Raw genomic sequence first — 57,671 nt, 5'->3', positions numbered from 1 at the left:
ACTCCGCAGTCGCCATCGACATAGAATGCCCTGACATCCTCCGGCCCTACTGTTTGTTGTTCGACGCTTCCCTTGCCCACAACCATAATATAGGGAACGCCACCCAGTGGGAAGAAACATTGACTCACCTTCAAGTGCTTTTCCATAACGGAAAATTCGCGGCCCTTGTCATGATATCGGTTGAACATAATCTGCGGCTCTGACCCCGAAGTAAAAGGCAATAGCCACGACTCAACCGCGCCGCTAGCCAAATTTGCAGCCACATTATCCGGGCGCCGGACCAGCATGCCATAAGGCGCAAATGAGGCCTCGTCAGCGATTTCGCAACGAAGTTGTACGGTAGTTGCAATGGATGTATTCATTATATTTTTTTCACTCATTAAATAGCACAATTGAAATAGCGATCGAAAAGTTCATTGCTGCTGCGGCTGCATGGCCAATTATGAGACGGAGAACTGTGACGGCAGCCACAGGGCAATCTGCGGCAACACCAAAAGCATGCCGAGCAAAGCCAACAGCACCAAGCAGAAAGGCAAAGCGCCGATAATCACATCAATGAACTTGCCTTCAGCACGGATACTCTGGACCACGAACAGATTGATGCCGAATGGAGGAGTCAATTGACCCATTTCACACAGCAGGATTAGCATGACACCGAACCAGATTGGATCAAATCCCATTGCCACGACAATCGGCACAGTCAGGGGTGCAGTCATCACCATCATCGCCAGCGTATCCATAAAGCATCCCAGAAGAATATAAAATGCGATCAACGCCAGCATCGTGCCCATGGGGGACAGTTGCAGCCCAACCACAAAATCGACCAGTTCAGTGGTCAGGCCGATAGAAGAAAGCACGAAGTTGAGAAAGAACGCCGATAGTGTGATCAGAATGATCATACCGGTTGTGCGCATGGTGGACTCAAAGGCATGTCGCAGTGTGGCCAGGCTTAGCGACCGCTTTGACCAGGCCAGTCCAAGCGCTGCGATCACACCCAGTGCAGCCGATTCGCTGGCGGTGGCAACACCACTATAGATAACACCAATTACCAACGCAAAGATGACCAGTGGGGGCAACAAATGAGGTAAGCTTTCTATCCGCTCTTGCCATGTCACCTGGACACGCTTGCCTGCTACACTCGGACGCACGATACTGATGCCGATAATCAGCAATACGAACATAGTGGTCAGAATTAGTGCCGGTACGGTTGCTGCCAGATAAAGCTTGGGAACGGAAACGTTGGCGATCAGAGCAAACACAATCATATTAATCGAGGGTGGAATCAAAATCCCCAAGGTCCCTCCTGCCGCAATTGATCCCAAAAACAGGGGCGCGTTGTACCCTGCTTTGCGTTGTTCCGGTAGAGCCAGGGTCGAGATTGTTGCCGCAGTTGCCACACTGGACCCGCTGGTGGCAGAAAAAAGCGCTGACGCGCCGATGTTGGCATTCATCAGCCCACCGGGGAGCCAGGAAACCCATTTTGACACTGCGCCGTACATCCGACCAGCAATGCCAGAACACACGAGCAGTTCGCCCATGAGGACGTAAAGCGGGATAGCGACCAGCAGGAATTCAGCACTGGAGCCCCAAGCCAATTCACCGATGGCATTGCTCAGAGGCAATGGTGAAAATAACTCTGAGAGCGCCAAACCCAATACCCCCACTGTAGCGGCGGCAGTCACACTCATTGCGAGCAGGCCCAATAATAGAAGAACGGTAAAAGACAGCATGACTTATTTCTCCGCGGCGGCCAAAGCCTGGTTGGTTGGACTCAGGTCCTTTTCAAGGACCAGCTCTTCATTGATTTCTTCTTCTACCGAGTTGATGCCGATCAATGCACTAACCTCGCGGGGCCTCTGCTTGATAATCAGATAAATGGCGCAGGCTATCAAAACCACGATAGTGACCAGGAAGAACACGTACCCAGCGAACCACAGCGATTGAGGAATCCACTGCGGCACCTGCAGCGGCGTATTCGATACTGCATTGAAGGAAATCGAATCGGCCAAAACCTGCCACGCGTGATAAGTCAATACTGCGACAAACACACCCATGCATACCAATGCAAACAGGTCCAGTCCGATGCGGGCCCGACGCGATAAATGGGTATAAATAACGTCCACCCGAATGTGGGAGCGACGCAGCAGCGTAATCGGAAATGCCCACGCACTGACTATTGCCAGTACGTATCCGGCAATTTCATCCGATCCGCCTATCGACCAGCCTATCCACTTTCTCATGACCAGATCGATCACAATTAGCATCGAGGAAACTAACAGGCAGGCTCCTCCTATCCATGCACCGGCACCGGCGACTTTGTCCAGCATGCGCTTGGGCGCTAACGTTTGCAGTTCCATATTCAAGACCTTTTATGTTGTTATGCTCGCTCAACGTATCGTGATTCCGGCTGCCTTTCCCGCCGTTTCATTCCATTGTTGTACGCATTCCTTGCCACAACGCTTACCCCACGCCTGCGCCACTTTTTGAGCAACTTCACGCAAACTCTCCTGGTCCTGTACGGTCGGGGCAGCCGCTATCATATGGGCTTTCTCGTGAATCTGGCATTGGCCTTGCCCGGTATTGCAAGCAAGGGCAAAGTCGTTCTCGCGCTTGGTCTCCGCCCAGAATCGATCCTCTAGTACCTGTGCTTGTTCCTGTAATAACTTCTGTACCGCAGGATCGAGTTTTTGCCAACGCTTCAAACCTATTCCATAGAATCCGACAGACCAGTCTATTGGCAGGTTATAGAGGTTATTAGCCACCTCAAACCATTTTGCTGCGTTACCTGAACCAATCCCGGTTACAGCGCAATCGATAACGCCCGTCTGCAGAGCGGTAACGACTTCCGCAAACGGTAGAGTGACAGGATTGGCGCCCAACGCGGTCACATAATCAGCCATATTCCTGCCACGTGTACGTACCTTCTTGCCTTTGAGATCGCTCAGCTGCTTCACGGGTTCACGACAGAAAAATACCTGTGCCGTGTATGACGCCGTCGCAAGCAATTTGATCCCATGTCGTTCCCGCATCCGCTTGTCCAGTACGGGCCGATAAGCCTGGGCGATCTTATGTGCACTGTCGATGTCCGGTGCCATACCGGGCAAATCCACACCTTCGAACAACGCATCATCACTACTAACGTAAGCGAACACGCCCATGCCGATATCGATCGCGCCTACCCGCATCAGTCGTACGACTTCGGGTCCCTTAAGCCCGCTTTCAGCCAAACCACTCAGATCCGCCGTGATCTGGCCACCGGATGCTTGCGGTAGTGTCTCCTCCCAGAACGGCTTCTCGGTTGATCCGAACGTGTAGTTGTGGCTGCCGCCGCCGACTACTTTAAAATGGGTTTTGGGCAAGTCCTGGGCGGCTGCAGACATGCATGCCGAAGCCATGACAAGTGTGAATATTATTTTTCTCATAAGTTTCTATCCTCTGAAAAATGCAAAAAATGAACTCTCAATCGGCAACTGCAAAGATATTGTTTTCGATAGCGGCACGTGATCCGACAATATCGGGAAATTTCTCTCCCGCACGCAATCTTGCCAACGTTTGTTTCTCTTGTTCCTGAAATGCGATAGCCTGTTGCGCTGCCGAACATATCTGGTCACGTGGCAATACCAACACACCGTTTTCATCTGCCAATATGGCATCTCCCGGATGAACCGGCACGCCACCGCAACTGACTGAACCGCAAAACTCCCCGTCTTGAGCAAGCAGGCGCGTTGTAACGATGGAGGGCCCTCGCGACCATACAGGTACGCCATGTTCTCGCAGTTCCCCCAAGTCAGTAACGCATCCATCGACGATTAATGCTGCGACGCCCGCCTGACTCGCGGCATAGGCCATGGCACCACCAAATGCAGCGGTTACTATTTCACCGCAACGGTCGATGATCAACACGTCGCCTGGACGTGCGCAACCCATGGCGTGATGCAGAATCCCGCCATCCGTTCCTGGCATCCTGACTGTCACGGCTGTGCCGACGATCCGCCGGTCCGGCACATGGGCTCGAATACCAGAATCCATGAATCCGACGGTACGAAAATGTCCGACCGTGGCCGGTTCGGCGCGCTTCAGTAGTGCCAGGTCGTGCGCGGAAATAGGTAGTGGCATTGGATGAATCAGGTACATGCTAATCGTGATAATATAAGTAAATAAAAAATTCGGAGCGTCATAGAAAACGCCATCAAGTTACGAGCAGAATATCACGCAGTCTTGCGCTCACAATAATCAAAAATCCCCCTTACTTGAGAGATATTTCTTATCATGAGGATTACCCTAAGTCAGATGGAAGCCTTTTACTGGGCTGCTCATTTGGGCAGTATTCATGCAGCCGCGCGACATTTGCATTTGTCGCAACCGGCCATATCCGCTCGCATAAAGGAGTTGGAGGACACACTCGATTCCAAGCTATTTGAGCGGACTCGTCAGCGAGTCACACTGACCGAGATCGGCACAGCGGCTTTGCGCCATGCTGATCAGGCACTCAATAGCAGCCGCCAGCTTGAACATTTCCGCAAGGACCGAAGCCCTTCCGGAAAACTGCGTCTTGGAGCAGATGAATGCTCAGCAACTGTGGGCCTTACCGCTGTGATCGCAAAGATCAAGGAACACTTCCCCTCGCTTGACCTGGAAATCACTGTCGATGTGGGATCTGTCCTGAACCAAAAGCTCAATGCGAAGGAGCTGGACATAGCGATCCTGACCAACCCTTCCACCGGCTCGGAAGCCACAGATAGCTTTATTGGATGGATGCCCTTTGCCTGGGTTGCGTCCTCGTCGGCTCCTATCCTGCCTGTGCCATTTAAGCCAAATGATGCCCATGGCTTGAGTATTGCCACACATTCGGCGCCATCTACGCTCTATGCCGTTGTAGATGGATGGCTGCATTCAGGTGGAGTGAAGGCAAAATCACTCAATACGAGTAATTCATTAGCGTTGATTGCCAGATTGGTTGCGGCTGGCCATGCAATAGCCATATTGCCCTTGCCGCTATTGCAAGAGATGCTGGCCTCCGGCTCGGTGCGCACCTTGCCTTGTTCACCTCCCATCGAACCAGCAGGGTTCTATATCTCATACATGACAGCAACGCATAATCCTGGCATCGATGCGATTGTAGAACTCACCAAAGATACCTTGCTTCAATTAAAATTTCTCACGGTCGATCACCCGGCTGAACAGCAGTCAGACTTCAATCATGTTGATTAAAGCAAGCTGGAATCACTAACAACCAGAATGGCAACGGTAAAACGTTACTTATGATCATTACTTTTATTCCGATAACTTTTTACGATAGAAGTGAATCCCGTTGTGATGCCTGCGTGGCTTACTCGGACTAATAAGGGCAATATTGAATCTGCTGCACATGACGCTCTTTGGTCTGAGTGGGTGCAGCTCCACCTGCAGTTGCATTGGTTCTTTTTACATTTCGGCAAGGCGAAGGTCTTTGTATCCGAGGTGATACGCAGACCTGCCGAACTGCTAAAACCAGGTATACCGAATGTGCTCGAAATACCTGTACTTCGCTCCTTTTATACGTTTGTATGTCAAGAAAATTGGATGCCTCCATCGATCATGACCGACTGCCCGGTCATATAGTCTGAATCATTTGAGGCAAGATAGGAGACAAATTGTGCAACGTCTTTCGGAACTGAAACACGTCCCAGATGAATGAGATCGGAATATTTACGTATTGCCTGTCCTTTATTCAATCCTTCATTTTCTGCAAGTTTCTCGTCAATGAGGTCCCACATCGCGGTGCCCACGATACCAGGGCAATAAGCATTTACGGTAATGCCATATTTCGCCCACTCCATGGCGGCTCCCTGTGTAAGGCCACGAACACCCCATTTAGAGGCTGAGTAAGACGAAAGAAGCGCAAAAGGTCGATAGGCGACAATCGATGCAGCACCAATGATTTTTCCTCCGTTCCCCTGCGATATCATCTGCTTTGCAGCCAACTGGTAGGAAAGAAAAACACCTCGTAGATTGACCGCCATCATATGATCCCAATCTTCCGTTGAAATTTCCAGCAAGGGTTTCACTTGCGCTATGCCAGCATTGGCAACCATGACGTCGAGGCTGCCTAGCGTTTTGACGCTGTCATCAATCACTCGCTGAACGTCATTTTCAAAGGAAACATCACCGGTAACCACGACACTGTTGCGTCCAATTTTTTTTATTTCACTTCTGACGGTTTCCAATTCGTGACGATTTGCCTCTATATCGTTTACAGCTACGTTGAGCCCGTCTTCTGCGAGACGTAAGGCGATGGCGCGCCCTATTCCATTTGCAGCACCGGTAACAATGGCGTTTCGTACACTTTCTTTATTCGGCATGAATTGCTCCAATTTAGTTGGTTAAGTATGGCGGTCCATGCGAAAAAGCGATCTTATTTGCTAACCTATGGCACCCGCCTCCAACCCATAGAGCCTCTTCGCATATTTGCAGCGTAGCCCAAACCAGATGGCAGCAGGTATTACCATACTACTACACGCGCAACGGTAACCTACCTTATACGTATGCCGAGATATCGACAGATAGGATAACGGGGAGATCAAACGCAACGTGGTTGCACCGAGTGCAACCAGCAGAACATAACAAGCTCATGTAAGCAGTATGTTATTTGTGATCAAAAGGTCAAGTGATCATTAATCGAATGCAACCGCTCCGCGCGTATTGACGAATACGGAATAAATAGAATGGCTGCTCGCCATGAACAGTCGATTATTTTGCTCACCACCAAAACACAGATTTGCGCAACGCTCTGGCAAATGTATGTGTCCTATGGCCTGCCCTTGCGGGTTGAAAATCATCACGCCGTCCAACTTTGCAGAATCTGCGCCAGGGGCTCCGTTGCTGCCCCATCCGGCCCAGATATTGCCATCCTGATCACATTTAATTCCATCAAGCGCACCGGCGCCATCTACTTCAAGGAATTTGGTCTTTTCACTTAACTCGTTATCGGGCCCGACCGTATATACCCATAAAATTCGGCTTGGCTTGGCGCGACCTTCTACAACGTACAGTTTTTTCTCATCCGGAGAAAAACACAGACCATTCGGACCGGCCAGATCATTAATAACTCTATGCACTTTACGGGTTTGCGCATCAATACGATATACCGCGTCCGGCAATTCCTGTTTCGAAATCCGACCCTCGTAATCGTTTCCCAGCTGGAACGGCGGATCTGTGAACCAGACTGAACCGTCTGTTTTACATATGATGTCGTTGGGCGAATTGTATGGCTTTCCCTCAAAACTATCGGTTAGCGTAATGATATTTCCACTATATTCGGTACGGCTGATGCGTCGCGTTACGGCACCTTCACAAGTGAGTAGCCGCCCTTGCCGATCGCGTGTATTACCGTTGGGAAAATTTGCTGGCTTGCGAAAAACAGAAGCCTTACCGGTTGACTCGTCCCAGCGGATAATTTGATTATTGGCTATATCGCTAACGAGCAAATAGTTGCCGTCACCAATCCAAACCGGTCCTTCCAGCCAGCGAAAGCCGGTGGCCAGACGTTCAATACTCGAATTGAATATGCGGTATTTTGTAAAGGATGGATCAAGTATCTCCACCCCAGGATCAGGATACCGTAGCGATTGAGACCATTGTGCACCAGCCTGGCCTGACCCCAAAACGGCTGACATGGCCAGGCCTCCCTTGATAAAAGCTCGTCGAGCTAAACGATTGCCGCCTTGCGCTGCTGTATCCATTTGCATCTCCTTTTTTATATCGTAATAATTCTTTCTCTATAACGTGCCATTATGTATACCGATCAGCCTGATCTCCATATTTATACTGGCACAGTAATCCTGTCGCCCGAATGGGTCGACAACCACTTTGGCCGTGGCGCGGCGGCCAGCAGACGGCGCGTGTAGTCATGACTGGGCGCGGTAAACACGGTAGCAGTATCGTTCAACTCCACCACCTTGCCCTGCTCCATGACCATGATTCTGTCCGCAAGCGTTCGCACCACAGATAAGTCGTGTGTAATAAAAACATAGGATAAACCAAGTCGATTACGCAGATCGGCAAGCAGCTCAATCACCTGTGCCTGAATGGATACGTCCAGCGCAGACACGGCTTCATCGCAAACCACCAGCTCCGGTTCGCTCGCCAGCGCACGGGCAATCGCAATGCGTTGGCGTTGCCCTCCTGAAAACTGGTGCGGATAACGATCAGCATGCTCTGGCCTTAAGCCGACAAGTTCCAGCAACTCAATGGTTCTGTCGCGCCATCGCGCCTTGGGCAGAACATCGCCATGAATAGCCCAGGATTCCGACACGATTTGTCTGACACTCATACGGGGGTTCATCGATCCAAAGGGGTCCTGAAACACCATCTGCACTTTACGCCGGAACGAGAGCAGCTCACGCTCGTTCATCTCGAAGATATTCTGGTCACGGTAGTAGGCCGCGCCTGAACTCGCGTCGAACAAACGCAGCAGCATGCGCGCCACGCTTGATTTTCCGGAACCCGATTCGCCCACAATGCCTAATGTTTCACCTTTGCGCACGGTAAAACTGACATCGTCAACGGCTCGCAGCAGGCGCTTGCTTTTGAAAGGGCCAGAAGATACAGGATAATCCTTGATCAGATGCTCCACGCGTAACAGAATATCTTCCCCGATCACCGCCGCGCGCTGGTTGGAGGATTCGACCACGTCCCCGTGAGGTAATGCGGCAATCAGACCACGGGTATAGGGGTGCTGTGGCTGCGTAAAGACATCCTGCGCCACACCGGACTCTACAATTTTTCCTGCCTTCATCACAATGACACGGTCCGCCATCGAAGAGGCCACCTCCAGATCGTGCGTGATCATAATCAATGCCATGCCATGTTCGCGCTGAAGATCGCGAAGCAAATCCAGGATCTGCGCCTGGACGCTCAGGTCCAGAGCGGTTGTGGGCTCATCAGCAATGATGATATCGGGCTTCAAGGCAATCGCCATTGCAATCATCACACGCTGGCGCTGTCCACCTGAAAACTGGTGCGGATAGAAGTCGATGCGAAGCTCCGGTTCGCGTATGCCAACCCGGCGCAGCAGGTCTATCACTTGTTCCCGTGCCGCGCTACCGCGTGCCACCGCGTGACTCTCGAACACCTCGGCTATCTGCCGGCCCACTGTATATACGGGGTTCAGATAGGCAAGCGGATCCTGGAAAATCATGGCAATCTTGCAGCCGTTGATGCTCCGGCGCGCTTCGGTGCTCAGCCCTCGCAAATCCTTACCTTCGAAACGAATGGCTCCACGAACGATATCGCCGGGTGGACAGTCAACCAGGTCCATGACCGCACTGGTACTGACGCTTTTGCCGGAACCGCTCTCCCCCAGGATAACCAGCGTCTCGCCACGGCATACATGAAACGATACATTATCTACCGCTCGCACTGGTTCATTATCAGACAGAAAGTCCACCGTCAGATCGGCAACCTCCAAAATGGCCTGTCTATTGGTCATGGCATTCATTGTCGTGCTCTCTTTAATTTCTGCAAGCGCCAGCGCTGCTGAGGGTCCGCGACGGTACGCGCCCAACTAGACAAAACATTAAGTGACAATGTTGCCAGCATGATGGCCAGCCCAGGCCAGAAGGCAATCCACCACGCACTGCTCAGATAGCCACGGCCATTGGCCACCATGGCGCCCCAGGTAAAGTCGGGCGGCTGTATGCCCAGTCCGAGAAAACTAAGCGCCGATTCAGCCAGAATGACGGTGGCGAAATCGATCGCTGAAATGGTGATGAGCGTGGGCACCACAAGCGGTGCAATATGGCGCAGTACAATGCGTATGGATCCGGCCCCCATGGACCTGGCCGCGCTCACAAACATGCGTTCTCGCACCTCAAGCACTTCGGCCCGTGCAGTACGCAGATAAACAGGCATACGGGTGATGGCCAGCACGATAATCAGATTGGTAACACTAGGTCCCAGCGTGTACAGAACAATCAAGGCCAGAAGCAGCGAAGGGAAACTCATGATGATGTCTGCCATCCGCAGGATAACGTGGCTGTACCAGCGTTCGGAATAGCCGGCGATCAGTCCGAGCAAACCGCCAATCGTCAATGACAGCGCAACTGCTGCGGCGGCGATGCCCAGCGTATTACTGGCTCCGACCAGCAAGCGTGCAAGAATCGGTCGCCCGAGCGTATCCGCACCCAGGACAAAAAGCCAGCCGTGCGCTGCGCTGAACGGAGCCAAATTGCGATAACGCAGGCCAAGCCTGGTCGCTGCGTCACCCAACAGCCACGGTGCCAGCAGTGCCGCCAGCACAAGTATTGCCAGCAACAGGGCTGCGGCCAGGGCCAGCTTGTCCCGCAGCAGATAGCGCAGCAACAGACTCGAATACTGGGGGGAAGATGGGGTCGATAGCGTACTTGAAGTGGTTTGCATGATTAGTACCGGACTCGTGGATCGAGTACCGCATATAGCAAATCGATCACAATATTCAAAATGAAAATAGCGATAGCCGTGACCAGAATGGTCGATTGCACGACTGCAAAATCACGCTGGATGATCGAATCGATCATAAGCTTGCCTATGCCCGGCCAGCCAAACACTGATTCGACGATCACTGCGCCGTTGATCAGGCCCGTAGCCAGATCGCCGGCAACCGTGATGACAGGAAGCAAGCAATTGCGCAAGGCATGGCCAAACACAATGGATTGCCTGCTTAGTCCCTTGGCGCGAGCAGTCTTGATATACGGCGAGGCCAGCGACGACAGCATCGCGCCGCGCACCACTTGGACCAGCAGGCCGAACGGGCGCAGCATCAGCACAAAGACAGGCATAATCCAGTACTGCCAACCGCCGGTGCCCGACGTAGGCAGTATATCCAGCCCCACGGCAAATACGAGGATGGCGACAATCGCCACCCAAAAATCGGGGGCACTGGCACCCGCCAGCGATACGAGGCTGGCCAGTCGGTCAAATATACCGCGGGGTTTAGCAGCGGCGACCGATCCGATAATGATCGCCAGCGTTGTCGAAAGCAGTATGGCCACCGCGGCAAGCTTAAGCGTTTGCGGAAAGGCCTCAAGCGCCACGCCCATGGCTGATCGGTGTTGTCGCATGGACTCCCCGAAATCCAACCTCAGCAGGTCGGTCAGAAAATGCCAGAATTGAATATACGTGGGCTGATCCAGGCCATTCAAATGAGCGAATGCCGCACGTGCCTCTGGCGTGGAGTCCAGCGGAAGATATAGTGCGGAAGGGTCGCCGGTAAGACGTGTCAGGAAAAAAACCAGCGTCAATAGACCCAAAATGGAAATGACACTGTAGGACGCGCGCCGTCCAAGATAACTAAACATATTCGGATCCTTCAATTGCCTTGTATGCAGGAACTGCGCGGCTGCCCATGACAAGCGACACCCGCACAGAAGGAAACACTATTTCTTGAAACGAATATTGGCCAGAGGAATTTCGCTGTTGGTGCTAATGTCCGGCTTCCATTCAAGCCGCTTGCCCACACGCGTATAGCCTATCATGTGGTACATGGGTATGTCGGTCACATACTCCTTGCGAGCTTTGTCAAAAATCTTCTGAAAGCCCTGCTCTCGATCAGCGCCAGTGGCTGCCATGGCGGCATCAATTTCCTTGTCCATCTCAGGGCTGTTCATTACTGAATACTGGCCAGTGGAGCGATAGAAAATAGGGATGGTGAATGCGGCATCGCCTTTATTATTGTCATGCATGGACTGCAGCAAGGTAGGCCCGCGATCCTCAGGATAAGGCTTTTGCAGATAGCGCAACCAGTCGGCGACATCGAGCATGACAAGCTTGACGTTCAGGCCTGCTTGCTGCCACATCGTCATCATGGCTTCCATGGCTTCCCCGCCGTTGGGATAGATCCCATTTCGGCCGATAAGCCTGATTTCGGTATCAACCTTCACTCCATCGGCCTTGGCCGAAGCAATCAACGACTGTGCCTGCTTCAGATCATAGGGCCAGGACTTAAGATTTTTATCATAGCCTATGATGCCCTGCACCACCATTTGGGATGCACGTTGCGCGTCTTCGCCAAAAAGCTGGCTGAGCCCTTCCCAATCGATAGCCAGATTCAATGCCTTGCGAATGCGGACATCATCGAGCGGAGGCTGCTGCGCATCAATGCGAATTGCCGAGGTTTCGGAGTTCAAATAAGCGAAGTCCGTCTGCGGATTGGTTGCATCCTGGATGGCAATGGCAGGCGTGAGATCTGCCTCGCCCGTCTCTACCATGGCGGCGCGGATAGACGATTCCTGGCGCCATATATAAGTGGCCTTGGATACAGCCGGTTTGCTGCCCCAATAGCCGCTAAAAGGCTCGAGCACAACATTCTGCTGCGTAAAGCTTGCAAGCTTGAACGGGCCCGTGCCAACCGGATCATTCACCGCTTTGTCCGCCGGCGTGTTGGGAGAGACAATCATCACCACGCTCAGTAGCGTGGGCAGAATGGGCTGAGGTCGATCCGATTTAATTTCTACTATGTAGTTGTCAACCGGCGTGACAGTGAGTTTGGCATTGCCAAACTTGGCCATGTTGTTGCAGGTAAGCTTTCCCCCTGTCATGCGGTCAATCGAAAAAGCAACCGCTTTTGCGTTCAAATCAGCGCCGTCGTGAAACTTGACACCCTCACGCAGGGTAAGCCGCCACGTAGTCGGGTTCAGTTGTTCCCATTTTGTGGCAAGCTTGGGCTCAGGCTGGCCTGTTACAGTATTGATAACAGTGAGCGATTCGGTCACATTCTGGCTCAACACCTGTCCAACAGTCGTGATGATGGTGCCGCAAGACTCCAGATTTCCTGGCTGCTCGGGCAGCACAATGCGTATATCATGGTTGGCATCTTGAGCGCCTGCCGTGGATGCCGCCATGGCCAGGAAAGCGGCAGCCACCAGTGATGCAATGTTGGTTTGTCTCATATAAATCCTCCTTGGATGTACTTGTATTGGCGCGACCCTGCCCGTTACCGGCCAGAAACTGGCGCTATCTATGAACCTGTTGTGCACCCTTTTTCTTCACCGGCAACACGGGTCTATGGCAAGTGGCAGCCTCGAAAGTGTTGCAACCAAATCGCATCTGCCTTGAGCCTTGATGTTCCCTGCCCCAGATCCAGTCTCGTATTTGTGCAAACAAAACGAAAGAGTGGCTCCAGAGCACCGGTTATTGCTGCTTTTTTTTTACAGTGCGGCGCTTAAGAATAGGGTGATTGACAGACTTCCTTTAATTTAATATTGATAATATGACTATATGAGCAATCATATTATGACTTCAAGGAAAATGTCAATCATCCCTGACGTTAACTTCACGTTCGGTCATGGGTACTTGATGACACAATCTGTGTGGTTTCGTGAATTATCCTGCTGCGGGTGAGCGCGCGATAGCGCTGTATTCCAATCATCAGATGCGTGCGCATCGCATCGCGGGCGCGTTCAGGATCGCGCGCAAAGATCGCATCGGCAATGGCAGTATGCTCGGCAAGAATGGTGATGTCGCGGTTGGGCAGTAGATCCATACCCCCCATCACGGAGCGGAACTTGACGCGGGGAATCATGCGCCGGCCAATATGCTCAAGGAAAACCTTGAATCGCGCATTATTCGTAGCGGTGGCGATGGCCATATGAAAACAAAAATCGGCGTCGTCTGTTGGTTTGCCTTCATTGGCCAATTGGACAAATCGGTCCAGTTGAGCCAGTATTTCCGCCTCCTGGGCGGGAGAACTGCGCGTGGCGGCAAGACCGGCGGCTTCCACCTCAATACCGATCCGCAATTCCAGTTCCTCGATAATATCTGATATTTTGTCTGTGGCATGCGTAAACAACATCAGCAGCTCAGGCGGCTCGAGCGTGTCAAGCACAAACACCCCTGCCCCTTGGCGAGATTCGATCAAGCCATCACCCCGAAGGGCTGCAATAGCCTCCCGAATGACGGTGCGACTAAAACCGAATGTTTGCACCAGGACAGGCTCGGTTGGCAGTTTATCGCCTGGTGCGTATTGACCACTCTCTATACGAGCACGCAACTGATCTGCTACCTTAGCCGACAGTGCCCTTTTCCGTTGGACGAGCTTAATCGGTGCTGCCATGACGTTCTCCTGAAGCGATAAGTTATATTTATAAGTCATCGTATCACTTTAGGGTAATTAAGTAATCAATTTAGATTATTCAGCCGAAGGGGACACATAAGAAGGCAGCCTGGCCGCTCCTTGCTCTTGCAACTAAAACGCTCTACTGGCTGTTTATCCGTGCTAGTAGGTTGGCAGTGTTGCCTGTATTCAAGGATGAGCATCGCAGGCAAGCAAGTCAAATCATGTCCCAAGCCTTGACTTAGCTCACAGCGGTTTCCTCTTGATTAAATTAAATTGCCGTATATGATATTCCGATACTTTCTAACGGGATATGGTCAAAATATAATAACAGTGGCTATCATTACGCGATTAACATAACTTCATAATAATATGGATCAAGTCTTTCAATCGCTGTCCGCATGGCAGGTCATCCTATGGGGGCTGCTGTTTTTTTGCGGTATTTATCTGCTTTTCGGTAGCATCACATGGACCTTGACCCGGCATCTGTTGCCAGCGCTGGGCATTGGACGCATTCTGGACCCGCGACCGGTCACTACCGCCCAATTGCGTCATGAGTTTACCTGGTCTGGGCTCTCCATCCTCATTTTCGGCATTGGCATGATTTTCCCTTGGGGGTTGCTGCAACTAGGGTGGGCCTCTTTGGACCCGAACCCTTCCGGATGGCAGATTGTCCTTGAAATTCTCGTGCTTGCCATCTGGAACGATGTCCATTTCTGGCTCAACCACAGGCTGCTGCACACGCGCTGGCTTCGTCGGTTTCATTTGCCGCACCATCGCTCGGTGGTTACAACGCCGTTTGCCACGTACAGTTTCCATCCCATTGAAGCCCTGATGCTGGGCAATGTGATTCTGCTGCCCATGCTTTTACATGACTTCAGTTTCTGGGCGCTGTTTTCGGTACCACTGTTCAGCCTGTTCTTCAATTGTGTTGGCCATGCCAATTATGACTTTTGCCCAGGCGTGTCCTATGCACACTGGTTTGCTGCGAGCCGCCGCCATCATCTGCATCACGCCTGCTATAACGGCAATTACGGTTTTCAGTTCACGTTCATGGATCGCCTGTTCGGCACACGTCTTAAAGCAGATGCCGCAAGGCTTGTCATTGGTCGACTGGCCAAACGCAAGCTGCCAGACTCGATGGATGCAGGCACCACATGACGCTGCAGCGCAATCAATCAGGCCCAAAAAACCGGCCAACCAGACAACGGCAATCCGGCCTTCCTCAGTTGAAATATGCCAGAGATTGGCAAAGCCTGCTGTATATGTTGGCCTTGCCGACGCTTGTAATTTGGCAATGGATCTACGGCGTCTCTGCTGTGCTATATCCGATCCTGCTGTTTCTGACGCTGGGCATTGGTGTTATCCATCACAACCATACTCATCTGCGCATGTGGCACAGCAAGCGAGCCAACCGTTGTACTGATTTGCTTATTACGCTGTTGCAAGGACATCCCAGTTGCGTCTTTTTCCCAACGCATGTGGCCAATCATCATCGGCATAAGCATAGTGAACAGGATATTGCGCGCACCTATCGGTTTGCCGCAGGCGACACCAATACTCTGCCCGGCTATGTGCTGCATCCATTTCAGGCAATCGGCGTGTTGTATCCGGCCATTTTTCATTGGCTTGGCAGATTGCGTCGGCATAAACCGGGCGTCTGGCGCTATTGCTTGTGCCAGTACGCATTATGGATGCTGCTTTGGGCAATGCTGTTGGCGATCAACCCGGGAAAAACCATTCTGCTTGTGATCATCCCGCAGTTGCATGGGCTTCACTGGTTACTGGCCACCAATTATTTGCAGCACGCCCATGCCGATGGCTCTGCGCAAGGTCGCAAAGCGCAGTCGTCACTTGCCTATGCCCGTAATTTCGAAGGATGGGTCAACCCCCTTTTATTTAATATCGGTCTGCACACCGCGCACCACGAACACTCGCGCGCCCACTGGTCGCTGCTGACCCACTTGCATAAGAACCAGTATCGCAGCCAGATTCATCCTGCATTGCTCGAGGGTGGGCTAATACGCTATATGATGCGCACCTTTGTTAAGGGCACCGTCAGCCCGCGCTTTCGCAGTCAATCGCTAATGCATACCCATACTGACCCGTTGCCCCCGTCCACTTCCTGATGGCCTGATTATGCCTATCCAATTTGACCAAGTATTTTTACAGCAAGCCAGTTATTTTCTACCCGGAGACCCGGTAGAGAACGAGCGCATGGACGAGTACATCGCGCCGCTTAACCGTATCTCTGGCCGGATCAAGCAGCGCATTCTTGCAGAAAACGGCATCAAGCGGCGTTATTACGCCATCGATTCTGACGGCAATACAACGCACACCAATGCCATGCTTGCCTCTGCGGCGGTAACCGATTGCCTGCAGCGAGGGCAATTGACACTGTCAGATATTTCGCTGCTTGCCAGTGGTTCTTCTGGCGGCGACACGCTCATGCCGGCTTTTGCCAACATGATCCAGGGCCAGTTGTCTGCCCCGCCCATGGAAACGGTATCGATCCACGGCATCTGTGCAGCCGGGGTGGCGGCCATTCAGGCGGTCGCCCAGGGTATACAGGCCGGCGCCCACACGCACGGTATCGCCGTGGCAAGCGAAATGCCGTCGCGTCTGTTTAAGCGCTCCCGGTTCGCCTCTCGTGGCTATGATGCCGATTTTGACGCGCATTTCCTGCGCTGGATGTTATCCGATGGCGCTGGCGCAGTCCTGTTGTCGGGCATCGAGCAAGCGGGTCAATCGATACTACCGGGCCTACGCATCAGGCTCAAATGGATTCACCAGCGCTCTTTCTCTGGCGACTATCCTGTCTGCATGCAATTGGGCCTATCTGCCGATCGCCAGCGTGGCCATCTTGACTATCCGTCCTGGGCCGATGCCGAAGCCGATGGCGCCCTCGCCTTGCGCCAGGACATCAGGCTGTTGCCGCACCTGTTCGATATCGGCATTCACGAATACGTCAAGCTGGTACGGGACAAGTGGGTCGACCCCGCCCGCATCCGCCACTTTTTGTGCCACTACTCCTCTGAAAAATTCATTCCCGTGGTCCAAGACCTGCTGGATCAGGCCGGTCTGTCGATCCCCCGAGAACACTGGTTCAGTAACCTGGCCTGGCGCGGCAATACCGGCGCGGCTTCAATACTGATCATGCTGGCTGAATTTCTGCAAACCAAAACGCTGGCTGCTGGTGATCAGATCCTGTGCTATGTCCCCGAATCCGGCCGGTTCACGACTGCGTACATGCTGTTCGAAGTAGAGACAGCAAACGATTCACCAAGACAGGAAACGCAGTTGCGCTCTCATCCAGCCAATGCGGATGTGTCTGATGGGCCAGCTGTAGCCCCCCTGCCCGGCGTGACTGCCCAGACCCGCTCGCGGGAGCTTGCCGACACGCTGGACGCCGAAGCGATCAGACCGCCTCACGACCCGGTTCAAGCGCCTCAAGGCCTGGCCCCATTGCTGACGGAATTGGCCACCATTTGGCACGATTACCGCTCCCGGGTTTGGCGCACGCCCCTTGTCAGCGCATTGCGGGAACGTCACTTTGACACGCAGGACTATATCAACTGGACAGCCCACTGGATTCCGCAAGTGCGCGAAGGCACCAAATGGATGCGTAAGGCAACCAGTTCGCTCTCGGGCCAGTACGCGCCACTGGCAGACCTGATCAACCTGCACGCGGGTGAAGAACAAAATGATTTTCAGATTCTTTTCGAAGATTACCGCAAGGCGGGCGGACCGGTAGCGGATATTGAAGCATTACGCCGCAACCCCGGTGGCGAAGCGCTGAATGCCTATTTACATGGCCTGGCCGATACAGCAAACCCCATCGGGCTGCTGGGCGCCATCTACATTATCGAAGGAACGGGACAGCGAATTGTCCCTGCCCTGCTGCCATTGCTCAGGGCAAGCCTGCCGCTGCCGGCCGACGCTTTCCGATTTCTGGAATATCATGGCCATAATGACCAGCATCATCTGCAACGCTGGCTGGTTGCCGTTTCACTTGCGCTCGATTGCGACAATCGTGGTCGTGCCGAGCGCCAGATCGTGGATACTGCCCGACGCACCGCAGCACTTTATCTCATGCAATTTCATCACGCAAAAGAGTACGAATCGTGATCAGTGACCAACCTGAATTTCTCAAAAAAGAACATAACCCTGAGGATCCAAGCCCATGGCTGGCATCCTACCTTGATCAAAGCACCCCGCTTCCCGATGAGGTCAAGCAGGCCTGGCTGGAAGATTCCAGCTCAAGTTCGCGCCAATATCTGCTGCCTTTTTTGCGGCCGCTGGCTCGCTTGTGCATTATCCTGATCCAGGTAGTCAAGACGTTTCTGCCAAGGCGCTGGGCCCAGTCTGCCCCGTTGCACCGCATCCTGGTGTGGGGGCTCAAGCGCTTTGTATCACCGCAAGCCAATTGGCTTATCTTGCGGCATTTTCATCTTGGATCCCAGATCCTGGCTTTCATTGCGGCCAATTCACCGGCCCCTGTTTCGACAAGCCCATTGGCACCGGACACCATAGATGACCTGAGAGATCACGTATTCGTCAAGCATGATATTAATCTCTACAACTTCGTCATTCGTTTGAACCAGGCCTTGCTTGATGCGGGTCTGCGCCTGGGCCCGGTGCAAGATCCTGATTTTTCAATGCTACACGAACCGACTGTCCGCCTGCAGGACATGCCCAGGACACGCAGCAATGTACTGGATCTGCAAAGCGCCATTGAACTGTTTACGCCGCTGTATCAATTGCTGCTGACCGATAATGATTTCTGGCGAGCTGCCAACTCGTTACAACTTGATGAGACTATCGGGATTTACGCGGCCCAGATCCTGCAGGCGCCGGAGCACCTGATGCTGGTGAACAACCATCACCCACTGGTGCCCTTGTCCACCTTGCGTGCCGGACATCGGCTGGTATTGCACGGCCTGTCATCTGAAATGCTGCATTGCCTTTTGCTTCAGAAGAAACAGGAATACAAAGCAAAAAAAGCGACTGCGCCCGTAGGTGAACCAACCGGACAATAACCCAGGGATTTGTCCATACCCACTTTTTGCGATCCGCATATTATTGCCGGATCCGTTTATGAGCTGTCCATATGCTGATTGCCCTTGTTATTTTCGTCTTTACCATGATTCTGGTTATCTGGCAGCCGCGCGGTTTGGGCGTGGGCTGGAGCGCGATGCTGGGCGCAGCGCTGGCATTGATGACCGGCACCATACATTTTTCAGATATTCCGGTGGTGTGGGCGATTATCTGGAACGCAACCGCCACATTCATTGCAATTATCATTATCAGCCTGTTGCTGGATGAAGCGGGCTTTTTCGAATGGGCTGCGTTGCACGTGGCGCGTTGGGGAAAGGAACGGGGACGGGTACTTTTCTGTCTCGTGATACTGCTTGGCGCTGCGGTATCTGCCTTGTTTGCCAACGATGGTGCAGCATTGATCCTCACGCCAATTGTGATGGCCATGCTTACGGCATTGGGCTTTGGCCCGGCTGCGACACTTGCATTTGTGATGGCAGCCGGATTCATTGCAGATACCGCAAGCTTGCCGCTGATCGTTTCGAATCTGGTCAATATTGTATCGGCGGATTTTTTCGATATCAGCTTTGCCCGGTATGCACAAGTCATGGTTCCGGTAAACCTTGTATCGGTTGTCGCCACCCTCCTGGTGCTGGCCAGCTACTTTCGTGCCGATATTCCACTCGCCTATAACGAAGCGGCCCTGAAGACGCCGGCTTCGGCGATTGTCGATAGGCGAACATTTTTTACGGGCTGGCTGGTATTAATCATGCTGCTCCTGGTTTTTTTTCTGCTGGAAGACAGCGGCATTCCTGTCAGTGTCATTGCCTCGGCCGGCGCGCTCATCCTGTGGATTGTTGCAGGCCAGGGCCACGTCATCCGTACCCGCAAAGTGCTGCGTGAAGCGCCGTGGTCCATTGTCTTTTTCTCCCTGGGCATGTATCTGGTTGTCTATGGACTGCGCAACGCAGGACTGACAGGGTATATCACGCAGATTCTCGACCTGCTGGCCAACCACGGCATCTGGGCCGCAACGATGGGAACCGGCGTGCTCACTGCCCTGCTTTCCTCTGTCATGAATAATCTGCCCACCGTGCTGATCGGCGCCCTGTCAATTGAAAGCAGTCAGGCCACCGGCCTGGTCCGTGAGGCGATGATTTATGCCAATGTCATCGGTAGCGACCTGGGTCCGAAAATTACACCGGTAGGCAGCCTGGCAACGCTACTCTGGCTGCACGTGCTTGCGCGAAAAGGGGTCAGAATTACCTGGGGCTATTATTTCCGTGTTGGTATTGTTCTGACATTGCCGGTATTGCTGGTCACCCTTGCTGCGCTGGTATTACGGTTGCAATTGGGCTAATGCTGGCAGCGCCTTTACTTTTTACCTATTTCATTTGGCATTGCCAATCGCTTGCAGCAGCTCGGCCATCGCACCCTGATCATGATGGACGAAATCGGTGGTTTGCGCCGGTGTCAGCGATAATATCTCGCCGTCGACGTTGCGCAGGAACGCCTGATAGTCGGGCTTGCTATTGATTGTGAGAAGCGCCTTGTTCAGTCGTTCCACGACAGCTTCGGGCGTGCCTTGTGGCGCGGCAAGACTGTACCAGGTTGCCACTTGTGCATCAGGTACACCCGCCTCCTGCATGGTCTGTACATCCGGCAGCAAGGGTGAACGCTTGTCTGCACCGTACGCCAGCGCTTTCAAGCGCCCATCCTTCACATACTGGAGCGACGCCGACAGATTCAAAAACGCCAGTTGCACCTGACCTCCCATCAGATCGGTCAGCGCCGGCGCTGCCCCGCTATAAGGTACATGAACCAGTTCGACGCCGGTTTTGCGCATGAACTGTTCGCCGCTCAAATGCGTCGCACCACCCGCACCGGCTGAACCAAAATTCAATTGCCCGGGATGGGCTCGCGCATATGCGATCAGTTCTTTGACGTTATCCACTTTCAACGCAGGATTGACAACCAGCATGTTCGATTGCCGCGTCACAATCCCAATAAAACTAAAATCGGCAATACCATCATAGGCTACCTTCTGCAGCAATGGTGTTACGACATGCCCTGCAGAAGTGCCCATGAGCAAGGTGTAGCCATCCGGCTTCGCTTTGGACACATAGGCCGTGCCTACGGCCGCTGCAGCCCCCGGCTTGTTTTCGACAATCACCGGCTGGCCCAGCTCAGTGCGCAGTTCCGAGGCAAGTTTGCGGGCAAGAACATCGGCCGGTCCGCCTGCCGCATAAGGATTAATCAGAACTACCGGCTTTTGCGGATAGGTTTGTGCATGAACAAGGGATACGCCCATAATGGCGATAAGCAGGATGCCGCACAGCATCCGTGGTAGCTGGATCATTTTTATGTCTCCTTTTGTTGAATGAGAATAATCCAAATGGTCTTAAAATGCAATAGTATGGGTTTATGACCTTTTAATCCTACTTGTTTTAAGCCTCCCTTGGATTCGCAATCAATCCAAATGAAGTTCAATTTAAAAATAAGCGTTGGCTGCCTTCTGCAGGTTGGTCTGCGATCAAAGCAACACCCCTACCCCATATCCGTACGGTACGCTATAATTTTCATTCTGATATCGAGCAGATCATGAAGCCTATTACACTAAAAACCGTCGCAGAGCAGGCCAAGGTTTCCATTGCCACGGTTTCAAAAGTGGTCAATGGCATAAATAAAGGCATTTCTGCAGAAACGGTTGAGCGCGTGCAGCGCATCATCCAGCAATTGAACTACCGGCCGAACCGCACGGGTCGTCAGTTGCGCACGCAGCGCAATTATATTGTCGGCATGGCGATCGTCGACGATTCGCCCACCTTTCTCACTGACCCCTATACCACGCATCTGGTTGCCGGCCTGTCAAACTTTCTTGGTAGCCATAACTATGGTCTGTTGCTGCACGGAATTGCGCCGGCGAACTTCGAACAATCATTCCTGTTGAAGGAATCGGTGGTCGATGCCATCTGCCTGATGCTATCGGGGCCTATTGCACGACGTCGGCGTTATCTTGATCAGGTACTTGCCAGCGGACATCCCGTCGTGGTGTTTCAGGAAAAACCCGTAAAATCGCTCGCAGACTGCTGTTTTATCAATCAGGACGATCAGGGCGGCGCAGAAACACTGGCAATGAAAATCGCATTGCACAACCCAAAGCGGGTTTTCATACTGACGCCCCAATTGCAATGGCACGCAATCGAAGCGCGGGTAAAAGGACTATGCAAGGTACTGGATAAACACAAATGCAATTACCAGATTATTTCAAGTGACGAGAATCAGCATCAGTCTATCCAGCAGGCGCTGGATGCTGCCATGGCGGCGCACGGCGTGCCCGATGTTGTAATTGGCACCAATGACCGGCTCGCCTATGTTGCCTATCGACATCTGACCGACAATGGACATCGGGTACCTGACGATATCGGCATTACCGGCTTCAATGCATTTGACACCAATGCTGCTCTGCAACCAGTACTGGAATCGGTACATTCGCCGGCCTATGCATTAGGCCAGACGGGCGGCCAAGCCCTGCTGTCCAGGCTGGAAAATGGACATTTTGAATTCAATACATTGGTTCTGCCCGTAATGCCGGCGGCCGGTACGACATTGCGCTGAAGACGGCATACCGACCAAGTCTATCCTGCTTGCACACTAAGCCTCTAACCTCGCGGAATTTGCTCTGGCTTTTCCCGGACGCAGGCTGAGCCAAGCCGACCCGCATGCCAGTTGGCATTTAATTCGTAGCGTTTACGGCCGGAACATCCGCATCCATCTGACTGGACCATAAGCCGACAGGAAAACGCCACACTGTTGCCTGCCGACACTTTGCTCATCATGCCCTGGTTATGATTAAGCCCGGCACATTACAGTACGCCGTATTTCTGATAGACGTCCTGCAATAGCAGGCCCTTGGCCAATTCCTGGCGCGTGTGGTTTTCACTTTCCACTTTTTCCAGTGACTGTTCAATCACCTGCGCCGCTACTTCAATCGGAATCACAATGACCCCATCGGCATCGCCAAACACCAGATCATTGGGGCGGACCGTCACTCCCGCACATTGAATCGGCAAATCGTAATTCATCATCTTGCCCCTTCCCTGCGAATCCAGCGGCCCGATTCCGCCATGAAATACCGGAAAATTCAACTTGCGAATATATCGAATATCTCTGACCAGACCATCGGTAACGCAGCCGACCGCGCCGCGGTATTGAGATGCTGTACTAAGCAGTTCTCCCCAGGGCGCAATACGGGTTGTGGGGCCATCGCAACCCAGTACGACCACATCGTCAGGTTTCAGATCATCAATGAGGGCTATTTCATGTTCGTAAGGATTCTCGCCTGGTGCAACAGAAAAGGTGTTCATGAAATAGCCTGTCCGCGCACGGCCAAACATTGTGTGCTCTTCGGACAGTGGACGCACAAACGGCAGCATTGCCTGGTTCCGGTAACCCATACTATCGAGTACATCCGATAGCACAGCGGTATACAGCCTGCCCTTCAGATTCTCGAAATCAAACTGCTGCTCTATCATTATTGGCCTCGTGTTGTTGACGCGCGCAACCAGTTCGAAGGCGCGCTGGCAACACCAATCCACGTTCATGAGAACGCATGAGTCCGATGCCACATTAATCGCGCAACTGGTAACAGTGCAATTATTAGAAAATTAGTAAAAATAACAGATGAAAATATCGGATGAAAGCAATGGCAATAATTAGAAAATCAATGAATAATCGTTGAATATGATTAAACGTTTAACCATATTAATGTGATTTATCGACATTCGTCAATATAGGGACTTTCCCGAGGGATGATGCAGCGGAATGTTGTGAACTGTACTGGCGCTTGAACGAAGGTTTTCAGGCGCCTTGATGCCGCCAAAACAGCAGTTGGAATCGCCAAATAACTATTTGGACAGCGCCCACAAATAAAGCGATGCGGTGCTGCCGTAGGGTGAATAACGCCGCCGGTAACGTTCGAAGCGATCGCGCGGCAACGCCTTGTGATTGTACAGACGCATTATGCCTCGCTGAATGGCCAGGTCGCCCCAGCTCAACACATCTGGGCGACCAAGCGAAAATATCATCAGCATTTCAGCGGTCCAGATACCAATGCCCTTCAAATCTGTCAGGGTCTGAATCACCTGCGCATCATCCATTGCCGCCATCGCAGACAAATCCAGCTTTCCCGATTGGACCGCCTCGGCCACACCAAGCATATATTGCACCTTTCTCATGCTCGTGCCGCAACGCTGCAGGTTCTCTGGTCCGGCTGCCAGCAACGCCTGGGCGCTCATGTGCCCGCCACATACCTGCAGAATTCTTGCGTTGACGGTGCGCGCCGCAGCAGTTGAAATCTGCTGGTCGATAATACATTGAATCAATGCAGCAAACAGATCGGGGATCGTATTGCGTTCGATCAATCCGATACGTTCAATGGCCTGCGCCAGGCGCTTGTCACGCTTGCTCAGCCATTCAATTTCGGTGTTTCCGTATTGGAATATCGGCATGGTGTGCTCCGGTTAGCCTCGCTCAATTGTAATGGCCTGTCGACACCATATCAATCGACAACCCGATAGGGTGCGAGTATGCCAGCTATCCGGGCGAGAGTACATTTTTCTGTATGATCAATTCACTTGCGCTCATCAAGTCTGCCACCAGGGCAGCACGGGCCGGCTCAGGCTGCTTCATTTTTATTCCTTCCACCATATTTTTATGATGAATATGCGCCTGCCGGTTAGTCAATCTTTCAGAATTGACCGCCAGATCGTAGTTGAGAACCGGGCCGATCTGCAACCAGAGCACTTCAATCATGTCGAACAAAATAGGCATTCCGGCGGCGCCGTATACGCAAAAATGCAAGTTCTTATTCAGTCTGACCGCTGCCTTTCCATTTGGCTCTCCGGATTTTCTTGCTACCTCGAACTGCATTTGAATGTCCTGTATTCTGTTCAGTTGCTTCTGGCTGCGGTTGACGGCCGCGCGTGCCGTTGCCAGCCCCTCCAGTTCTATACGGATGGTTCGTAACTCTAGAAATCGACTGACCGTCATCAGAGGGACTCGGATTGCCCGATTGGGGAGAATCTCAAGCGCCCTCTCTGCGACCAGCCTGCCTACGGCTTCTCGCACCGGCATGGCACTCGTTCCAAGCGTATCCGCCAGGCCACGTAAACTGAACATATCCCCCGGGGAAAGCTGTCCTGAAATCAGCAGCGAACTGAGCTCCGTGTGCACCCGATCCGAGAGCTTGCTGCGGTCCACTTTTTTCAATTTATTGCTCATTTCCATCATCGAAATAGTTCCCTCGCAAATGTTGACAGTATCGCAAATCTCATGCTAACGTCCGTTCATAGTGTGATCACAGATCATACAATAGCCTGATAATAATGGGCAAATCAAAGAAAAAACAACATTCATTCAATTTGAAGTTGGATCTTACCGGAGACATAAGATGCAAACCAAATCTGTACTACTGGCAACATTGCTGGCATTTACATTAGCCCCTCTGAGCGCGGTGACGCACGCTCAGACGACAAAAAAACACAAGATTTATCTGAGCATGAGTTTCATCGGGAACGACTGGCAGGCTGAAGCGGCCAATATGGTCAAAGCCATGGCCAAAACGCCTGAACTGGCCGATAAGGTAGACCTTCAGGTCCAGGTGTCCGGGGAAAATGCGCAAAAGCAGATTCAACAAATCAACGCCATGGTTCAGGCCGGCGCCGAAGCTATCGTGGTATTTCCGATCTCTCCCACCGCGCTGAACCGTGTGATCAAGAATGCGTGTAATAAAGGGGTAAAAGTCTTTGCCTACGACGGTGAGGTCACTGAGCCGTGCGCGCATAATGTGGCCATCGACCAGCACGAGGCCGGACGAGTGACCGCAGAATGGCTGGCAAAGAAAATGAACTACAAAGGCAACGTCGTTATGCTCACGGGTGTGCCCGGCACATCGGTGGACAAATACCGAACCGAAGCGGCCAAGGAAGTTTTTGCCAAACATCCTGAAATGAAAATTGTGGCAGAGACGCCCGGCATGTGGAACCAGGCCGTTGCCCGAACCGAGTTATCAAAAATTGTCGCCGTCAGAAACTGGGACCAGATAGATGGGCTGTGGCTTCAGGTGGGCTGCTACACGGCTAACTCCATGCAGCTGGAAGCAGGCAAAGACGCCAAGGATCTGCTGCCATGCGCAGGCGAAGGCTCCAACGGCGGTCGTGTGCAGATGCTCCCCGCAGACACACAACTGGATGGCGCTACTGGAAGCTATCGTCCTCTTGGTGCTCCCAGAATTTCCTACGCCTCTCCACCCTATTCAGGCGCATTGGCCCTGAAGCTGGCAGTCCAGGCGATAGAGGGTAAGACGTTTCCACAAAAAATCACACTGCCCCTGCCGCAAGTGACCAACGAAACAATCAAACTGTGTAAAGACGGAACCTGGAAAGATCTGAAAGATGGCTGCAACGTTTTTTCTCCTAAACTAGTGAGCAAACCAGGTTGGTTCGCCTCGATCTATTCTGAGCAAACAGAAGGACTGGGTATTAACGCAGCACTCAAATCAGAGCCAGACGCACAATAAATCAATGCATGTATGAGGTGCATGCTACGCGTGCGCCTCCTTCGCACACATATTGGAATTGCTCACTATGAATGAGTCCGCCATTGCCTTACGTCTGTCGGATGTCTCAAAGAACTACGGGCCCATAAAAGCGCTGAGTGAGGTGTCTCTTGCTGTCAAGCGCGGCCGTGTCCACGCGCTGTTGGGAGAAAATGGCGCGGGCAAGTCTACCACCGTCAAACTGCTGTCTGGATTGATTACACCTACAAAGGGTACGATCGAAATCTTTGATCAATCGACGCGGCTTGCCTCTCCACGCATCGCGCAGGCTGTCGGGATACAGACCGCATTTCAGGAAATGACGCTATTGCCCGATCTGTCCGTCTTCGATAATATGATGCTGCCCTACTCGGCAACCAATCGGACCGGTATGCTCAGGCGCGGCGCATTGCGCCAGCAATTGGAACAACATTTTGACGAGCTGGGTTTTCCTATCTCCCTGGACCTGCCCGTCAACCGCTTCAATCTTGCCCTGCAACAGAAACTGGAAATTGCCCGCGCGTTGTTTCGCCAGCCACAGATCCTGCTGCTGGATGAGCCCACATCCACCCTGACGGCTTCAGACGTCAACTGGCTGGGCGACATTATCGGCAAACTCAAGGCCAGGGGCGTGACGATCATATTCATTTCTCATCGCATGAAAGAGGTACGCGAGTTCTGCGATGATCTGTCAATTCTGCGTAATGGTCATCATGTTGCTACACGCCCGGCAGATGCCTTTTCGGACATCGAAGTGGTCGAGTCCATCGTTGGCCGTTCGATCTCTCAGGTGTATCCGAAGAAACGGTTGCCGCCAATAACCGAATCTGTACTGACACTGAAAAATGTCCATACATCAAGATTGAACGATATCAATATTGATTTGAAAAAAGGCGAAATTCTTGGTATTGCTGCATTGCAGGGCATGGGGCAGCTTGACCTTTTCCAAATATGTTTTGGCGTTGAACAGCCTGAGTCCGGGACATTGCTGCTCGATGGCCAGCCGCTAACATTACTGTCGCCGGTGGATGCCATCAGACCGAATGTCGGCATCGGCTTTGTGCCGGAAGACAGAAAAACAGAGGGGCTGCTTTTGAATCAAAGTGGCCTGAAGAATACGTCCCTGCCGGTACTCTCCCGCTTCAGCGTCTACGGCGCCCTCAACGAAAAAAATGAAGCGAAATCGGCAGCTAAGGTATTTACGAGGATCGAGCTTGATCGTCGGGCACTCTGGATGGATGCCGCCTCTTTCTCGGGTGGGAACCAGCAAAAAATTGTCATTGCAAAATGGCTACTGGCGCGCAGCCGCATACTCCTGCTGTTTGATCCCACTCGTGGCATCGATGTCGGCACCAAACATGAACTGTACGAATTGATCGCCGACTTCGCAGCAATGGGCGGCTCTGTCCTTTTTTATTCTACGGAGATCCCGGAAGTGGTCAATCTGAGTCACCGGGTCCATGTCATGTACAAAGGCGAAATCAGGGAAACGCTAGCGGGCAACGACATTGGCGAGACCCGCGTCATGGATATTGCCATGGGGAACTTGCGGCAGACCGGAGCACATTGAAAATGAATCAGCAATACACCTTGTTGCATAAGTATGGCAATCTGATCACGGCCTTTGTGGTGCTGCTGATATTGGTCGCCATCATCATCGCCACCAGTGCCGGTTTCAGTTATTTTGATGTTTCATTGCTTGCCAGTGGCGGTACGACGCTTGCATTGGCTGCCCTTGGCGGCACGTTGGTGATACTAAGTGGCGGCTTTGATCTTTCCGTTGGCGCTATTATTTCACTTGTGAATGTCGTTCTGGCCGCCGGCTATATTGATGACAGCACTCCGGCAGCTTTTGCCGCTTCCTTTGCACTGGCCTTACTGGTCGGCGCAGCCTGCGGATTTGTCAACGGCGCGCTGGTTGCCTATGCGCGGATTCAGCCAATTGTCGTCACGCTGTCGACCATGTTCATCATTCAGGGAATCACGTTACTGATCATGAACTCACCTGGTGGAACAGTTCCCACTTCGCTTGGCACCTATCTGATGGGCGACGTGTTGCCCGAGTTGTTCCCAGCCTCGCTGTTTCTCATTGTTCTTTCCCTCCTTGTCTGGGCATGGATAAAAAAAACGCCATTTGGCCTGCACCTGTATGCCGTCGGGGGCAATCCCGATGCGGCACAAGCCGTTGGGGTTCCACTGGCGCGCAGCTACTTACTGACGTACACCCTGGCTGGCGCATTTTACGGTCTGGCAGGTTTTTTTCTCAGCGCTCAGACCGGATCCGGCGATCCGCTGGTCGGCAATTCGCTGCTGCTTTCCGTGTTTGCCGCAATTGTTATTGGCGGCACCCGTCTGGGAGGTGGCAAAGGCGGACCGGTTGGATCGGTTCTTGGCGCGTTTGTGCTCATGCTGATTGTCAATATTTTGCTGCTGTTTAATATCTCTGCTTACTATTCAACCATCGCCCAGGGGGGCGTGCTGATCGTCGCTGTCATGATAGGTGGTCTGGGAAAAGACTCTGAACTCAGAAAATTCCTCCGACTGCTCGGACATCGGTGGCGGGCAATGCGTCAGGGGCGGCTTGCATCGCAGCTTGGTCCGCAGCCCAAATATATTGATGTGAGTGGCAATAGCCCAGACTCGCAGGACAGTCGCATCAGCTTTTTCAAAAAGCACCGCAAGGACTTGCGTATTTCATTGCCCGCGCTCGCCGGGCTGGCGATCCTGCTCGTCGCCACCCAGGTTTTGCTGGGGCGTAATGTATACGAATGGTCGTACTGGAACTCGATGCTGGTCTTGTCAACCTTCCTGATCATCCTGGCATTGGGTCAGGGCGTGGTGGTGTTCACTGGGGGACTTGATCTGTCCATTCCCTGGACCATCGCACTGTCAGGCATCCTGTTTACCGGGCTAACGCAGGGATCCAATGAAGCGTTGCTTTATGCACTACCGGTGATTCTGCTGATTGGCGTACTGATAGGGCTGAGCAACGGTGTGATGGTCGCTGTTCTCGGTATTTCACCGATCGTTGCCACACTGGCGAGCAACGGCATTCTTCAAGGCATTGCCCTGCTCTACTCAGGCGGTACACCCAGCGCATTCCCGTCGCCGTCGATCAGCTGGCTCATGACTTCGCGCATTGCCGGTATCACACCTGTGATTGTGCTACTGCTTATATTTGTGATCTGCTCAGTCTTCCTGTTAAATAAAACGCGCTTCGGTCGTCACGTGTACGCGACCGGCAGTAATTTGAATACAGCCTATCTATCCGGCGTGCCCACGCGCCGCGTGCTTATTCTGGTTTATATCTTGTCGTCGGTGTGTGCCGCTGTTACCGGCATCCTGCTGACTGGTTTTTCCGGGCAGGCCAGCTTGGGAATGGGTGACGATTATCTGCTTCCCTCTATTGCAGTCATCGTGGTCGGCGGCGGCTTGATTACAGGCGGCCGGGGACACTATCTGGGCATTTTGGCCGGCGTACTGCTCCTGACGACCCTGCAAATTCTGCTGGCGGGTAGTGGCCTTCCCTATGCTGTGCGCCCTATCCTATTTGGCATCGTCTTATTGGGCGCTGTCGCAATGCTACGTGAACGTGCGAGATAGCTCATAGCTTGATGCCAAACCTTCCTGATCAACAACGGGAAATCGATAGAAGAACATATTTATCCAAGGAGAGTGGTATGAAAATCGAAGTGCTGGTAGATGTCAAGACGACACTGGGCGAAGGTCCGCTGTGGGACGTTCAGGAACAACGCCTGTACTGGATCGACAGTGCAGACGGCCGGGTCTTTCGTGCAACAGCTCAGGGAGATGAAGTTCGTGCCTGGCAGGTGCCGCAAAAAATAGGATCAATGGCACTGCGCAAAAACGGCGGGGCCATTGTCTCGCTGGCGCGAGGGATTCATACACTGGATTTTGAGACCGGTGAGGTTCAATTGATTATGGATCCCGAGCCGGAACTGACCAATAACCGCCTGAATGATGGCAAGGTCGACGCACAGGGCCGGTTTCTTTTCGGTAGTATGGACACATTGGAGGAAGGCCCCAATGGCGCGCTGTATCGGCTTGATCCGGATATGACCGTGCACAAACTGGAAGACAATATCATTGTGTCCAATGGCCCATGCTGGAGTCCTGACGGCAATACTTTCTATTTCTCGGATACCTGGTGTGGCGACATTTGGGCATATGATTATGACCAGCGCACTGGCGACATATCCAATAAGCGGGTATTCACAACCCTGCAGGGAGAACATTTCAAGTCATCCGACGGGTCGACAGTCGATGACGAAGGCTGCTTGTGGAATGCCCAGGTCTACGAAGGAAATCTGGTGCGCTATCGCCCCGACGGCACCATTGATCGGACCATTCCCATGCCGGTTAAAAATGTGACAAGCGTCATGTTTGGCGGGCCCGACCTGGATATTTTATATGTGACCTGTATGTCCAGACCACCACTTGCCCGCTTCCCGACAGACAGCGTACTGGGCGGAAGTGTATTCGCCATTACCGGCTTGGGAATACGCGGTTTGCCTGAACATCGATTTGCGGGATAAGAACGCAGTGCCTGCTTATCACGTAACGCGTATGCGCTAAGCTGGCCTGTATGAGCCCGCAGCATAGCAGGCAGGCCAAGCCAGGGGTATCGGCGTTCTGCGCAATACTGGCTTGTCCCGCCGCTACACTTTGTTCAAATCACGCCATATGCTTTAATTATTTCGCAGCGCTTTTCAGCAGCGGTTCACTGACCCCGTCAACACCGACCAGCGACAACACGGTGATAAAGCTGATTTGTGAACCCTTCCAGGCATCGGTCGGATCAAACCATTCTTTCAGTGAGTGAGAGCCTCCGGATTTTCCACCGCTGCCCAGAATGACTGCAGGAATATTCAGACTCATTGGCACGTTTGCATCTGTGCTGCCTGCTCTGGTTTGTCCCTTGCCGCCAGCCAGCGCGATCGACTCCAGCGATGCAGTGACAATTACGCTGTCTGGCGGTGTCGTCCCTGCAGGACGATCACCAATCAATTTTGCATCGAATGTGATTTTAGCGTCGGACTTCCAGCGCTCATTCTCCTGTTTTACGCCCTTTTCGATCGCTGCCATGATGTTCTTTTCAGCTTCAAGAAGCGATGGAGTCTCATTCGAACGAATGTCAACCGCCATTTTTGCATCACCGGCAATGGTATTGACTGATGTTCCGCCGCCCACGGTGCCTACCGTGAAAGTCGTCTTGGGATCAGTGGGTACCTGGACATCGCCAATATGCGCAATGGCGCGCCCCATGGCGTGGATGGCGCTGGGTACTTTGCCAAAGGCACCAAAGCTGTGTCCGCCAGGCCCTTTGAATGACACTTCATAACGATGACTGCCGGTGCCCTGAGTTAGCACTTTATCGCCCTCGCCGGGTTCGAGCCCCACCATGCCATCAATATTCTTATGTTCCTTAAATAGCGCCTTCATGCCGCGCAGGTTACCCAGTCCCTCTTCACCCACGTTAGCCACGAACATAATATCGCCTACGGTCGCCACTTTGTGTTCATTCAGCGCCTTGATCCACGAGATGAGGACTGCCAGACCACGCGTATCATCGCCGATACCCGGTGCCAGCAATCTGCCCTTCTCCTCTTTGACTTTGACGTCGGTGCCTTCAGGAAAGACGGTGTCAAGATGCGCAGACACAAGCAATGTCGGCCCCTTGCCGCTACCCTTGCGAATGCCAACTACATTGCCTGCTGAATCGAGGGCCGCGTCTGTCAGCCCAACCGCTTTGAAGCGCTTCAATACATATTCCGCACGCGTCTTTTCCTTGAAAGGCGGCGCCTCAACTTCGGTAATGCTGCGAAGGTCTTCAATAGTCCGGTCATGATCTTTTTCCAGTGCAGTCATGAGCACTTTAACTTGCTTGGACTCGTTAAGCAAAGCTAACGTGGCTTTGACATCCTGTGGCTGGGCCACGGCTGCGCTCATTGCAAGCGCAGCGCTAACGCCGATACACAGCCGGCTGATGCGGAATAATTTCATTTGTGATAACACGATTTGTCTCCTCCAAAAATTGCACTCTATTCCCGCATCAAGACGATGTCAAGCGCAATAGCACATCAGCCCCAGGCGCCAGGGATTTTGCGCAGATGGTCGGCAGACAGGTCCTGCACACGAGTAACACCAAGAAGTCCCAGATCTCGTGTTATTTCGCTTGTTATTAACTGAATGGCTCTGTCGGTGCCATTTTGACCACCCACTGCTGTGGCGTACGCAAAAGGACGACCAACAAAAACACAGCGCGCGCCCAACGCCAGCGCTTTAAGGACATCTGTGCCACGACGCACCCCGCTGTCGAGCATGACAGGAATAGATCCGGCGATATCGGCAATTTCTGGCAATACACGCAATGGGGAAATACTGCCATCGAGCTGGCGACCGCCGTGATTGGAAACGATAATGCCGTCAACCCCGATCTCAATCGCTGTGGCGGCATCCAGTTTGCTCAGAATGCCCTTGATAACCAGCGTTCCTTTCCATTGTTTCCTGATCGTACGCAGATGATCCCAACTGATATGCCCGCGATCCGAATAATCACGCAATACATTTTTCGACAGTATGGGTGCGCCTCTGGTTGCATAATTATTTTCAAAATGAGGCATACCGTGCTTTACGCAGGTTCTCAAAAACGTGTTGCAGACCCAGCGTGGATGCGTCAGGCCGTCCAGCAACAGGCGCAAAGACGGCCGCAGCGGCGTAGAGAACCCCGCTCGGATATTGTTCTCCCGGTTTGCCGCAACCGGCGTATCGACAGTAATGACAAGTGTGGAGAACCCAGCCTTTGCGACACGATCGACAAGCTTGGCAATCTCCTGCCCATCCCCTGGCAGATAGGCCTGGAACCAGGTCTGTGGCGCGATGGATGCCACTTCTTCCAGACGAATCAGGGATGACCCGCTCATGATCATCGGAATACCGGCAAGCCTGGTGGCCTGGGCAAGCACCAGGTCGCCCCGATACGAAGACAATGCACTGAGCCCCATAGGCGCGATGCCCAGCGGCGATCGGTATTGCTGCCCGAACAGCGAGACGGTGGTGTCGATTGCCGATACATCCACCAGAGACCTGGGAATGAACGCATATTCCTGAAAGGCCCGACGATTGTCCTCAACGGACGCGTTGGTCTCGACGCCGCCCCGTATATATTCAAAAATGGGTCTGGGCAAGTGCCGTTGCGCCATCGCTTCAAAGTCATCCAGACAAAGTGCCCGATCTGTTCGTGCCATTACTGCCCTCGCTGATTATTGGGTTTTCTCGGACCAGGGGCTCGCCTGCCACAAAGCCTTGAAGTCTGTTTCGGCCTGATCAAGTTCATCGTGGTAGGTTTTGTTATCCATATAGCGTAGCGGGACAAACATGGTTTTCGCTTTCGCAATGAACTCCGGATCGGCTGATGCCTTCTGTACTGCTACCCTGAGTTTTGTCGCTATATCTTCCGGCAAACCCTTGGGCGCAGCAATACCTCTTAAAGAAGCCATGATGACATCATACCCTTGCTCTTTGAAGGTCGGAACGTCAGGCGCAAGCGCACTGCGCTGTTGACTCATCGAGCCCAGCAAACGAATATCCGTGCCGCCCTTTTGATAGGCCAGTACTTCGCCCACGTTCATGGCAGCCAGCATGATCTGCCCGCTCTGTATTGCATTACGCACTTCGCCGGCACCCTTGAAAGGCACGTGATTCAAGGTTGTGCCGGTCAGTTTTTCGAATTTCATCATGGCCAGATGGTCGTCCGAACCTACGCCGGTGGTGCCTACCGTGACCTTGCCGGGATTTTCCTTAGCATATTTTTCAAGATCCTTGAGCGTTTTGATATCGCCTTTACCGCTGACGGCAAAGCCGTCCGGATCATCGATCAGGTTGCCGATCAGGTCGAAATCGCGCCAATGATAATTGGCTTTACGTTCAATCGGGATAGTCAGCATGTTTGGGGTGTTTACAAAACCAATGGTGTAGCCATCTGGTTTGGCACGCTTGATCTCCGAAAAGCCGATGGCGCCACCCGCACCGGGGCGATTGAGCACCACAATGTTGGCGCCTTCGCCCAGATATTTCTGTATATAGGGTGCGATGGCCCGTGCCACCAGATCAGTGCCGCCACCCGGTGCATACGAAACCACCATGCTGATGGCATGTTCGGGGTACTGGGCATGAGCCTGGGCAGCACCAAAGATCAGCGCTGTCGCGGCAAGGACGCGTGTGAGTGTATATTTCATGTGTTGTCTCCGTTATTAGAATGCGAAAGCTTCAGCTAGCGGCCCACCGAAGTGTTAGCCTGGTGGGCACTCCGTAAGTGATATAGCTAGGATGTGACGATGTGCGGAGGTGTTTTTCCGTCTACCATCAGCAATAGTTGCCCTGCGGCCATGCGAGCGACGTTGTGTCTGCCCTCATGGGATACGCCTGCGGTGTGAAACGTAGCCACCACACGAGGATGGCCCAGTAATGGATTGTTCGCTTCCGGCGGCTCCTGACGCCAGACATCCAGACCGGCGCCACCCAGGTGTCCACTGTGCAAAAAGGCATGCAGGTCTTCTTCGTTATGAATGCCGCCACGTGCGGTTGAAATAAAAATAGCCCCCCGCTTCATCGCACCAAACGCCTTAGCGTTGAACATATCACGTGTGTCATTATTCAGAGGGCAATGCAGCGACACAATATCAGACTGCGCCAGCAGCGCTTCAAAGGACACAGGCTGGGCCTGCCGCAAGCCAATTTCCTGGTGCGTCAGATGCGGATCGTACGCCAGTACATTCATGCCCAAACCGGTTGCCATCTGTGCAAAGCGACTGCCTATGTGACCAATGCCAACCAGACCCAGCGTTTTACCTGCGACCTCATGTCCCATCAATGCTTCGCGGCTGCTTGCCTGTTGCGCAACCAAGCTGCGGTCAGACTCCACGATCCGACGCGACACGGCCAGCAACAGGCCTAGCGCCATTTCCGCTACCGAGTTGGCGTTTCCCCCAGCCTGATTGACCACGGTAATATTGCGCAAGTTGCATGCTGCAACATCAATCGTGTCATAACCTGCACCAGACGAAGAAACGCCCTTGAGCCTGGGACAGTGCGCCAGTAATGCTTCTGTGACGAACAGCCCGGCTGGCAGTTCATCCTTGGCCGCCGAGACATGATAATAATGGGCGTGTTTTAGGGTTTCGTACCATTCCTGTTCAGGGGCATTCACATCTATAATTCGCAGTTCAACCTTGTCATTGCCGGTAAGCAACTGGTCAAAAACCGGATCTATCCACAAATTGGTACGTACTACACAAACTTTTTCGCTCATGATATTCCCTGCTCAGCCGGCGTCTTTCGATACGAAACCGAGCCTTGCCAGCTCGACGTCAATCCAGTCGATATCCAGGCGATCATTGTCAATATCACGAATGATATCGGCCTCCAGCGCGTTCTTGTCACTCGCCCATTTAAGAATGTCTTCAGCCTCTGCATAAGGCACGCATAGCAGCCCGTCTGCATCGCCCACAATAAGATCACCCGGCTCAATGACCATGCCGTCAAGGCTGATGGCCGTATTGATCTGACCCGGGCCATTTTTATAGGGGCCGCGATGTGTCACACCCGCGGCGTATACGGGAAAGGCGCCCTGACTGATGGTATCCAGGTCCCGAATGGCGCCATTGATAACGATGCCGGCGATGCCCTTGCGGCTTGCGGTGCGAACCATCAGCTCGCCGATAATTGCATTTGTAAGGTCACCACCGGCATCCACAACGATCACATCGCCTGGCGCAGCCATGGCAATGGCCTTGTGCACGAACAGGTTGTCACCCGGCCGCGATTTCACGGTAAAGGCTGGGCCGGCCAGCACGCCGCCCGCATGCATTGGCCGCAGCGAAGGGCCACCGGCCGTCAGGCGCTGCATCACGTCACTGATATTGGCCACCGGAATGGCGGCAAAGGATTTGACCAGCGCTGCGCTGACCGCGCGGGTCCGCTGACATATTTTGATTTCTACCATGATTTGTCTCCTGAAATAAGTTGAGACGATTTTATGGCGTAGAATCCAAAACAATACCAAATATTTTTGCTTTTTCAATTCAAAAATATTACGAATTTTATTTCCCTAATTCGCAGAAGCTGGATACGCCATGGACACGAACTATCTGGAAACCTTTGTCAAAACCCTGGATTGCGGCTCGATATCAGACGCGGCGCGCTATCTGGGGATCACCCCTGGCGCGGTGTCGGCGCGCATCCGAGCGCTTGAAGAGGAGCTCGGCCAGCCTTTGATCAGGCGTTCCGGGCATACCGTGCGGCCCACCGAACATGGTCTGCTGATCTGTGACAAGGCGCGGCAAATGATACAGGACTCCCGCGATATGACGGCGATGGTCAAAAGCGGCAATGTACTGGGCGAACTGCGGCTTGGTTCTTTTTTTTCGGGGCTCACCACCCACCTGCCGCGACTGCTGGAAAAAACCTATGAGCATCATCCGGACGTAAGTATTTTTGTTTCCTATGCCCCATCAGTAGAACTATGCCACCAGGTGCATTCAGGCACGCTGGATATTGCACTTGCTATCGAGCCACAATTTGCGATCTACAAGAATTGCTCCTGGCTGAAGATTCAGGATGAGCCACTCACGCTGATTGTGCCGCCGCAATACGCAACGGCAAATACAGCGACAAATGCCCATGACCTCTTGCGTGCCAGTCCGTTTATCCGTTATGCCCGAAGCTCTTATAGCGGCCAGCTGGTTGATCGCTATCTTAAGGATAACCGTATCGTGCCAAATCAGCGCCTGGAAATAGACAGTTTGCTCACCATTGCCTCGCTGGTTGCCCGAGGTGTCGGTGTGGCATTGGTTCCCGATTCATTTTCGCTGGAAAGTCTGGGAAAGAGCATTCACAAAGTCCCGCTGCCTGGCCGCACACAGATCCGCAAGATCGGCATGATATGGTCAAATCAGAGCCCGCGCGTTACTATCAGCAAATCCATTGCCATGTACGCCCGGAACCTGTTCAATTAATATGACATCTGCAACTTCTCCCAGCTCTACTCTATGGTGGTCCTGGGGCGCGCCCATTGTATTTATTCTACTGTGGTCATCGGGCTTCAGTTTCGGGAAAATCGGACTGCAGTATGCCGAACCCTTGACCTTGCTGTCCCTGCGTTATGCCTGCGTGGTGATTGCCCTGCTACCGATACAACAGGTGCTGGGCCTGTCCTGGCCAGCGACACGTCGGGAATGGACCAATATTTGCATCGTCGGTCTGTTGATCCAGTTCATGTATTTCAGTTTCAGCTACGTCGGCATGAAACAAGGCGTGAGCGCCGGAACCGTGGCCTTGATCGTCTCGCTGCAACCCATTCTGGTTGGCATTTGCGCTCCGCAACTGACCGGGGAGCGCCAAAGCCGTCTACAGTGGCTCGGACTGGGCCTTGGCCTGATCGGCGCCGTCATCGTCATTGCGTCAGGGTCTGCCTTGCAGGCTGGCTCCTGGGTTGGCCTGGTGCTGGTTGTCATCTCTTTGTTCGCCCTGACTGCAGGCGTACTCTATGAACGCGTGAGCAGTACTGCCGTTACCGGGCCGCATCCAGTCACCGCCAATATCATTCAATGCGCTATTGGCCTGGTGTTCTGCCTGCCGCTGGCTCTGTTCATGGAAACCAATCATGTCGAGCTGACCTGGCAGTTCGGCGGCGCCCTGGCCTATCTGGTGTTGTGCAATTCGATTATCACTATCTCTTTGCTGCTGGCCATGATCAGGCGCCAGCAGGCGGCCAGAGTGTCAGCCCTCTTCTTTCTGGTGCCGGCCTGCGCGTCTGTGGTTGCCATGTTCATGCTGGGCGAAACCATGGCGCCCGCTGGCTGGATCGGTATGGCAGTTGCTATCACCGGCGTATTGCTGGCCAGCACCAGGGCGTCCGCGCATGCCAGAACGGCTCAGACCAAGCCGACTCGTTAACAGCCAGGGAGTCTGGCCCGGCATGCGCTAATGGTATTCACTCATATATTTCATATCGGTTTTCTAATAACCTGCTGCTCTATTCAATTTTATATACCTCAGGAGTGAGTATGCAACTCTGGTCCCGCATTGCCCTGTCTGCTGCCATAAGCGGCCTTATGGCTTCGTCCGCGTATGCCGCTGACGCTTATCCGACTCAACCAATCCGGGTCATCGTACCTTTTGCTCCTGGTGGCTCTACAGATATTGTGGCGCGTATCGTGGTTCAGGAAATGTCGAAAATTATCGGCAAATCAATGGTCATTGAAAACAAGGCTGGTGCCGGCGGCGCCATCGGTGCAGCCGAAGCTGCCCGGGCAAAACCTGATGGCTATACGCTGAGCATTGCCACGGTGTCTACCATGGCGGTCAATCCTGCCTGTCGTCCCGATGACCTGACATATGACCCAGTCAAGGATTTCGCACCCGTATCCAATTTCGTCAATACGCCCAATGTCGTCGAGGTTCATCCCTCCTTTCCAGCCAGCAATTTCAAGGAATTTGTCGCCGAGCTGAAAAAGAATCCCAAGGAATATTCCTATGCCTCGCCGGGCGTATGCAGCATCGCCCATTTAATGGGGGAAGCCTTCAAACAGCAACTGGGCGTAGAAATCAGTCACGTGCCCTATAAGGGCGCTGGCCCGGCATTGACCGATGTAGTGGGCGGCCAGGTCAAAGTCATGTTTGATAACCTGCCCTCGTCCATGCCGAATATCCAGGGCGGCAAACTCAAGCCTATCGTACTGGCCTGGCCGGAACGCATCAAGGAGCTGCCGGACCTGCCTACGTATGCCCAGGAGGGATACCCCGACTTGAACAATGGCGTATTCTACGGTTTGCTGGCCCCGGCAGGCACGCCCAAAGAGATTATCGACAAACTAAACAAGACTGCGACCGAAGCGCTTGCCGCGCCCAACGTGGTTGCCGCGTTGCAGAAACAAGGTGCCATTCCCGATCCCGGTTCACCAGCGCATTTTGCCGAAGAGATCAAAAAACAATACGACATTGCCAAAGCCATTGTGAAAAAAGGCAATCTGCAAATGAAGCGCAACTGATTGGCGCGATCCCGGGTGGATTGACTGCATGATCGCCGCCCTGTCGCATCTTGATGCTGCGTAGCATTTGTGTGATGGTCACCTGACGTTGATCATCAGGAGTCGCAATAACGCGATATTCAGAGGTTTTTCCAAGCCGTGCATCGGTCCGATTGCACGGCTTTATACTTGCACAATCCACCTCGGTATAAACCCTTAAGCAAAGGCCGATTTCAGGTAGAATGACGCAAAGGATGAAAGGGCATGGCAGCGAGCAATTCAATACGAACATACACACAGACCATGGGGATCGTCGCACTGGTCGGCTCCATGGCGTCGCTATGCATTGGCACTTCGTTTGCCAAATCGTTGTTTGATGCCGTGGGTGCTCAGGGCACCACCGCCTACCGCCTGGGGTTTTCCGCGCTGCTGCTTTGGTGCATATGGCGGCCCTGGCGTTTTCCCCTTTCGCGCAAGAATGCACTGGCCATTGCCTGTTACGGCCTGTGCCTGGGGCTGATCAATTTCCTGTTTTATATGGCTATCCGTACGGTTCCGCTGGGCCTGTGTATTGCCATAGAATTTCTGGGGCCGTTATCGCTGGCCATTTTTTCCTCGCGCCGGAAAATTGATTTTCTGTGGATCGGTTTTGTAGCGCTGGGGCTCTATTTACTGATTCCGCAATCGCAGCAGGACGTATCTGCCATTGATCCGGTGGGCCTGATGTTTGCCATTGGCGCTGGCGTATTCTGGGCGTTGTATATTGTTTTCGGACAGCGCACGCGTAATATTCATCCCGGCCAGGCAACCTCGCTGGGAATCACAGTGGCGGCCATGTTCGTTTTACCGTTTGGTATTGCCCATAGTGGTGCCACGCTGCTTACACCCGCGTTCATGATTTCGGGGTTGCTGGTTGCCATTTTGTCCAGCGCAGTGCCCTATTCCCTGGAAATGATTTCGCTGCGCTCGCTCCCGCGCAAAACCATGAGTATATTGCTTAGCCTGGAGCCGGCCATGGGTGCACTGGCCGGACTGGTTATACTACATGAACAGCTTACGCTGGCTCAGTGGCTGGCGATCGCCTTCATCGTCGCCGCCTCTATCGGCTGCGCCACCACCTCACCTGCACCACCGGTGACCGATACCGAAAGGGACAAGCAATGAGCGATTTTTATTCAATGAGCGTCACTTTGCAAGATGGCAGCCAATTGCCGCTGTCATCCTTGCGGGACAAAGTCGTGCTGGTGGTGAATGTAGCTTCCAGATGCGGCTTTACGCCGCAGTACACCGGCCTGCAGCATTTGCATGAGCAGTACCGCGACCAGGGTCTGGTAGTGCTGGGGTTTCCCTGTAACCAGTTCGGCAGCCAGGAGCCCGGGACCGACCAGGAAATTCAGGACTTCTGTGAGCTCAACTTCGGCGTAACATTTGCGCTTGCCCGCAAGACCGAGGTCAACGGGCCGCAGACCCATCCGGTCTTCGCCTGGCTCAAGAAAGAAAAACCGGGACTGCTGGGTATACAATCGATCAAGTGGAACTTCACAAAATTTCTGGTCGGCCGCGATGGCCAGGTATTACATCGTTACGCACCGACGGTAAAACCGCAGGACATTGAACAGGACATCAAGGAAGCATTGAAATGATTGATCTCTATTACTGGACTACGCCCAACGGACACAAAATTACCCTGTTTCTTGAAGAGGCCGGGCTGGAATACACCATTCATCCCATCAATATCGGCAAAGGCGATCAGTTTGCGCCTGAATTTCTGAAGATTGCGCCAAACAATCGTATTCCCGCCATCGTGGACAATAACCCCAACGATCATGGCGATGCGATCCCGGTCTTTGAATCGGGCGCCATATTGCAATACCTGGCCGAAAAAACCGGCAAGTTCATGCCTGCCGATCTGCGCGCCAGAACCCAGACGCTGGAATGGCTGAACTGGCAAATGGGCGGGCTCGGCCCCATGGCTGGCCAGAATCATCACTTTGGTCAATACGCACCGGAAAAAATCGACTACGCTATTGCCCGCTACGTTAAGGAAACGGGCAGATTATATGGCGTGCTGGATCGCCGTCTTCAGGATCGCGAGTTTATCGTTGGTGACTACTCCATCGCCGACATGGCCTGCTATCCCTGGGTGGTGCCGCATGAGCGCCAAATGCAGAATCTGGATGACTTCCCTAATTTGAAGCGCTGGTTTGACGCGATCGCCGCACGCCCGGCGACCAAGCGAGCTTATGCGGTGATTGATCGGATCAACCCCGGACAGCCGCCGAGTGACGATGAAGCCAAGAAGATTTTGTTCGGCATTGACGACGACAAGAAGTAAGACTGCCTTTTCTCCGCGCAGATTGCATCGCAAGAATCAAGATGCGCGGAGCGACAAGAAATAGAAATACGTTACCCGCTATGGCATCTGCGATGAGGCATAGCCCTCTTTGCATGACTCGGGCCATCGCATCGACCATCCACCTTCGTAATTACAAACGCAATTACGCATAGCCTTTCGTGTACCAATTGGCGCTTACTCGCATTGCTTGAACCATTGGTCGTACCATGGCATGGCTTGCCCACGATGGCCAGGCAAACTTATCTGGTATGGGTTACTCATACAAGCGACGGATTGCGGTAACGGTATACAGGCCCAGGGCCGTCATCAGCAGTGAGCCAAGCACGTGCAAACCAATTTCCAGCAATGCCCACTGGATTTTACCCTGATGCAGTAGCATCGTGACTTCGGCCGAAAACGTAGAAAAGGTTGTAAGTCCGCCCAGAAAGCCGGTCACAATAAGCAATCGCCACTCCGCAGGAAATGACGGGAAGGCGGCAAATACGCCCAGTGCCAGGCCGATCAGGTAACCACCACTCAGGTTGGCGACCAGCGTACCCATTGCAATGGAATGGAAGGTGCTATTCAGCGCTAGACCCAGGGCCCATCGCAATACCGCCCCGCAAGAGGCGCCGATGCTTATCATGACCAGAGACTGCAACATGGAATGACTCCGTGGAGGTGAATAATGTCCAGGCATAAAAATACCCGCGATCTCCAGCGCCTGAATGCAAGCAGCAGGCAGAAGGTTGCGCAGGTATCATTTATCTGTCCGGGGGCAGCAGTTCGGGCAATGCCGGAAGGATAGCCATTCTCCGCATGGCTCAAATAGTAGCATGTTGCCTTAGCACGAGACAAGAATCGCGCGTCTGGCGCGTTCCTGTCAATGAGTTAGTCAGCGATGCCGAGACAACTGGCCGCGAAACGATGGCAACGCCACGGCCAGCTTACTGGTTAATCAGGGATACAGGCCACGCACCTCGCGCGACTCCAGGATCCGGGAGCACGCCACGATGAAGGCTGCAGTGCGCAATGTGACCGAGTTATGCTTGGCCACCTCGGACACCGCGCGATAGGCTTCACGCATCAGGCGTTCCAGCCTGTGGTTGATTTCGTCTTCAGTCCAGAAAAAGCTGGAGAAGTCCTGAACCCATTCAAAGTAACTGACGGTCACCCCGCCCGCATTGGCAAGTACGTCGGGCACGACGTATACGCCTTTTTCATTCAGGATGTCGTCGGCCTCGGGGGTCGTCGGACCGTTGGCGCCTTCGACCACGATTTTCGCGTTAACCAAATTGGCAACACGGGCATCAATCTGGTTTTCCAGCGCGGCAGGAATAAGGAAGTCTGTCTGCACCGACCAGAAGTCGTCAATAGCGACTTCCTCTGCGCCTGCGAAGCCTTTGACGCCGGCATGTTTTTCCACATGCGCCAGCAGTTCATGCACCTGAATTCCGTTGGTGTTTTTAATTGCGCCGGTATGATCGGCCACTGCAACGACTTTGGCACCCGCTTCGAAAAACAGCCGTGCCGCCGTGCCGCCCACATTACCGAAACCCTGGACCGCCACACGGGCCCCTTCGATGGACAGATTCACGTCCCTGGCCGCTTCACACCCGACGACAAATACGCCACGACCGGTTGCTTCTACGCGTCCCAGGCTGCCGCCCAGGGAAATGGGTTTGCCGGTGACGACGCCGGTCGCCGTGGCGCCGACGTTCATCGAATAGGTATCCATCATCCAGGCCATGGTTTGTGGATTGGTATTGACGTCTGGCGCCGGAATATCCTTGGAGGGGCCGATAATTACACCGATTTCACTGGTATAGCGGCGCGTCACTTTTTCCAGTTCGGCTTTGGAATAATTGCGGGGATCAATCCGTACTCCGCCCTTGGCGCCGCCGAAGGGCAGATTGACCGCCGCATTCTTAATTGACATCCAGGCTGCCAGCGCCATCACTTCGGAAAGGCAGACATCCTGGTGAAATCGCACCCCGCCCTTGCCCGGACCGCGCGAGGTATTGTGCTGCACCCGGTAACCTTCAAAATGAGCGATGGTCCCATTGTCCAGTTCCACGGGAATATCGACAATCAATGACCGCTTGGGACGTTTGAGTGTTTCAACCCAGCGTTGCAGTGACCCCAGATACGGCGTGACCCGATCCACTTGTTGCAGGTAAATGCCCCATGCCCCCAGATCTTCCGAATTCAGATAGGAAGGTAAGGCATGCTGAGTGTTGCTGGATGTATCCTGGCTCAAAATCGTCTCCTTGACATGATCAGACAAAGCACAAGTGTAACGCCAACTTAATGCGTCCCCATTTTTGCTAGCGAAAATTTAAATAGGGACAGATTGAATGTATGTTTCAAACAATAGCAGACTGCATCTTGCGGCCTTGCCGATGATGGCTTTAGTTCTCGCCGCAAGACCGAATTACTGGATGGAATTGATCACAACGCGCGTTTTCTTGCTACCGCGGGTGACAACCGATTCCATGGTCAACCCTTTTTCGGGACAATACCAATCGGTGACCTGTGCAGTGCCGGATCTGGCTGCGTTGCCGTTTCCAGCCGGTGCTCCGCTAAGATTACCACTGGATGTGGTCGCCGTATAGGTGACTGGCATACATTGCAAGGTTCCGACAGACGTGGCATGGCTTTGTAGCTTCCCGACTTTTCTGGGACCGGTTGAAATGGTCGCGTTGCTCACGTTGATCTGGTTCAGCGGGATGCCATTTTGCAGGGTGACGGTCAGGTTGACATTGGAATGGCCGGAAATTGGGGAAAGCGTCTCGCCTGGGTTGACTGTGTCTGCAGGCTTGAGGAAGTAGCCGGTCAATGCGCTTTCAACCGATGTTTTCATCAGCGTATTCATCAGCCCAGAGGCATCAAAGGAACCGCTAAGCGTCGATCTGCCCTGCTCCACCGTCAGCGTAAAGGGTCCGGTGCCTTGCACTCGTTGTCCCGCAATCGGTGCATCGGCATCGACCGTCAGTTGGGCCGTACATTGATTCGCACTGACCCGGTTTACCTGATTGACCAGTACTGAAAATCTGGCGGTCGCCCCGTCGACCGAGCCGGACAGACGCGTATTGGGCACCAGCCATGGGCTGTCGCAATAGCTCTGTTCTGCGTGAGCTGTGCCGCCGGCCAGCGTGCACGCCAGGCCCACCACCGCATAAAGGAATTGCTTACTGCCCAAACGAGATTTCAAATACCTGGTCATGGTCGTATATCCTTATTTTGTACCCAAGGCGCTTAACACCGAGGAATCACCGAGTTTACGGGCCATATCAAGCGCGCTCACGTTCTTCTGGTTGATTGCCCGCGGATCGGCGCCCGCCGCCACCAATGCACGCACCGCATCGGCATTTTTCGACGTTACCGCCATCAACAGGGGTGAACTGCCATCAGGTGCCGGCGCATTCGGGTACGCGCCCTTGCCCAGCAGGAACTTGACCACGTCCGCATGCCCTTTGGAGGCTGCGTAATGTAACGGGGTCCAGCCCAGGCGGTTAACCTTTGCGCCCCGGGCGACAAGTTTCTGGGCACGTGGCAAATCGCCAATAATCGCCAGATACATCAAAGGCGTTTCTCCCGTGCGATTGACCGCATTAACATCGGTCTTGGGATTGGCGGCCAGCGCGTCGAACACACCCATTGACTGGTCACGGATCGCCTGAATCAGTGCAGGTTCGCCGTTTTCGTTGACTGCGTTAGGATCAGCCCCCTCGGACAACGCCTGCGTTACCTCGCTGGCGCGATTGTTCTTTATATCATTCCACAAGCCACTGCTGCTACCAGCGTTTGCTGCGCATGCGCTTACTGCGACAGCCAGCGCGGCTGCCAGCATGGCTTTTTTCAGTAAAAATCGATTATTCATGTAATACATTATATATATCTCCTAATTCGATGAATTCATTAAGATAATTTAAATATTGGAGAATATCAGCCGCCACACCACAAACTTAAACCAATATAGCAAATAATCATTGTATCTTTTTGAATAAATTGAAAAAATTATTCGTTGTCGCTTCAGCAACCTCACTTACGGAAATTTGCCGCAGTTCGGCGATTTTTTCGGCAACATGAATGACTTTGGATGGGTCGTTGCGCTTGCCACGGTATGGTACGGGAGCCAGATAGGGAGAGTCGGTTTCTATGAGGAGGCGCTCCAGTGGCATGAGGCGCGCCACTTCCTGCAGCTGAACCGCGTTTTTGAAGGTTACGATGCCCGAGAGCGAAATATAAAAATTCTGCTCCATGGCCTGTTGCGCGACTTCCCAGCTTTCGGTGAAACAGTGCATGACGCCACCACACCCGGCAGCATTTTCTTCGCGCATCAGCCGCAGCGTATCTTCTGCAGAAGACCGGGTATGAATGATCAGCGGCAGCCCGGTTTCATTGGCTGCACGAATATGGACACGAAAGCGGTTGCGTTGCCAGTCCAGCGGTTCTGATAGGCGATAATAGTCCAGCCCGGTCTCACCAATCGCGACGATTTTCCTGTGCTGGGCATGGCGGCTCAGGATCTCGACATCGGGCTCCGGCGTATCCTCGTAATCAGGATGCACCCCTACCGAGCCCCAGAGGTTCTCATGGGCTTCAATCAGGCTCACAATCCGTGGCCAATCGGGCAGATTCACACTGACGCATAGCGCGTGGCTGACCTGATTGCGTTTCATATTATCCAGAATTGCCGGCAGATCTTCCTGCAATTGCGGAAAATCAAGATGGCAATGAGAGTCTACATACATAAGCGGTTCCATTTATCCGTTTTTTGACAGGCACGTGACGCAAACGCGTTGCAGCACCGACTGAATGAACAATCGGGCATTCAGCGGGTGGTCAGCAATACGCTGTTGTTTGGCCAGCCACACTGAGGTCTGGCTGATCCTGGTCGGGCTCAGTTCTGCCGCCATAGCCTTGATGAATGGGGCTAGGCGCGGGAAATAACGCAAAGGCAGGCCGTTGCTCTGCAACATCAAGTCTGTGAACAGACGTTGCAGAGACCCCAGCCATTCTTCGGCCTGCAGTTTTTCCAGTTTGGGCAGGTACTCTGCCATATCGGGCATGGTTCGGTCAGCCAGCGTCTGTGCAAACGAGCCAAGCCAGTAGCTGACCGGTTCGGTGCTGGAGCGACTCAGCGCCAATGCACCCACCGGTGCCCCGCCACTGGCATGTAGCCAGGTGTCGGCTTCCGCCTGTGACAACCCCTGCGCCTGCAGCCAGGCCATGCCCTCATCCTTGGTGGGCATGGGCAGGCACAGCCGGCGGCATCTTGACAAGAGCGTCGGCAATACTTTATCCGGCGCGTGCGAGACCAGCAGGAATACCGTTCCTGGCGCCGGTTCTTCCACAGATTTGAGCAGGTAGTTAGCAGAGGCCGTGTTCAGTGCCTCAGCAGGAAAAAGAATAATGACACGCATCCCACTGCGATGCGTGGTGACACTCAGCAGCGAATCCAGTTGCCGAACCTGGTCAATGCGGATTTCGCCAGAGGCCTTTTTAGTCGCCGCCCCTTCTTGTGCATCCGAGGCCGTGGCCGCCTCCTGCAAGCCATAGTGCTGGGCCAACCTGTCGGGTAGCACCAGACGCAGATCAGGATGGGCGTCGTTGGCAATCCAGGAGCAGGACTCACACGTTCCACAAGCCAGTGCGCCGCTTGGCCGCTCGCATAGCAGGCTGGTTGCGGCTGCGCGAGCGAACGTAAGCTTGCCAATGCCAGGCGGTCCGTAAATCAGCCAGGCATGGGCAAACCGTTCGCGGTCACCCAGCCAGTTGCCAGCGCTTGCCGTTTGCCAGGGGAAAAAGGATGTGATTGCCGTCATGAATAATTACCCTTGCGCGGCATGCTGCGCCAGCCTTGTCTTTAACATGTCCTGCAATTGCTGCGTAATGTCGGCTTTGGGGCGGCTGGAGTCAACAATAAAAAAACGCGCCGGATCGGCCTTGACTCGCGCATGGTACGCAGCCCGAACGCGTTCGAAAAAACCGCTATCCTCGCGTTCGAACCGGTCCTGCTCGCGGCTTTTTTCCAGTCGCTCGCGCGCCACTTCCAGTGGAACGTCAAACAGGATGGTCAGGTCCGGCTGCAATTGCTGCTGGACCCAGTCTTCGAGGATTTGAATCCGCTGCGCCGGGAAATGACGTCCGCCGCCCTGGTAAGCATAAGTGGCATCGGTGAACCGATCGCTGATCACGATTTTTCCTGAGGCCAGGGCCGGGCCAATCACAGATAAAATATGTTCCTGCCTGGCGGCAAACATCAGCAGCGTTTCCGTCTCCATGTGCATTGACTCTTTGAGCAACATGGCGCGCAGTGCTTCACTAATGGGCGTGCCACCCGGCTCGCGGGTCATCACGACCTCGTGCCCCAGTGACTCGCACAGCTCGCGCAAATGACCGATATGCGAACTTTTACCTGCACCGTCCACGCCTTCGAGTGTGAGAAAATACCCCTTCATTGTATGCCCTTCTTCCGGATATAAGTATTGACGTTACGGTTATGCCCGCGCAGATTTTCGGAAAACTCACTGGTGCCATCGCCCCGCGACACAAAATACAGATACTTATGACGTTCAGGATGGATCGCCGCCTGCAGCGAAAGCAAACCCGGGCTTGCAATGGGTGTGGGTGGCAGTCCGCCGCGTGTATACGTGTTCCAGGGGGTATCGGTTGTCAAATCGTTCCTGGTAATGACACCCTGATAGGCTTCTTTCATCCCATAAATAACGGTAGGATCCGTTTGCAGCAACATCCTTTTTTCAAGGCGGTTGATAAACACGCCCGCGACCCGCCGGCGATCCAACTCGTGTCCGGTTTCCTTTTCGATAATGGAAGCCAGAATCAGCGCTTCATAGGGCGTTTTCAGTGGCAGCTCGCTATCGCGCGCGTCCCATACCGCAGCAAGGCGTTTCTGTCCTTCGGTATAGGCACGCCTGAGAATATCCATATCGGTGTCTCCCGGCACAAAGACATAGGTGTCCGGGAAAAACAGGCCTTCGGGGCTGTCATAGGGTGCGCCCAGCTTTTCCAGTAGCTGGGCATCACTCAAATTGTCCAGCGTGTGCGTAATATTCGGATTGTTCTTCAACGTTGTGCGAATCTGGCGATAGGACCAGCCTTCGATAATCTGGAACTGGCTTTTGCTGGTCTGCCCTGAAGCCATGCGGGTCAGCAGATCGACAGGCGTATCGCCTCGTTTGGCCTCGTAGGCGCCCGCCTTGAGCTGGCGATCCTGCCCGGTATAACGCGCATACATGACAAACAGGTAAGGCTCGATCCGGATGCCTGCGGCAACCATGTTCTGGGCGACAGAGGCAATCGTGCTGCCGCGCGGCACGCTGTAGTCGATGACATCGGCGCTCATGGGCGCAGGTGTTTTCGTCCAGTGCCATACCTTTCCGGCAAGACCGGCGGCCAGTAGCAAGACACAAATAAAGAACGAAAAAATAATATATTTGAACAGTTTCATGGATGAAATAATAATCCGCCGGGCCCGACTTCTACAGAGCGACTATTGTATCAGGCACTGGCAGTTGCCGGCGGCGCCTGAGGCCCGGGAATCCCTGATCCCTTCATTGTTTAGCAGCAAAAACCCTATTCAATACGTTACGATATCAGACATGAGAATCTGAGCGGGACCCGATCGCATGTTGCCTGGGTTCTGCAGTAAAGAAAAGGAATAATTTTATGTCCACAGCCCCTACCGGATTCACACCGGATACTCCGCTGCATATCACACCGCTGCCCGACTATCGCATCCTGACGATCCGCGGCGCCGATGCCCAGACATTTCTGCAGGGACAGTTTACCCAGGACGTCATGGCCGCCACCACTGAATCGGCCCGGCTGTCCGCTTATTGCACCGCCAAGGGTCGCATGCTGGCCAGTTTTATTTTCTGGCAGCAAGCGCAGTCGCAGGAAAATGCCTATCAAGTGATGGTGCGCAGCGATATTGCCGAGAGCTTTGCCAAGCGCTTGCGCATGTTCGTGTTGCGCGCCAAGGTCACTGTAGAAGACACGAACATCACTCCCTACGCTTACTGGGCTGGCGACAATACGATTACGAGCACCACACTGGCACGCCCCGAGCCGTGGCAGATTATTGCAACGGAATCAATGATGCAGCTCGGATTGCCCGGCACAGCTGGCATACAGCGCGGCATTCTGATTTCAGATACTGTGATTGACACCAGCCAGGCTCAGGCAGGCCAGCCCGGGCAGTGGGCGGTCCTGGATATTCTGGCTGGCTTGCCCTGGGTGGAAAAAGCCAACCAGGAAATGTTCATTCCGCAGGATCTGAACCTGGACGCCATTGGTGCAGTCAGCTTTACCAAAGGTTGCTATCCTGGCCAGGAAATTGTCGCCCGCAGTCATTACCGGGGCAAACTGAAGCGACGGATGCTCAATGGCGTATGTGATAACCCGCCAGTTGCGACAGTGGCGCCAGGCACAGATATCACAGACAGCACCAATACGCGGGAACCCAGTGGCCAGATCGTCAATACCGCAACGCTGGCAGACACCCTCTACCTGCTGTTTGAAGTGCGGCTTGAAGCCGCAGAACATAATCGCCTGGTACTGGGAGACGAAAATGGTCCGCCCATTACCCTGCTGACTATTCCGTACTCACTGGACAAGCCCGCCCTGGCCTAAACTTGCCAGTGGATTGTCCGATGCGTTCTGCCACGGAGAACTGAGCAACGCGTCGATGTCGGCTGGCGTGATTTGCTCAATTGTTGCCGGCTGCCATTGCGGATTTTTATCCTTGTCGATGAGCAGCGCCCGGATGCCTTCCTGCAACTGCCCGTGAGCGCAGCAATTGAGCGCGACTTTATATTCCAGTTGAAATACCTGGGCCAAGGACAGGTGTAGCGCCCGTTCCTGCAACGTCAGGCCAAGCGCCACCGATAGCGGTGCACCCTTGAGCATGGTCTGCGCAGCGCGCGCCAGCCAGGGGTCAGCATGATCGGCCAGCGCAGCAAAGGCACGATACAGGCTGACAACATCTCGATTGGCGCAGAGCGCGGTAAGCAAGGCGTAGTGCGTTTGCAGCGGCCCGGGATCGAGCGTTGCCGCTGCGCTGTGCTGCGCCAGCACGTCATGGATGCGCTGATCAAGCTGGCGCCGGTCGGCAATGTGCGTGCCGTCTATGCGTTCCAGATCGGCAATAATGGCAGACCAGTCTGCATGACGAACGCAATAATCGGCCATACCGGTAAACAGCGAGTCGGCAGCATTCAGAATGGCGCCGGTTGCGGCAAGGAAACGACCGATACGACCTGCCAGATGATTCAGATCCCAACTGCCGCCTACATCGGGAAACAGACCAATGGTGACTTCGGGCATGGCCAGCCGCGATGATTCGCTGACCACGCGATGTGAAGTACCCGCCATCAGTCCGATACCGCCGCCCATGACCACGCCATGGCCCCAGCAGATAATGGGCTTGCTGTAGGTATGGATCTGATAGTCCAGACGGTATTCGACATCAAAAAATTGAGCTGCGTAGACATTATCAGCTGCCGGCTTACCGGCGTACTGCTGCATGCTGGTATACAACTGGTGCAGATCCCCGCCAGCGCAGAATGCCTTCTCCCCCGCCCCTTCAAAGATAACAAATGCAATAGCAGGATCTTGTTCCCAGAGCGTCAATTGCTCGGTCAGCAACTGGCACATTTCAAGTGACAAACTATTGAGTTTGGCTGGCTGGTTCAACGTGGCAATGCCGTAGCGACCCTGGTTGGTCAACGGCTTTTCCTGAAATAAAACGGGGGCGGTCATAGTCTCTCCTGTTATACCGGTACCGGATTGGCATCCTCCGGCTGATGTTTCCATTTGCACCAAGCCAGGCAGGTCTGGGGCAAATCCGGCCTTGCCATAAATGGCAATCATTATATATGCAGCCACCATGGATGTCCTCCCCGGCAGGAATACGGAAGATTCCTATGGCGCTCCAGGCGCGGCATTGAACCGCCCGCAGGCGCTTCGATGGGTTGCTGCTGCAGGCGGCATCACTGCATCGATCACTTCACAGGCGAGGCGGGTCAATCAGATCCCTTCTTGGGATCTGCGGGCGAGCTCTCCATGTATTCCTGCCACGCCACTTTGCTTTTTTTTAAATGTTTGCGCTTGAGGATACCGGTTTTTCGATGGGCCGCGCGACGTCGCCGCGACTCCATGGGGTCAAAAGATAATTGGCGATACAGCTCCAATCGATCACCCTGGACAAGCACATGGTCGCGCGGTTTACGCAAGCCGAACACGCCTGTGTCCGCGATATCTGCTGCAGTAAGCTTGCACGCCTGATAAACACCCGATGCCGCAATGGCCTGCTCGATGGTGCTGCCGCTGGGTAGCGTGACCGCAGACAGCCACACCTGGCCTGCCGAATGTGCGTAGCAGACCGTAATGGTTATATCCTCATCAGACATAAATCTGTTCGGCCCGCTTGGTAAAGGAGTCGATAAAGCTGTTGGCGATGCGGTTAAATACCGGCCCTACCAGCATTTCCAGTGAACGGCTGTTGAATGCATAATCGAGCGCGAACTGAACTTTGCACGCATCTGGCGCCAGCGCGATAAATTCCCAGGTGCCATTGAGGGCCGAGAACGGCCCATCAACCAGGTGCAGGTGAATTTTATCGGGGAAGTGATGGGTATTGCGGGTGGTAAACGTTTGCTTGAGTCCGGCAAAACTGATCATGATCGAGGCGGTCATGCCGGCATCGTCCGTCTCCAAAACCTGCGCCCCACCGCACCAGGGCATGAACTCTGGATATTTCTCTACATCTGCAACCAGCGCGAACATATCGGCAGCAGAGTATGGGAGCAAAACGGAACGATGAACGGTAGTGGACATGAATTAATTGACAACGTTGGATAAGTGACAAGGCAAAATACGCCTGCAGTGTAATCAACAAGCAGCACAAGCGGGTTGATTCAATTACAATTGCGTGAAATCATTGCATTTTGCGCGATTAAACAGACCCCTATTTTAACGGGTCAAATCCATTTATAAAATCAAACATGAGCATTACCGACAATCGCAAGGCAACCCACGACTATTTCATTGAAGAGCGCTTCGAGGCAGGTATCGTCCTGGAAGGCTGGGAGGTCAAGTCAATCCGGGCTGGCCGCGTGCAACTGGGCGAGAGTTATGTCATTGTGCGCAACGGCGAATTACAGTTGCTGAATATGCACGTCAGCCCGCTGGCAACCGCCTCAACGCACATCCATCCCAACGCCACCCGCACCCGCAAGTTGCTGCTGCACAAGAACGAGATCGACAAACTTATTGGCAAGGTGGAAATCCGTGGCTATACGCTGGTCCCGTTGAATCTGCACTTTCGCAACGGCAAAATCAAGCTGGAATTCGGTCTAGGCAAAGGCAAAAAGCTGCACGATAAACGGGACAGCGCCCGCGACAAAGACTGGCTGCGTGAAAAGGAGCGCATTATGAAACACGATACGCGCAAACGCGACTCTTGAACCCTGCCCGCGCAACGCCAGCCGCGTTTCTGCATTTAAATGACTAAGCTTGCCGCCTCCGACCGCCAGGATCAGGACGGCAAGCCCGCCAGGCGCGTGAAGATGGCGTCATTCCCGCGCCGATGCAGTGCTATCTATCGGGTCTGCCCAGGGGTGGTCAGACCGGCACTGCCCTGATTACCTTGCCCTGTGGCCTTGACCACCGTCATGGCAGAGGCGATCAGACCGCCCATATCAGCCAGATTGGCTGGCAGTATCAGGGTATTGCCTTCTTTGGCCACATTGGCAAACGCATCAACATAATTTTCCGCTACGCGCAGATTAACCGCTGCCATGCCGCCAGGCTGTTCAATGGCGTGCGCCACTTGTTCGATAGCCTGGGCTGTGGCCTCTGCAATGGCGATAACCGCTGCCGCTTCACCCTGGGCCTGGTTGATCTGAGCCTGCTTCTCGCCCTCAGAACGGGCAATGGCCGCTTCCCGTTCACCGGTTGCAATATTGATCTGTTCCTGCCGGCGCCCCTCCGAGGCCGCGATCAGGGCGCGTTTTTCTCGTTCTGCGGTAATCTGGGCCTGCATGGCACGCAAAATCTCATTGGGCGGCGTCAAATCCTTGATTTCATAGCGCAACACCTTGACCCCCCAATTGGTAGCAGCCTCATCAAGCGAGGCTACGATGGTACTGTTAATGGCATCCCGCTCTTCGAAGGTCTTGTCCAGCTCCATCCGACCAATGACCGAGCGCAAGGTCGTTTGTGCCAGCTGTGTGATGGCCGAAATGTAGTTTGACGATCCATAGGAGGCAAGCATGGGATCGGTCACCTGGAAGTAAATAACGCCATCGACCTGTAACTGGGTATTGTCCCTGGTAATACAGATCTGGCTGGGTACATCCAGCGGTATTTCCTTGAGCGAATGCTTGTAGGCAACCCGGTCGACAAAGGGAATGATAAAACGGGCGCCCGGCGATAAGGTGCGATCATAGCGGCCCAGCCGCTCAATAATCCATGCATTCTGCTGCGGTACGATAGCAATGGACTTGATCAGAAATACCAGGACCAGTACTACCAGTATGGCGAGAAAGATAATCGACGTATCCATAATTTGACTCCTGAACTACAAACTGCTTTGGGTAAGAGGTCCCGATACAGGTGTCACGACAAACACGATGCCGTCAATATCGGTAATACGATAGCTGCCAGGAGCAGGCGTGCCGCTGATAGCGGCATCCAGCCGCACCTGCCACTTTGCTCCACGGTATTGGACTGTAGCCGTCTTCATGGGAGACCAGTCGGTAACGTGTACAGTCTGGCCAATGTCCAAATTGACATCGGTATTTCGGCTGGCATCATGGCCCGAGCGCCGTTTAACAAAGCCGCTGGATTTGAGAATAAAAAAACCGGCGATGCCCAGCACACTAAAGGCAAGCAATTGCCAGGCAAGCTCACCACCCAGCCAGTTCACTACTCCGGCGCCAGCAGCAGCAACCGCGACCAGCAACAGGAAAAAAGTACCTGTGAGCAGCTCAAGAATAAGCGCGATGGCCGCAACAACAAACCAGATCCACATGATCGTTTTCCTGCAACAAATGCGTGCCACAATGGCCCGCATACAGGAGCACAGCAGCCATCAGGACTGCCGCACTCCCCACAACTATTAATTGATACCGAGCAATTCCACTTCAAAGACCAGCGTCGCATTGGGCGGAATGACGCCACCTGCGCCGCGCGCACCATAGCCCAGCTCAGCCGGGATGGTCAGCTTGCGGGTACCGCCCACTTTCATGCCCTGCACACCCTGATCCCAGCCTTTGATCACGTGGCCAGCGCCCAGTGGAAATGAGAATGGCTGTCCACGGTCCTTACTGGAATCGAATTTCTGGCCATTGTCCTTGAGCCAGCCAGTGTAATGCACTGACACTTGCTGACCGCTTTTTGCCTGTTCGCCGCTTCCTTCGGTGACATCTTCAATAATAAGTTCGCTCACGTGTATCTTCCTGAATACGAGGTAAAACTCAAGTGTACCGTAAGTCGTTGACGCATTCGACAAAAAGCCACGATCATGGCGGGGATTGCCCTGCACAACAAAACGGGCACCTTGCCCTGATACGCGATCAGAAAAAGGTGCCCGTAAATGCCTCGGCCGCTACCCTGAAGCAGCGGGTTGGCGCTGGCCAGTGTTTATTTGGCCAGTTTCTGCCAGGTATCGACAACCGTATCGGGATTCAGCGACATCGTCAGAATACCCTGGTCTTTGAGCCATACGGCCAGATCTGGATGGTCGCTGGGCCCCTGGCCACAAATACCGACGTATTTATTGGCTTTGAGGCACGCCTGGATAGCCCGTTGCAGCATGAATTGCACCGCAGGATCACGTTCGTCGAAATCGGCAGCCAGCAGCTCCATGCCCGAATCACGATCCAGCCCCAGCGTAAGCTGGGTCATGTCATTGGACCCGATAGAGAATCCATCGAAATATTCGAGGAACTGATCGGCCAGGATGGCATTGGACGGCACTTCGCACATCATGATGACGCGCAAGCCGTTCTCACCGCGTTTCAGGCCGTTATCGGCCAGCAGGCCGATCACTTTTTCTGCCTGATTCAGCGTGCGCACGAATGGCACCATGATTTCGACGTTGGTTAACCCCATGTCTTCGCGAACGAAGCGCAGCGCTTCGCATTCCATGCGGAAGCATTCGGCAAAATCTTCTGCAATGTAGCGCGAGGCGCCACGAAAGCCCAGCATCGGATTCTCTTCCTCGGGCTCATAGCGAGAGCCGCCCACCAGCTTGCGATACTCATTGGACTTGAAGTCGGACAGACGCACAATAACCGGTTTTGGATAGAATGCAGCAGCAATGGTCGCAATACCTTCGGCCAGTTTTTCAACAAAGAAGGCACGCGGGCTGGCATAGCCACGGGCAGCCGACTCCACCGCTTTCTTGAGCTCGGCATCAATGTTCGGATAGTCCAGCACCGCCTTGGGATGCACATTGATGTTGTTGTTGATGATGAATTCCAGACGAGCCAGACCGACACCGCCGTTGGGGATTTGGGAAAAATCAAAAGCCAGTTGCGGGTTACCCACGTTCATCATGATCTTGACCGGGATCTCGGGCATTTCGCCGCGGCGCACTTCTTCCACTTCGGTTTCAAGAAATCCGTCGTAAATCCGACCCTCGTCGCCTTCGGCGCATGAGACAGTGACTTCGGCGCCTTCCTTGAGGTCTTCTGTGGCTGTTGCGCAGCCGACGACAGCAGGAATACCCAATTCACGGGCAATGATTGCCGCATGGCAGGTACGCCCGCCACGGTTGGTAACGATGGCCGCAGCGCGTTTCATAACAGGCTCCCAATTGGGGTCTGTCATGTCTGTCACCAGCACATCGCCAGCCTGCACCTGATCCATATCGTTGATATCAGAAACGACACGAACCTTGCCTGAGCCGATTTTCTGGCCGATGGCGCGACCGGTAATAAGTACCTTGCCGGTTGCTTTCAATTTGTAGCGTAACTGGACATCGTTGCCAGTCTGCTGAGATTTCACCGTTTCGGGGCGAGCCTGCAGAATATAGAGTTTGCCGTCAATGCCGTCGCGACCCCATTCGATATCCATGGGGCGCTGGTAGTGCTTCTCGATGATGACTGCATAACGGGCCAGCTCGATCACTTCATCGTCGGTCAGTGAATAGCGATTACGTTCGGAGACCGGTACTTCGACGGTACTGACGGCGTTCTCGCCGGGTTTGCGCTGGTCGTTGAACTCCATTTTGATCAGTTTTGAACCGATGCGGCGCCCGACGATCGGATATTTGCCCGATGCCAGGGTAGTTTTGAAAACATAGAATTCGTCCGGATTGACGGCGCCCTGCACTACGGTTTCACCCAGGCCATAGGAAGACGTGATAAACACCACATCGCTAAAGCCGGATTCGGTGTCCAGAGTAAACATCACACCGGCACTGCCCTTGTCTGAACGCACCATACGCTGGATACCGGCAGACAATGCCACCTCTGCGTGCGCGTAGCCTTTGTGGACACGGTAGGAAATAGCACGATCGTTATAAAGTGACGCGAATACGTGGCGGAT

Annotated in this window: 55 protein-coding genes (2 of these 55 running past the window's edge); 19 read left to right on the top strand and 36 right to left on the bottom strand. The window is 53.6% G+C overall.

Translation table 11 applies throughout. The features are described 5' to 3' along the window. From EV681_RS10435 to EV681_RS10415, 5 genes are all read right to left on the bottom strand, one after another. Window positions 1-362: the 5' portion of an ureidoglycolate lyase gene (locus EV681_RS10435; protein ID WP_128394169.1), read on the bottom strand. It extends 214 nt beyond the left edge of the window; the window shows 362 of its 576 coding nt (coding positions 1-362); it begins with the start codon at window positions 360-362; its stop codon lies off the left edge, out of view. 78 nt (window positions 363-440) lie between these two features. Next, complete coding sequence (locus EV681_RS10430) at window positions 441-1,730, bottom strand: TRAP transporter large permease (protein WP_128394170.1); 1,290 nt, start codon at window positions 1,728-1,730, stop codon at window positions 441-443. Window positions 1,731-1,733: 3 nt separating this feature from the next. Further along, complete coding sequence (locus EV681_RS10425) at window positions 1,734-2,357, bottom strand: TRAP transporter small permease subunit (RefSeq protein ID WP_128394171.1); 624 nt, start codon at window positions 2,355-2,357, stop codon at window positions 1,734-1,736. A gap of 30 nt (window positions 2,358-2,387) precedes the next feature. Further along, window positions 2,388-3,422 carry a TRAP transporter substrate-binding protein gene (locus EV681_RS10420; RefSeq protein WP_130303882.1) on the bottom strand — a complete coding sequence of 345 codons (1,035 nt, stop codon included), beginning with the start codon at window positions 3,420-3,422 and terminating at the stop codon, window positions 2,388-2,390. A gap of 37 nt (window positions 3,423-3,459) precedes the next feature. Further along, window positions 3,460-4,116, bottom strand: coding sequence for an RraA family protein (locus tag EV681_RS10415; protein ID WP_242612191.1), 657 nt, complete (start codon window positions 4,114-4,116; stop codon window positions 3,460-3,462). A gap of 174 nt (window positions 4,117-4,290) precedes the next feature. Between EV681_RS10415 and EV681_RS10410 the strand changes: the two genes are divergently transcribed. After that, the gene (locus tag EV681_RS10410; protein WP_242612190.1) at window positions 4,291-5,211 is read left to right on the top strand and encodes a LysR family transcriptional regulator; all 921 of its coding nucleotides are present in this window, start codon (window positions 4,291-4,293) and stop codon (window positions 5,209-5,211) included. A 338-nt stretch (window positions 5,212-5,549) separates the two neighbouring features. Here the strand turns inward: EV681_RS10410 and EV681_RS10405 are convergent, their stop codons facing one another. The 7 genes from EV681_RS10405 to EV681_RS10375 all read right to left on the bottom strand — a co-directional run bounded on the left by EV681_RS10405 (window position 5,550) and on the right by EV681_RS10375 (window position 14,068). Beyond that, window positions 5,550-6,341, bottom strand: a complete 792-nt coding sequence (locus EV681_RS10405; RefSeq protein ID WP_130303881.1) for an acetoin reductase — start codon at window positions 6,339-6,341, stop codon at window positions 5,550-5,552. 312 nt (window positions 6,342-6,653) lie between these two features. Then, a complete protein-coding gene (locus tag EV681_RS10400) occupies window positions 6,654-7,721 on the bottom strand; it encodes an SMP-30/gluconolactonase/LRE family protein (RefSeq protein ID WP_130303880.1) in 1,068 nt (355 codons plus the stop codon). Window positions 7,722-7,801: 80 nt separating this feature from the next. Continuing rightward, window positions 7,802-9,469 carry an ABC transporter ATP-binding protein gene (locus EV681_RS10395; protein WP_242612189.1) on the bottom strand — a complete coding sequence of 556 codons (1,668 nt, stop codon included), beginning with the start codon at window positions 9,467-9,469 and terminating at the stop codon, window positions 7,802-7,804. 5 nt (window positions 9,470-9,474) lie between these two features. Next, a complete protein-coding gene (locus tag EV681_RS10390; protein ID WP_128394178.1) occupies window positions 9,475-10,398 on the bottom strand; it encodes an ABC transporter permease in 924 nt (307 codons plus the stop codon). 2 nt (window positions 10,399-10,400) lie between these two features. Then, window positions 10,401-11,315, bottom strand: a complete 915-nt coding sequence (locus tag EV681_RS10385; protein ID WP_128394179.1) for an ABC transporter permease — start codon at window positions 11,313-11,315, stop codon at window positions 10,401-10,403. 78 nt (window positions 11,316-11,393) lie between these two features. Continuing rightward, complete coding sequence (locus EV681_RS10380) at window positions 11,394-12,905, bottom strand: ABC transporter substrate-binding protein (protein ID WP_130303878.1); 1,512 nt, start codon at window positions 12,903-12,905, stop codon at window positions 11,394-11,396. Between the two features lie 383 nt (window positions 12,906-13,288). Then, window positions 13,289-14,068 (bottom strand): FadR/GntR family transcriptional regulator, encoded by a 780-nt coding sequence (locus EV681_RS10375; protein WP_130303877.1) that lies wholly within the window; start codon window positions 14,066-14,068, stop codon window positions 13,289-13,291. A gap of 372 nt (window positions 14,069-14,440) precedes the next feature. Here EV681_RS10375 and EV681_RS10370 point away from each other — a divergent pair, with 372 nt between their 5' ends. The 5 genes from EV681_RS10370 to EV681_RS10350 all read left to right on the top strand — a co-directional run bounded on the left by EV681_RS10370 (window position 14,441) and on the right by EV681_RS10350 (window position 20,465). Next, window positions 14,441-15,229 carry a sterol desaturase family protein gene (locus tag EV681_RS10370; RefSeq protein WP_128394182.1) on the top strand — a complete coding sequence of 263 codons (789 nt, stop codon included), beginning with the start codon at window positions 14,441-14,443 and terminating at the stop codon, window positions 15,227-15,229. Between the two features lie 104 nt (window positions 15,230-15,333). After that, window positions 15,334-16,197: a fatty acid desaturase gene (locus tag EV681_RS10365; protein ID WP_423191202.1), complete on the top strand. Its 864-nt coding sequence runs from the start codon at window positions 15,334-15,336 to the stop codon at window positions 16,195-16,197. Window positions 16,198-16,207: 10 nt separating this feature from the next. After that, window positions 16,208-18,196 (top strand): iron-containing redox enzyme family protein, encoded by a 1,989-nt coding sequence (locus EV681_RS10360; RefSeq protein WP_130303876.1) that lies wholly within the window; start codon window positions 16,208-16,210, stop codon window positions 18,194-18,196. Beyond that, window positions 18,196-19,107 (top strand): DUF6999 family protein, encoded by a 912-nt coding sequence (locus EV681_RS10355; protein ID WP_130304066.1) that lies wholly within the window; start codon window positions 18,196-18,198, stop codon window positions 19,105-19,107. The genes EV681_RS10360 and EV681_RS10355 overlap by 1 nt, the downstream gene beginning before the upstream one ends. A 71-nt stretch (window positions 19,108-19,178) precedes the next feature. Next, window positions 19,179-20,465 carry an arsenic transporter gene (locus EV681_RS10350; RefSeq protein WP_130303875.1) on the top strand — a complete coding sequence of 429 codons (1,287 nt, stop codon included), beginning with the start codon at window positions 19,179-19,181 and terminating at the stop codon, window positions 20,463-20,465. A gap of 30 nt (window positions 20,466-20,495) precedes the next feature. Here EV681_RS10350 and EV681_RS10345 read toward each other — a convergent pair whose 3' ends face one another. Then, window positions 20,496-21,464 carry a Bug family tripartite tricarboxylate transporter substrate binding protein gene (locus EV681_RS10345; RefSeq protein WP_130303874.1) on the bottom strand — a complete coding sequence of 323 codons (969 nt, stop codon included), beginning with the start codon at window positions 21,462-21,464 and terminating at the stop codon, window positions 20,496-20,498. A gap of 242 nt (window positions 21,465-21,706) precedes the next feature. On the opposite strand from EV681_RS10345, the gene EV681_RS10340 reads away from it, so the two are divergent. Next, window positions 21,707-22,723 carry a LacI family DNA-binding transcriptional regulator gene (locus EV681_RS10340; RefSeq protein ID WP_207227027.1) on the top strand — a complete coding sequence of 339 codons (1,017 nt, stop codon included), beginning with the start codon at window positions 21,707-21,709 and terminating at the stop codon, window positions 22,721-22,723. A gap of 248 nt (window positions 22,724-22,971) precedes the next feature. Here EV681_RS10340 and EV681_RS10335 read toward each other — a convergent pair whose 3' ends face one another. The 3 genes from EV681_RS10335 to EV681_RS10325 all read right to left on the bottom strand — a co-directional run bounded on the left by EV681_RS10335 (window position 22,972) and on the right by EV681_RS10325 (window position 25,387). Further along, window positions 22,972-23,640: an RraA family protein gene (locus tag EV681_RS10335; protein WP_128394560.1), complete on the bottom strand. Its 669-nt coding sequence runs from the start codon at window positions 23,638-23,640 to the stop codon at window positions 22,972-22,974. Between the two features lie 372 nt (window positions 23,641-24,012). Continuing rightward, complete coding sequence (locus EV681_RS10330; RefSeq protein ID WP_128394187.1) at window positions 24,013-24,615, bottom strand: DNA-3-methyladenine glycosylase family protein; 603 nt, start codon at window positions 24,613-24,615, stop codon at window positions 24,013-24,015. A gap of 85 nt (window positions 24,616-24,700) precedes the next feature. Beyond that, entirely contained in the window at window positions 24,701-25,387 is a 687-nt protein-coding gene (locus EV681_RS10325; protein WP_242612188.1) for a GntR family transcriptional regulator, read from the bottom strand. 169 nt (window positions 25,388-25,556) lie between these two features. Here EV681_RS10325 and EV681_RS10320 point away from each other — a divergent pair, with 169 nt between their 5' ends. The 4 genes from EV681_RS10320 to EV681_RS10305 all read left to right on the top strand — a co-directional run bounded on the left by EV681_RS10320 (window position 25,557) and on the right by EV681_RS10305 (window position 31,258). Beyond that, complete coding sequence (locus EV681_RS10320) at window positions 25,557-26,684, top strand: sugar ABC transporter substrate-binding protein (RefSeq protein ID WP_130303871.1); 1,128 nt, start codon at window positions 25,557-25,559, stop codon at window positions 26,682-26,684. A 67-nt stretch (window positions 26,685-26,751) separates the two neighbouring features. Next, window positions 26,752-28,272 (top strand): sugar ABC transporter ATP-binding protein, encoded by a 1,521-nt coding sequence (locus EV681_RS10315; RefSeq protein WP_130303870.1) that lies wholly within the window; start codon window positions 26,752-26,754, stop codon window positions 28,270-28,272. Window positions 28,273-28,274: 2 nt separating this feature from the next. Further along, window positions 28,275-30,305, top strand: coding sequence for an ABC transporter permease (locus EV681_RS10310; RefSeq protein ID WP_130303869.1), 2,031 nt, complete (start codon window positions 28,275-28,277; stop codon window positions 30,303-30,305). 77 nt (window positions 30,306-30,382) lie between these two features. Then, window positions 30,383-31,258, top strand: a complete 876-nt coding sequence (locus tag EV681_RS10305; RefSeq protein ID WP_130303868.1) for an SMP-30/gluconolactonase/LRE family protein — start codon at window positions 30,383-30,385, stop codon at window positions 31,256-31,258. Between the two features lie 157 nt (window positions 31,259-31,415). Here the strand turns inward: EV681_RS10305 and EV681_RS10300 are convergent, their stop codons facing one another. The 5 genes from EV681_RS10300 to EV681_RS10280 form a co-directional block, all read right to left on the bottom strand. Then, complete coding sequence (locus EV681_RS10300) at window positions 31,416-32,726, bottom strand: M20/M25/M40 family metallo-hydrolase (protein ID WP_130304065.1); 1,311 nt, start codon at window positions 32,724-32,726, stop codon at window positions 31,416-31,418. A gap of 77 nt (window positions 32,727-32,803) precedes the next feature. Continuing rightward, window positions 32,804-33,970: an alpha-hydroxy acid oxidase gene (locus EV681_RS10295; RefSeq protein WP_130303867.1), complete on the bottom strand. Its 1,167-nt coding sequence runs from the start codon at window positions 33,968-33,970 to the stop codon at window positions 32,804-32,806. 15 nt (window positions 33,971-33,985) lie between these two features. Further along, a complete protein-coding gene (locus tag EV681_RS10290) occupies window positions 33,986-34,960 on the bottom strand; it encodes a tripartite tricarboxylate transporter substrate binding protein (RefSeq protein ID WP_130303866.1) in 975 nt (324 codons plus the stop codon). An 86-nt stretch (window positions 34,961-35,046) separates the two neighbouring features. Beyond that, window positions 35,047-36,033 carry a hydroxyacid dehydrogenase gene (locus EV681_RS10285; RefSeq protein ID WP_128394190.1) on the bottom strand — a complete coding sequence of 329 codons (987 nt, stop codon included), beginning with the start codon at window positions 36,031-36,033 and terminating at the stop codon, window positions 35,047-35,049. Window positions 36,034-36,045: 12 nt separating this feature from the next. Then, on the bottom strand, window positions 36,046-36,726 hold the full coding sequence (locus EV681_RS10280) for an RraA family protein (protein ID WP_128394191.1): 681 nt from the start codon (window positions 36,724-36,726) through the stop codon (window positions 36,046-36,048). A gap of 130 nt (window positions 36,727-36,856) precedes the next feature. Here EV681_RS10280 and EV681_RS10275 point away from each other — a divergent pair, with 130 nt between their 5' ends. The 6 genes from EV681_RS10275 to EV681_RS10250 all read left to right on the top strand — a co-directional run bounded on the left by EV681_RS10275 (window position 36,857) and on the right by EV681_RS10250 (window position 42,086). After that, entirely contained in the window at window positions 36,857-37,738 is an 882-nt protein-coding gene (locus EV681_RS10275) for a LysR family transcriptional regulator (protein ID WP_128394192.1), read from the top strand. 1 nt (window position 37,739) lies between these two features. Continuing rightward, the gene (locus EV681_RS10270) at window positions 37,740-38,678 is read left to right on the top strand and encodes a DMT family transporter (protein WP_130303865.1); all 939 of its coding nucleotides are present in this window, start codon (window positions 37,740-37,742) and stop codon (window positions 38,676-38,678) included. A gap of 110 nt (window positions 38,679-38,788) precedes the next feature. Continuing rightward, window positions 38,789-39,772 (top strand): tripartite tricarboxylate transporter substrate binding protein BugE, encoded by a 984-nt coding sequence (locus EV681_RS10265; protein ID WP_128394194.1) that lies wholly within the window; start codon window positions 38,789-38,791, stop codon window positions 39,770-39,772. A gap of 243 nt (window positions 39,773-40,015) precedes the next feature. Continuing rightward, complete coding sequence (locus EV681_RS10260; protein ID WP_128394195.1) at window positions 40,016-40,915, top strand: EamA family transporter; 900 nt, start codon at window positions 40,016-40,018, stop codon at window positions 40,913-40,915. Further along, window positions 40,912-41,394 carry a glutathione peroxidase gene (locus tag EV681_RS10255; protein WP_130303864.1) on the top strand — a complete coding sequence of 161 codons (483 nt, stop codon included), beginning with the start codon at window positions 40,912-40,914 and terminating at the stop codon, window positions 41,392-41,394. The genes EV681_RS10260 and EV681_RS10255 overlap by 4 nt, the downstream gene beginning before the upstream one ends. Further along, window positions 41,391-42,086 (top strand): glutathione S-transferase N-terminal domain-containing protein, encoded by a 696-nt coding sequence (locus EV681_RS10250; protein ID WP_130303863.1) that lies wholly within the window; start codon window positions 41,391-41,393, stop codon window positions 42,084-42,086. Before EV681_RS10255 ends, EV681_RS10250 begins: the two co-directional genes overlap by 4 nt. Before the next feature lie 274 nt (window positions 42,087-42,360). Here the strand turns inward: EV681_RS10250 and crcB are convergent, their stop codons facing one another. The 8 genes from crcB to mltG all read right to left on the bottom strand — a co-directional run bounded on the left by crcB (window position 42,361) and on the right by mltG (window position 49,563). Beyond that, complete coding sequence (gene crcB / locus EV681_RS10245; RefSeq protein ID WP_128394198.1) at window positions 42,361-42,750, bottom strand: fluoride efflux transporter CrcB; 390 nt, start codon at window positions 42,748-42,750, stop codon at window positions 42,361-42,363. 294 nt (window positions 42,751-43,044) lie between these two features. Continuing rightward, the gene (locus tag EV681_RS10240) at window positions 43,045-44,346 is read right to left on the bottom strand and encodes a Glu/Leu/Phe/Val family dehydrogenase (RefSeq protein WP_128394199.1); all 1,302 of its coding nucleotides are present in this window, start codon (window positions 44,344-44,346) and stop codon (window positions 43,045-43,047) included. A 174-nt stretch (window positions 44,347-44,520) separates the two neighbouring features. Next, entirely contained in the window at window positions 44,521-45,312 is a 792-nt protein-coding gene (locus EV681_RS10235) for a hypothetical protein (RefSeq protein WP_130303862.1), read from the bottom strand. 12 nt (window positions 45,313-45,324) lie between these two features. Beyond that, window positions 45,325-45,978 (bottom strand): ankyrin repeat domain-containing protein, encoded by a 654-nt coding sequence (locus tag EV681_RS10230; RefSeq protein WP_128394201.1) that lies wholly within the window; start codon window positions 45,976-45,978, stop codon window positions 45,325-45,327. Window positions 45,979-46,075: 97 nt separating this feature from the next. Beyond that, window positions 46,076-46,843 carry a TatD family hydrolase gene (locus EV681_RS10225; protein WP_130303861.1) on the bottom strand — a complete coding sequence of 256 codons (768 nt, stop codon included), beginning with the start codon at window positions 46,841-46,843 and terminating at the stop codon, window positions 46,076-46,078. 12 nt (window positions 46,844-46,855) lie between these two features. Continuing rightward, a complete protein-coding gene (holB, locus tag EV681_RS10220; RefSeq protein ID WP_130303860.1) occupies window positions 46,856-47,917 on the bottom strand; it encodes a DNA polymerase III subunit delta' in 1,062 nt (353 codons plus the stop codon). Between the two features lie 6 nt (window positions 47,918-47,923). Next, window positions 47,924-48,553 carry a dTMP kinase gene (gene tmk, locus EV681_RS10215; RefSeq protein WP_130303859.1) on the bottom strand — a complete coding sequence of 210 codons (630 nt, stop codon included), beginning with the start codon at window positions 48,551-48,553 and terminating at the stop codon, window positions 47,924-47,926. Continuing rightward, a complete protein-coding gene (gene mltG, locus EV681_RS10210; RefSeq protein ID WP_130303858.1) occupies window positions 48,550-49,563 on the bottom strand; it encodes an endolytic transglycosylase MltG in 1,014 nt (337 codons plus the stop codon). The genes tmk and mltG overlap by 4 nt, the downstream gene beginning before the upstream one ends. Window positions 49,564-49,781: 218 nt before the next feature. Between mltG and ygfZ the strand changes: the two genes are divergently transcribed. After that, complete coding sequence (gene ygfZ, locus EV681_RS10205) at window positions 49,782-50,747, top strand: CAF17-like 4Fe-4S cluster assembly/insertion protein YgfZ (protein WP_130303857.1); 966 nt, start codon at window positions 49,782-49,784, stop codon at window positions 50,745-50,747. Here ygfZ and EV681_RS10200 read toward each other — a convergent pair. The 3 genes from EV681_RS10200 to EV681_RS10190 all read right to left on the bottom strand — a co-directional run bounded on the left by EV681_RS10200 (window position 50,721) and on the right by EV681_RS10190 (window position 52,952). Beyond that, the gene (locus EV681_RS10200) at window positions 50,721-51,875 is read right to left on the bottom strand and encodes an enoyl-CoA hydratase/isomerase family protein (RefSeq protein WP_165393000.1); all 1,155 of its coding nucleotides are present in this window, start codon (window positions 51,873-51,875) and stop codon (window positions 50,721-50,723) included. The two genes, ygfZ and EV681_RS10200, sit on opposite strands and share 27 nt — an antisense overlap. Before the next feature lie 263 nt (window positions 51,876-52,138). Continuing rightward, window positions 52,139-52,525: an RnfH family protein gene (locus EV681_RS10195; RefSeq protein WP_130303855.1), complete on the bottom strand. Its 387-nt coding sequence runs from the start codon at window positions 52,523-52,525 to the stop codon at window positions 52,139-52,141. Then, window positions 52,518-52,952: a type II toxin-antitoxin system RatA family toxin gene (locus tag EV681_RS10190; RefSeq protein ID WP_128394208.1), complete on the bottom strand. Its 435-nt coding sequence runs from the start codon at window positions 52,950-52,952 to the stop codon at window positions 52,518-52,520. Before EV681_RS10190 ends, EV681_RS10195 begins: the two co-directional genes overlap by 8 nt. A 167-nt stretch (window positions 52,953-53,119) precedes the next feature. Between EV681_RS10190 and smpB the strand changes: the two genes are divergently transcribed. After that, a complete protein-coding gene (smpB, locus tag EV681_RS10185) occupies window positions 53,120-53,581 on the top strand; it encodes an SsrA-binding protein SmpB (protein WP_130303854.1) in 462 nt (153 codons plus the stop codon). 134 nt (window positions 53,582-53,715) lie between these two features. Here smpB and EV681_RS10180 read toward each other — a convergent pair whose 3' ends face one another. The 4 genes from EV681_RS10180 to ppsA all read right to left on the bottom strand — a co-directional run. Further along, window positions 53,716-54,681 (bottom strand): SPFH domain-containing protein, encoded by a 966-nt coding sequence (locus EV681_RS10180; RefSeq protein ID WP_423191193.1) that lies wholly within the window; start codon window positions 54,679-54,681, stop codon window positions 53,716-53,718. A 15-nt stretch (window positions 54,682-54,696) separates the two neighbouring features. Continuing rightward, the gene (locus EV681_RS10175) at window positions 54,697-55,149 is read right to left on the bottom strand and encodes an NfeD family protein (protein WP_130303853.1); all 453 of its coding nucleotides are present in this window, start codon (window positions 55,147-55,149) and stop codon (window positions 54,697-54,699) included. Between the two features lie 87 nt (window positions 55,150-55,236). After that, window positions 55,237-55,566 carry an FKBP-type peptidyl-prolyl cis-trans isomerase gene (locus EV681_RS10170; protein ID WP_128394212.1) on the bottom strand — a complete coding sequence of 110 codons (330 nt, stop codon included), beginning with the start codon at window positions 55,564-55,566 and terminating at the stop codon, window positions 55,237-55,239. Between the two features lie 194 nt (window positions 55,567-55,760). Further along, a protein-coding gene (ppsA, locus tag EV681_RS10165; RefSeq protein WP_128394213.1) for a phosphoenolpyruvate synthase crosses the window boundary here: on the bottom strand, window positions 55,761-57,671 show its 3' portion. 456 nt of this gene lie beyond the right edge of the window; only the last 1,911 of its 2,367 coding nucleotides appear in the window; its start codon lies off the right edge, out of view — the gene reads right to left on this strand; it ends in the stop codon at window positions 55,761-55,763.

It is taken from the genome of Advenella incenata (assembly GCF_004217095.1).
GTDB classification, from domain to species: domain Bacteria; phylum Pseudomonadota; class Gammaproteobacteria; order Burkholderiales; family Burkholderiaceae_B; genus Advenella; species Advenella incenata.
The sequence above is the reverse complement of the archived record's forward strand: the minus strand, read 5'-3'. Positions and strand labels throughout refer to the sequence as shown.

Bases quoted from the DNA above. Each gene is read 5' to 3' on its own strand.
- EV681_RS10230 (WP_128394201.1), bottom strand. From the start codon at position 45,978: ATGTATTACATGAATAATCGATTTTTACTGAAAAAAGCCATGCTGGCA.
- EV681_RS10430 (WP_128394170.1), bottom strand. From the start codon at position 1,730: ATGCTGTCTTTTACCGTTCTTCTATTATTGGGCCTGCTCGCAATGAGT.
- EV681_RS10395 (WP_242612189.1), bottom strand. From the start codon at position 9,469: ATGACCAATAGACAGGCCATTTTGGAGGTTGCCGATCTGACGGTGGAC.
- EV681_RS10370 (WP_128394182.1), top strand. From the start codon at position 14,441: ATGGATCAAGTCTTTCAATCGCTGTCCGCATGGCAGGTCATCCTATGG.
- EV681_RS10305 (WP_130303868.1), top strand. From the start codon at position 30,383: ATGAAAATCGAAGTGCTGGTAGATGTCAAGACGACACTGGGCGAAGGT.
- EV681_RS10420 (WP_130303882.1), bottom strand. From the start codon at position 3,422: ATGAGAAAAATAATATTCACACTTGTCATGGCTTCGGCATGCATGTCT.
- EV681_RS10195 (WP_130303855.1), bottom strand. From the start codon at position 52,525: ATGTCTGATGAGGATATAACCATTACGGTCTGCTACGCACATTCGGCA.
- EV681_RS10390 (WP_128394178.1), bottom strand. From the start codon at position 10,398: ATGCAAACCACTTCAAGTACGCTATCGACCCCATCTTCCCCCCAGTAT.
- EV681_RS10380 (WP_130303878.1), bottom strand. From the start codon at position 12,905: ATGAGACAAACCAACATTGCATCACTGGTGGCTGCCGCTTTCCTGGCC.
- EV681_RS10375 (WP_130303877.1), bottom strand. From the start codon at position 14,068: ATGGCAGCACCGATTAAGCTCGTCCAACGGAAAAGGGCACTGTCGGCT.
- EV681_RS10385 (WP_128394179.1), bottom strand. From the start codon at position 11,315: ATGTTTAGTTATCTTGGACGGCGCGCGTCCTACAGTGTCATTTCCATT.
- EV681_RS10350 (WP_130303875.1), top strand. From the start codon at position 19,179: ATGCTGATTGCCCTTGTTATTTTCGTCTTTACCATGATTCTGGTTATC.
- EV681_RS10250 (WP_130303863.1), top strand. From the start codon at position 41,391: ATGATTGATCTCTATTACTGGACTACGCCCAACGGACACAAAATTACC.
- tmk (WP_130303859.1), bottom strand. From the start codon at position 48,553: ATGAAGGGGTATTTTCTCACACTCGAAGGCGTGGACGGTGCAGGTAAA.
- EV681_RS10285 (WP_128394190.1), bottom strand. From the start codon at position 36,033: ATGAGCGAAAAAGTTTGTGTAGTACGTACCAATTTGTGGATAGATCCG.
- EV681_RS10340 (WP_207227027.1), top strand. From the start codon at position 21,707: ATGAAGCCTATTACACTAAAAACCGTCGCAGAGCAGGCCAAGGTTTCC.
- EV681_RS10270 (WP_130303865.1), top strand. From the start codon at position 37,740: ATGACATCTGCAACTTCTCCCAGCTCTACTCTATGGTGGTCCTGGGGC.
- EV681_RS10425 (WP_128394171.1), bottom strand. From the start codon at position 2,357: ATGGAACTGCAAACGTTAGCGCCCAAGCGCATGCTGGACAAAGTCGCC.
- EV681_RS10310 (WP_130303869.1), top strand. From the start codon at position 28,275: ATGAATCAGCAATACACCTTGTTGCATAAGTATGGCAATCTGATCACG.
- EV681_RS10255 (WP_130303864.1), top strand. From the start codon at position 40,912: ATGAGCGATTTTTATTCAATGAGCGTCACTTTGCAAGATGGCAGCCAA.
- EV681_RS10300 (WP_130304065.1), bottom strand. From the start codon at position 32,726: ATGAAATTATTCCGCATCAGCCGGCTGTGTATCGGCGTTAGCGCTGCG.
- EV681_RS10415 (WP_242612191.1), bottom strand. From the start codon at position 4,116: ATGCCACTACCTATTTCCGCGCACGACCTGGCACTACTGAAGCGCGCC.
- EV681_RS10200 (WP_165393000.1), bottom strand. From the start codon at position 51,875: ATGACCGCCCCCGTTTTATTTCAGGAAAAGCCGTTGACCAACCAGGGT.
- EV681_RS10335 (WP_128394560.1), bottom strand. From the start codon at position 23,640: ATGATAGAGCAGCAGTTTGATTTCGAGAATCTGAAGGGCAGGCTGTAT.
- EV681_RS10175 (WP_130303853.1), bottom strand. From the start codon at position 55,149: ATGTGGATCTGGTTTGTTGTTGCGGCCATCGCGCTTATTCTTGAGCTG.
- EV681_RS10320 (WP_130303871.1), top strand. From the start codon at position 25,557: ATGCAAACCAAATCTGTACTACTGGCAACATTGCTGGCATTTACATTA.
- EV681_RS10190 (WP_128394208.1), bottom strand. From the start codon at position 52,952: ATGTCCACTACCGTTCATCGTTCCGTTTTGCTCCCATACTCTGCTGCC.
- EV681_RS10290 (WP_130303866.1), bottom strand. From the start codon at position 34,960: ATGAAATATACACTCACACGCGTCCTTGCCGCGACAGCGCTGATCTTT.
- EV681_RS10280 (WP_128394191.1), bottom strand. From the start codon at position 36,726: ATGGTAGAAATCAAAATATGTCAGCGGACCCGCGCGGTCAGCGCAGCG.
- EV681_RS10260 (WP_128394195.1), top strand. From the start codon at position 40,016: ATGGCAGCGAGCAATTCAATACGAACATACACACAGACCATGGGGATC.
- ygfZ (WP_130303857.1), top strand. From the start codon at position 49,782: ATGTCCACAGCCCCTACCGGATTCACACCGGATACTCCGCTGCATATC.
- EV681_RS10275 (WP_128394192.1), top strand. From the start codon at position 36,857: ATGGACACGAACTATCTGGAAACCTTTGTCAAAACCCTGGATTGCGGC.
- EV681_RS10225 (WP_130303861.1), bottom strand. From the start codon at position 46,843: ATGTATGTAGACTCTCATTGCCATCTTGATTTTCCGCAATTGCAGGAA.
- EV681_RS10235 (WP_130303862.1), bottom strand. From the start codon at position 45,312: ATGACCAGGTATTTGAAATCTCGTTTGGGCAGTAAGCAATTCCTTTAT.
- holB (WP_130303860.1), bottom strand. From the start codon at position 47,917: ATGACGGCAATCACATCCTTTTTCCCCTGGCAAACGGCAAGCGCTGGC.
- EV681_RS10410 (WP_242612190.1), top strand. From the start codon at position 4,291: ATGGAAGCCTTTTACTGGGCTGCTCATTTGGGCAGTATTCATGCAGCC.
- EV681_RS10295 (WP_130303867.1), bottom strand. From the start codon at position 33,970: ATGGCACGAACAGATCGGGCACTTTGTCTGGATGACTTTGAAGCGATG.
- EV681_RS10315 (WP_130303870.1), top strand. From the start codon at position 26,752: ATGAATGAGTCCGCCATTGCCTTACGTCTGTCGGATGTCTCAAAGAAC.
- crcB (WP_128394198.1), bottom strand. From the start codon at position 42,750: ATGTTGCAGTCTCTGGTCATGATAAGCATCGGCGCCTCTTGCGGGGCG.
- EV681_RS10400 (WP_130303880.1), bottom strand. From the start codon at position 7,721: ATGGATACAGCAGCGCAAGGCGGCAATCGTTTAGCTCGACGAGCTTTT.
- smpB (WP_130303854.1), top strand. From the start codon at position 53,120: ATGAGCATTACCGACAATCGCAAGGCAACCCACGACTATTTCATTGAA.
- EV681_RS10265 (WP_128394194.1), top strand. From the start codon at position 38,789: ATGCAACTCTGGTCCCGCATTGCCCTGTCTGCTGCCATAAGCGGCCTT.
- EV681_RS10360 (WP_130303876.1), top strand. From the start codon at position 16,208: ATGCCTATCCAATTTGACCAAGTATTTTTACAGCAAGCCAGTTATTTT.
- EV681_RS10330 (WP_128394187.1), bottom strand. From the start codon at position 24,615: ATGCCGATATTCCAATACGGAAACACCGAAATTGAATGGCTGAGCAAG.
- EV681_RS10180 (WP_423191193.1), bottom strand. From the start codon at position 54,681: ATGGATACGTCGATTATCTTTCTCGCCATACTGGTAGTACTGGTCCTG.
- mltG (WP_130303858.1), bottom strand. From the start codon at position 49,563: ATGAAACTGTTCAAATATATTATTTTTTCGTTCTTTATTTGTGTCTTG.
- EV681_RS10325 (WP_242612188.1), bottom strand. From the start codon at position 25,387: ATGAGCAATAAATTGAAAAAAGTGGACCGCAGCAAGCTCTCGGATCGG.
- EV681_RS10405 (WP_130303881.1), bottom strand. From the start codon at position 6,341: ATGCCGAATAAAGAAAGTGTACGAAACGCCATTGTTACCGGTGCTGCA.
- EV681_RS10345 (WP_130303874.1), bottom strand. From the start codon at position 21,464: ATGATCCAGCTACCACGGATGCTGTGCGGCATCCTGCTTATCGCCATT.
- EV681_RS10365 (WP_423191202.1), top strand. From the start codon at position 15,334: ATGTTGGCCTTGCCGACGCTTGTAATTTGGCAATGGATCTACGGCGTC.